This window comes from Yoonia vestfoldensis DSM 16212, assembly GCF_000382265.1.
Classification (GTDB): Bacteria; Pseudomonadota; Alphaproteobacteria; order Rhodobacterales; family Rhodobacteraceae; genus Yoonia; species Yoonia vestfoldensis.
Genome location: NZ_KB907979.1, coordinates 1 through 55,582, shown reverse-complemented (window position 1 = coordinate 55,582; position 55,582 = coordinate 1). Strand labels below are relative to the sequence as shown.

General features: G+C 62.2%; 58 protein-coding genes and 4 tRNA genes (1 of these 62 cut by a window edge). 31 read left to right on the top strand and 31 right to left on the bottom strand.

The window, feature by feature from the left end:
• From dusA to H147_RS0108475, 3 genes are all read left to right on the top strand, one after another.
• On the top strand, positions 1–99 hold the end of the coding sequence (dusA, locus tag H147_RS0108485; RefSeq protein WP_026352378.1) for a tRNA dihydrouridine(20/20a) synthase DusA. Its footprint begins 897 nt before the window's first position; only the last 99 of its 996 coding nucleotides appear in the window; its start codon lies beyond the left edge, outside the window; the stop codon is at positions 97–99.
• Positions 100–161: 62 nt separating this feature from the next.
• Positions 162–980: a sulfite exporter TauE/SafE family protein gene (locus H147_RS0108480; RefSeq protein ID WP_019954927.1), complete on the top strand. Its 819-nt coding sequence runs from the start codon at positions 162–164 to the stop codon at positions 978–980.
• Positions 977–1,738: a hypothetical protein gene (locus tag H147_RS0108475; RefSeq protein WP_019954926.1), complete on the top strand. Its 762-nt coding sequence runs from the start codon at positions 977–979 to the stop codon at positions 1,736–1,738. Before H147_RS0108480 ends, H147_RS0108475 begins: the two co-directional genes overlap by 4 nt.
• On the opposite strand, the gene H147_RS0108470 is transcribed toward H147_RS0108475, so the two are convergent.
• Positions 1,675–2,373 carry a helix-turn-helix transcriptional regulator gene (locus tag H147_RS0108470; protein WP_026352377.1) on the bottom strand — a complete coding sequence of 233 codons (699 nt, stop codon included), beginning with the start codon at positions 2,371–2,373 and terminating at the stop codon, positions 1,675–1,677. The two genes, H147_RS0108475 and H147_RS0108470, sit on opposite strands and share 64 nt — an antisense overlap.
• 196 nt (positions 2,374–2,569) lie before the next feature.
• Between H147_RS0108470 and H147_RS0108465 the strand changes: the two genes are divergently transcribed.
• Genes H147_RS0108465 through H147_RS0108450 form a run of 4 tightly spaced genes read left to right on the top strand, consistent with a single transcriptional unit; the run spans position 2,570 to position 4,996 of the window.
• Positions 2,570–2,788, top strand: a complete 219-nt coding sequence (locus tag H147_RS0108465; RefSeq protein WP_019954924.1) for a twin-arginine translocase TatA/TatE family subunit — start codon at positions 2,570–2,572, stop codon at positions 2,786–2,788.
• Positions 2,789–2,814: 26 nt separating this feature from the next.
• Positions 2,815–3,294, top strand: coding sequence for a Sec-independent protein translocase protein TatB (tatB, locus tag H147_RS19495; protein WP_043699597.1), 480 nt, complete (start codon positions 2,815–2,817; stop codon positions 3,292–3,294).
• Positions 3,291–4,157 (top strand): twin-arginine translocase subunit TatC, encoded by an 867-nt coding sequence (gene tatC, locus H147_RS0108455; protein ID WP_019954922.1) that lies wholly within the window; start codon positions 3,291–3,293, stop codon positions 4,155–4,157. The genes tatB and tatC overlap by 4 nt, the downstream gene beginning before the upstream one ends.
• A complete protein-coding gene (locus H147_RS0108450) occupies positions 4,154–4,996 on the top strand; it encodes an ATP-binding protein (protein WP_019954921.1) in 843 nt (280 codons plus the stop codon). Before tatC ends, H147_RS0108450 begins: the two co-directional genes overlap by 4 nt.
• A gap of 3 nt (positions 4,997–4,999) precedes the next feature.
• Here the strand turns inward: H147_RS0108450 and H147_RS0108445 are convergent, their stop codons facing one another.
• From H147_RS0108445 to H147_RS0108380, 14 genes are all read right to left on the bottom strand, one after another.
• Positions 5,000–6,193: a peptidoglycan DD-metalloendopeptidase family protein gene (locus H147_RS0108445; protein WP_026352376.1), complete on the bottom strand. Its 1,194-nt coding sequence runs from the start codon at positions 6,191–6,193 to the stop codon at positions 5,000–5,002.
• Positions 6,194–6,255: 62 nt separating this feature from the next.
• Positions 6,256–6,873 carry a protein-L-isoaspartate(D-aspartate) O-methyltransferase gene (locus tag H147_RS0108440; RefSeq protein ID WP_051108196.1) on the bottom strand — a complete coding sequence of 206 codons (618 nt, stop codon included), beginning with the start codon at positions 6,871–6,873 and terminating at the stop codon, positions 6,256–6,258.
• A 20-nt stretch (positions 6,874–6,893) separates the two neighbouring features.
• Complete coding sequence (surE, locus tag H147_RS0108435) at positions 6,894–7,679, bottom strand: 5'/3'-nucleotidase SurE (RefSeq protein ID WP_019954918.1); 786 nt, start codon at positions 7,677–7,679, stop codon at positions 6,894–6,896.
• Between the two features lie 116 nt (positions 7,680–7,795).
• Entirely contained in the window at positions 7,796–8,440 is a 645-nt protein-coding gene (locus H147_RS0108430) for an SDR family NAD(P)-dependent oxidoreductase (protein WP_019954917.1), read from the bottom strand.
• A gap of 41 nt (positions 8,441–8,481) precedes the next feature.
• Complete coding sequence (locus tag H147_RS19490) at positions 8,482–8,745, bottom strand: hypothetical protein (RefSeq protein ID WP_043699594.1); 264 nt, start codon at positions 8,743–8,745, stop codon at positions 8,482–8,484.
• A 102-nt stretch (positions 8,746–8,847) separates the two neighbouring features.
• Positions 8,848–10,317, bottom strand: a complete 1,470-nt coding sequence (gene purF / locus H147_RS0108420) for an amidophosphoribosyltransferase (protein ID WP_019954915.1) — start codon at positions 10,315–10,317, stop codon at positions 8,848–8,850.
• A gap of 161 nt (positions 10,318–10,478) precedes the next feature.
• Positions 10,479–11,081 carry a CvpA family protein gene (locus H147_RS0108415; protein WP_019954914.1) on the bottom strand — a complete coding sequence of 201 codons (603 nt, stop codon included), beginning with the start codon at positions 11,079–11,081 and terminating at the stop codon, positions 10,479–10,481.
• 26 nt (positions 11,082–11,107) lie between these two features.
• Positions 11,108–12,472 carry a DNA repair protein RadA gene (gene radA / locus H147_RS0108410; RefSeq protein WP_019954913.1) on the bottom strand — a complete coding sequence of 455 codons (1,365 nt, stop codon included), beginning with the start codon at positions 12,470–12,472 and terminating at the stop codon, positions 11,108–11,110.
• Between the two features lie 2 nt (positions 12,473–12,474).
• The gene (locus tag H147_RS0108405) at positions 12,475–12,942 is read right to left on the bottom strand and encodes a paraquat-inducible protein A (RefSeq protein ID WP_019954912.1); all 468 of its coding nucleotides are present in this window, start codon (positions 12,940–12,942) and stop codon (positions 12,475–12,477) included.
• Entirely contained in the window at positions 12,942–13,979 is a 1,038-nt protein-coding gene (alr, locus tag H147_RS0108400; protein WP_019954911.1) for an alanine racemase, read from the bottom strand. Before alr ends, H147_RS0108405 begins: the two co-directional genes overlap by 1 nt.
• Positions 13,980–14,036: 57 nt before the next feature.
• Entirely contained in the window at positions 14,037–15,530 is a 1,494-nt protein-coding gene (locus tag H147_RS0108395) for a replicative DNA helicase (RefSeq protein WP_019954910.1), read from the bottom strand.
• A 198-nt stretch (positions 15,531–15,728) separates the two neighbouring features.
• Positions 15,729–16,400 (bottom strand): orotate phosphoribosyltransferase, encoded by a 672-nt coding sequence (locus H147_RS0108390; RefSeq protein ID WP_019954909.1) that lies wholly within the window; start codon positions 16,398–16,400, stop codon positions 15,729–15,731.
• A gap of 57 nt (positions 16,401–16,457) precedes the next feature.
• Complete coding sequence (gene pyrC / locus H147_RS0108385) at positions 16,458–17,510, bottom strand: dihydroorotase (RefSeq protein WP_019954908.1); 1,053 nt, start codon at positions 17,508–17,510, stop codon at positions 16,458–16,460.
• Between the two features lie 51 nt (positions 17,511–17,561).
• Positions 17,562–18,785: an acyl-CoA dehydrogenase gene (locus tag H147_RS0108380; protein WP_019954907.1), complete on the bottom strand. Its 1,224-nt coding sequence runs from the start codon at positions 18,783–18,785 to the stop codon at positions 17,562–17,564.
• Positions 18,786–18,898: 113 nt separating this feature from the next.
• Between H147_RS0108380 and H147_RS0108375 the strand changes: the two genes are divergently transcribed.
• From H147_RS0108375 to H147_RS0108340, 8 genes are all read left to right on the top strand, one after another.
• On the top strand, positions 18,899–19,801 hold the full coding sequence (locus H147_RS0108375) for an AAA family ATPase (protein WP_019954906.1): 903 nt from the start codon (positions 18,899–18,901) through the stop codon (positions 19,799–19,801).
• A gap of 44 nt (positions 19,802–19,845) precedes the next feature.
• Positions 19,846–21,117, top strand: coding sequence for a vWA domain-containing protein (locus tag H147_RS0108370; RefSeq protein WP_043699591.1), 1,272 nt, complete (start codon positions 19,846–19,848; stop codon positions 21,115–21,117).
• A complete protein-coding gene (locus H147_RS0108365; protein ID WP_019954904.1) occupies positions 21,114–22,076 on the top strand; it encodes an XdhC family protein in 963 nt (320 codons plus the stop codon). The genes H147_RS0108370 and H147_RS0108365 overlap by 4 nt, the downstream gene beginning before the upstream one ends.
• Positions 22,073–23,053: a molybdopterin-binding protein gene (locus H147_RS0108360; RefSeq protein WP_019954903.1), complete on the top strand. Its 981-nt coding sequence runs from the start codon at positions 22,073–22,075 to the stop codon at positions 23,051–23,053. Before H147_RS0108365 ends, H147_RS0108360 begins: the two co-directional genes overlap by 4 nt.
• 88 nt (positions 23,054–23,141) lie before the next feature.
• A complete protein-coding gene (locus H147_RS0108355; protein WP_026352375.1) occupies positions 23,142–23,627 on the top strand; it encodes a (2Fe-2S)-binding protein in 486 nt (161 codons plus the stop codon).
• 61 nt (positions 23,628–23,688) lie between these two features.
• On the top strand, positions 23,689–26,058 hold the full coding sequence (locus H147_RS0108350; protein WP_019954901.1) for a xanthine dehydrogenase family protein molybdopterin-binding subunit: 2,370 nt from the start codon (positions 23,689–23,691) through the stop codon (positions 26,056–26,058).
• 12 nt (positions 26,059–26,070) lie between these two features.
• Complete coding sequence (locus H147_RS0108345) at positions 26,071–26,862, top strand: FAD binding domain-containing protein (protein WP_019954900.1); 792 nt, start codon at positions 26,071–26,073, stop codon at positions 26,860–26,862.
• Positions 26,863–26,974: 112 nt separating this feature from the next.
• A complete protein-coding gene (locus H147_RS0108340) occupies positions 26,975–28,954 on the top strand; it encodes an OmpA family protein (RefSeq protein WP_019954899.1) in 1,980 nt (659 codons plus the stop codon).
• A gap of 90 nt (positions 28,955–29,044) precedes the next feature.
• Here H147_RS0108340 and infC read toward each other — a convergent pair whose 3' ends face one another.
• Positions 29,045–29,539 (bottom strand): translation initiation factor IF-3, encoded by a 495-nt coding sequence (gene infC / locus H147_RS0108335; RefSeq protein WP_311135586.1) that lies wholly within the window; start codon positions 29,537–29,539, stop codon positions 29,045–29,047.
• A gap of 244 nt (positions 29,540–29,783) precedes the next feature.
• On the opposite strand from infC, the gene H147_RS20980 reads away from it, so the two are divergent.
• Positions 29,784–30,371, top strand: coding sequence for a hypothetical protein (locus H147_RS20980; RefSeq protein ID WP_019954897.1), 588 nt, complete (start codon positions 29,784–29,786; stop codon positions 30,369–30,371).
• A gap of 66 nt (positions 30,372–30,437) precedes the next feature.
• Here H147_RS20980 and H147_RS0108325 read toward each other — a convergent pair whose 3' ends face one another.
• From H147_RS0108325 to cysG, 6 genes are all read right to left on the bottom strand, one after another.
• Positions 30,438–31,295: a ferredoxin--NADP reductase gene (locus tag H147_RS0108325; RefSeq protein ID WP_026352374.1), complete on the bottom strand. Its 858-nt coding sequence runs from the start codon at positions 31,293–31,295 to the stop codon at positions 30,438–30,440.
• Between the two features lie 135 nt (positions 31,296–31,430).
• On the bottom strand, positions 31,431–31,862 hold the full coding sequence (locus H147_RS0108320) for a DUF934 domain-containing protein (RefSeq protein WP_019954895.1): 432 nt from the start codon (positions 31,860–31,862) through the stop codon (positions 31,431–31,433).
• Positions 31,859–32,578 carry a phosphoadenylyl-sulfate reductase gene (locus H147_RS0108315; RefSeq protein ID WP_019954894.1) on the bottom strand — a complete coding sequence of 240 codons (720 nt, stop codon included), beginning with the start codon at positions 32,576–32,578 and terminating at the stop codon, positions 31,859–31,861. The genes H147_RS0108320 and H147_RS0108315 overlap by 4 nt, the downstream gene beginning before the upstream one ends.
• Positions 32,568–34,238, bottom strand: a complete 1,671-nt coding sequence (locus tag H147_RS0108310; RefSeq protein WP_019954893.1) for a nitrite/sulfite reductase — start codon at positions 34,236–34,238, stop codon at positions 32,568–32,570. The genes H147_RS0108315 and H147_RS0108310 overlap by 11 nt, the downstream gene beginning before the upstream one ends.
• A 64-nt stretch (positions 34,239–34,302) precedes the next feature.
• A complete protein-coding gene (locus H147_RS0108305) occupies positions 34,303–34,614 on the bottom strand; it encodes a DUF2849 domain-containing protein (protein WP_019954892.1) in 312 nt (103 codons plus the stop codon).
• On the bottom strand, positions 34,614–36,005 hold the full coding sequence (cysG, locus tag H147_RS0108300) for a siroheme synthase CysG (RefSeq protein WP_019954891.1): 1,392 nt from the start codon (positions 36,003–36,005) through the stop codon (positions 34,614–34,616). The genes H147_RS0108305 and cysG overlap by 1 nt, the downstream gene beginning before the upstream one ends.
• Positions 36,006–36,141: 136 nt before the next feature.
• On the opposite strand from cysG, the gene H147_RS0108295 reads away from it, so the two are divergent.
• The 4 genes from H147_RS0108295 (at position 36,142) to H147_RS19470 (ending at position 38,348) form a co-directional block, all read left to right on the top strand.
• Positions 36,142–36,603: an Lrp/AsnC family transcriptional regulator gene (locus tag H147_RS0108295; protein WP_019954890.1), complete on the top strand. Its 462-nt coding sequence runs from the start codon at positions 36,142–36,144 to the stop codon at positions 36,601–36,603.
• A gap of 85 nt (positions 36,604–36,688) precedes the next feature.
• Positions 36,689–37,033, top strand: a complete 345-nt coding sequence (locus H147_RS20300) for a hypothetical protein (RefSeq protein ID WP_019954889.1) — start codon at positions 36,689–36,691, stop codon at positions 37,031–37,033.
• Between the two features lie 11 nt (positions 37,034–37,044).
• Entirely contained in the window at positions 37,045–37,845 is an 801-nt protein-coding gene (locus tag H147_RS0108285) for a DUF2145 domain-containing protein (RefSeq protein WP_019954888.1), read from the top strand.
• Between the two features lie 137 nt (positions 37,846–37,982).
• A complete protein-coding gene (locus tag H147_RS19470; RefSeq protein ID WP_019954887.1) occupies positions 37,983–38,348 on the top strand; it encodes a DUF4168 domain-containing protein in 366 nt (121 codons plus the stop codon).
• Positions 38,349–38,409: 61 nt separating this feature from the next.
• On the opposite strand, the gene H147_RS0108275 is transcribed toward H147_RS19470, so the two are convergent.
• On the bottom strand, positions 38,410–39,576 hold the full coding sequence (locus H147_RS0108275) for a cytochrome P450 (RefSeq protein WP_026352373.1): 1,167 nt from the start codon (positions 39,574–39,576) through the stop codon (positions 38,410–38,412).
• A gap of 185 nt (positions 39,577–39,761) precedes the next feature.
• Here H147_RS0108275 and H147_RS0108270 point away from each other — a divergent pair, with 185 nt between their 5' ends.
• Positions 39,762–40,592 (top strand): cobalamin B12-binding domain-containing protein, encoded by an 831-nt coding sequence (locus H147_RS0108270; RefSeq protein WP_019954885.1) that lies wholly within the window; start codon positions 39,762–39,764, stop codon positions 40,590–40,592.
• 16 nt (positions 40,593–40,608) lie between these two features.
• Here H147_RS0108270 and tpiA read toward each other — a convergent pair whose 3' ends face one another.
• From tpiA to H147_RS0108250, 4 genes are all read right to left on the bottom strand, one after another.
• On the bottom strand, positions 40,609–41,337 hold the full coding sequence (tpiA, locus tag H147_RS0108265) for a triose-phosphate isomerase (RefSeq protein WP_019954884.1): 729 nt from the start codon (positions 41,335–41,337) through the stop codon (positions 40,609–40,611).
• A 23-nt stretch (positions 41,338–41,360) separates the two neighbouring features.
• Entirely contained in the window at positions 41,361–41,723 is a 363-nt protein-coding gene (locus H147_RS0108260) for a HesB/IscA family protein (protein ID WP_019954883.1), read from the bottom strand.
• 75 nt (positions 41,724–41,798) lie between these two features.
• Entirely contained in the window at positions 41,799–43,004 is a 1,206-nt protein-coding gene (locus tag H147_RS0108255) for a glycerophosphodiester phosphodiesterase family protein (RefSeq protein WP_019954882.1), read from the bottom strand.
• A gap of 84 nt (positions 43,005–43,088) precedes the next feature.
• Positions 43,089–43,451: an SUF system Fe-S cluster assembly protein gene (locus tag H147_RS0108250; RefSeq protein WP_019954881.1), complete on the bottom strand. Its 363-nt coding sequence runs from the start codon at positions 43,449–43,451 to the stop codon at positions 43,089–43,091.
• A gap of 131 nt (positions 43,452–43,582) precedes the next feature.
• Between H147_RS0108250 and tgt the strand changes: the two genes are divergently transcribed.
• The 4 genes from tgt (at position 43,583) to H147_RS0108230 (ending at position 47,776) form a co-directional block, all read left to right on the top strand.
• Positions 43,583–44,713 (top strand): tRNA guanosine(34) transglycosylase Tgt, encoded by a 1,131-nt coding sequence (gene tgt / locus H147_RS0108245; protein WP_019954880.1) that lies wholly within the window; start codon positions 43,583–43,585, stop codon positions 44,711–44,713.
• A gap of 114 nt (positions 44,714–44,827) precedes the next feature.
• Positions 44,828–47,233: an endopeptidase La gene (gene lon, locus H147_RS0108240; RefSeq protein ID WP_026352372.1), complete on the top strand. Its 2,406-nt coding sequence runs from the start codon at positions 44,828–44,830 to the stop codon at positions 47,231–47,233.
• A gap of 116 nt (positions 47,234–47,349) precedes the next feature.
• Positions 47,350–47,688 (top strand): HU family DNA-binding protein, encoded by a 339-nt coding sequence (locus tag H147_RS21345; RefSeq protein ID WP_081625834.1) that lies wholly within the window; start codon positions 47,350–47,352, stop codon positions 47,686–47,688.
• Between the two features lie 13 nt (positions 47,689–47,701).
• Positions 47,702–47,776, top strand: a tRNA-Val gene (locus H147_RS0108230).
• A 53-nt stretch (positions 47,777–47,829) separates the two neighbouring features.
• Here the strand turns inward: H147_RS0108230 and H147_RS0108225 are convergent.
• Positions 47,830–48,813 carry a class I SAM-dependent methyltransferase gene (locus H147_RS0108225; protein ID WP_019954877.1) on the bottom strand — a complete coding sequence of 328 codons (984 nt, stop codon included), beginning with the start codon at positions 48,811–48,813 and terminating at the stop codon, positions 47,830–47,832.
• Positions 48,814–48,995: 182 nt separating this feature from the next.
• Between H147_RS0108225 and H147_RS0108220 the strand changes: the two genes are divergently transcribed.
• Positions 48,996–49,565 carry a histidine phosphatase family protein gene (locus H147_RS0108220; RefSeq protein WP_019954876.1) on the top strand — a complete coding sequence of 190 codons (570 nt, stop codon included), beginning with the start codon at positions 48,996–48,998 and terminating at the stop codon, positions 49,563–49,565.
• A gap of 126 nt (positions 49,566–49,691) precedes the next feature.
• Positions 49,692–49,767, top strand: a tRNA-Val gene (locus H147_RS0108215).
• Positions 49,768–49,830: 63 nt separating this feature from the next.
• On the opposite strand, the gene H147_RS0108210 is transcribed toward H147_RS0108215, so the two are convergent.
• Positions 49,831–50,661, bottom strand: a complete 831-nt coding sequence (locus H147_RS0108210) for a DUF481 domain-containing protein (RefSeq protein WP_051108195.1) — start codon at positions 50,659–50,661, stop codon at positions 49,831–49,833.
• A gap of 182 nt (positions 50,662–50,843) precedes the next feature.
• Here H147_RS0108210 and H147_RS0108205 point away from each other — a divergent pair, with 182 nt between their 5' ends.
• Complete coding sequence (locus H147_RS0108205) at positions 50,844–51,773, top strand: pirin family protein (RefSeq protein WP_019954874.1); 930 nt, start codon at positions 50,844–50,846, stop codon at positions 51,771–51,773.
• A gap of 9 nt (positions 51,774–51,782) precedes the next feature.
• Here the strand turns inward: H147_RS0108205 and H147_RS0108200 are convergent, their stop codons facing one another.
• Positions 51,783–53,969, bottom strand: coding sequence for a fused MFS/spermidine synthase (locus tag H147_RS0108200; protein WP_019954873.1), 2,187 nt, complete (start codon positions 53,967–53,969; stop codon positions 51,783–51,785).
• Positions 53,970–54,187: 218 nt separating this feature from the next.
• Here H147_RS0108200 and H147_RS0108195 point away from each other — a divergent pair.
• Positions 54,188–54,264: transfer RNA gene (locus H147_RS0108195), tRNA-Asp, on the top strand.
• A gap of 109 nt (positions 54,265–54,373) precedes the next feature.
• Positions 54,374–54,450, top strand: a tRNA-Asp gene (locus tag H147_RS0108190).
• Positions 54,451–54,644: 194 nt separating this feature from the next.
• Here the strand turns inward: H147_RS0108190 and H147_RS0108185 are convergent.
• Positions 54,645–55,136, bottom strand: coding sequence for a hypothetical protein (locus tag H147_RS0108185; RefSeq protein ID WP_162561648.1), 492 nt, complete (start codon positions 55,134–55,136; stop codon positions 54,645–54,647).
• A gap of 208 nt (positions 55,137–55,344) precedes the next feature.
• Between H147_RS0108185 and H147_RS0108180 the strand changes: the two genes are divergently transcribed.
• The coding region (locus tag H147_RS0108180; protein WP_019954871.1) for an IS5/IS1182 family transposase at positions 55,345–55,582 on the top strand (238 nt) is incomplete at its 3' end.

The window sequence follows — 55,582 nt, the reverse complement described above, 5'->3', positions numbered from 1 at the left end:
GCGTGGCGGCGGCATCTGTCCGAACATGCCCATCAGGACGGGGCAGGGCCGCAGACCGTGCTGGCCGCCCTTGCGTATGTGACGCAAGAGGCGGCCTGACCTCTGGCCATTCCCATGTCCGCGGTATAGCGATAGCGCCAAATCAGGCGGGGGAGAGCGCGATGCCCGAAACGATGTTGTTGGTCCAGATGGCCGTGTTCCTGCTGGTGATCGGGGCCTTTGCGGGGGTCCTGGCCGGGCTTTTGGGCGTGGGCGGGGGCATCGTGCTGGTACCGGCCTTTTTCTATGTCTTCTCGGCGCTGGGTTTCGACAGCCCGCAATTGATGCAGATGTGCCTTGCCACCTCGCTCGCCACGATCATCGTGACCTCGGCCCGGTCGATGCTGGCGCATCAGCGCAAGGGCGCGGTCGATTGGGCGATCCTCAAAACCTGGGCTCCCGGGATCGCCATTGGCGCGGTGGTCGGTGTCACGGTCGCGTCAACCCTGCGGTCGGGGACGTTGCAGGCGATCTTTGGCATTCTGGCAGCGATTGTCGCGATCTACATGACCTTCGGCAAAAGCCACTGGCGGTTGGGTGCTTTCATGCCGGGAGGCATCAAGCGCGCGGTCCTGTCGCCGATGATCGGCTTCCTGTCGGTGCTCATGGGCATCGGGGGCGGGTCGTTCGGCGTGCCGACCATGACCTTGTTCAACGTGCCCATTCACCGCGCGGTGGCGACGGCGGCGGGCTTTGGCGTCATCATCGCCGTGCCATCTGTCGTGGGTTTCCTGTTCGTCGATATGGCTGTCGCGCCGCCTTTCACCATCGGGGCGATCAACCTTGTGGCCCTTGTTCTGGTCATCGCGATGACGCTGATCACAGCCCCATGGGGGGCGGCACTGGCGCACCGGACGGACGCCGTTCGCCTGAAACGGGTGTTCGGCGTGTTCCTGATCCTTGTCGCGCTGAACATGTTGCGCAAGGCGGTCGGCTGGTGACACAGGCGCTGCACCGCGACGGGTTCGCCGTGCTGCCTTTTGATCCGGCGGTGGCATGTTGGGCCGCTGCCGCCGATATCGCCTGCGACCGCATGTTGCAAGACGGCCCCATGCTGCGGCATGGCGGGACATGGTGCGTGGGGGTCGATGCGCTGGACAATGCACCCGACGGCTCGGTGGATGGTGTGTCGCTTGCTGGCGCATGGCGCGATCTGGTGCCTTTGCCCGACCACTGGCACCGCGCGCAGTTGTCGGTCGTGTTTCCGGGCTATCCCGCGCAGGAACCGGGCGACACCGACGCGGCTCATGCCTACCGCATTACCCGCTGTGCGGCGCATGTCGACGGCTTGCACGGCGAAGGCATTCCCCAGCGCCGCAATCTGCGCGAACCGCATGCCTTTGTCCTCGGCCTGCCGCTGAATACCAGTGCGGCCAGCCCGCTGGTCGTCTGGCCGGGCAGTCACGCGATCATGCGCACGGCCTTTGCCGCCTGTTATGACGGGGTGCCGCCGGACCAGTGGGGCGATGTCGATGTTGCCGCCACCTATCAAGAGGCGCGGCGCCACGTGTTTGCCACTTGCCCGCAAGTCGCTGTGCCCGCGCTGCCGGGGCAGGTCGTTATCCTTGACCGGCATCTGCTGCATGGCGTGGCACCTTGGGACCCGGCGATCACCGATCCATGCCGCAAGGTCGCCTATTTTCGCCCGCTCGGGGCCGTTGCGGACTGGCTGTCGCCGTCTTTCCGGCGCGCCTTGTAATCATCCAGCGATTTGCCCGCCTCGGCCACGAAAAGGCTGGGCAGGACGCGCAGGGCGGTCACCTGATCCACGCGGATCACGTCGAAATCACGCCGCTTTTCGCACCAGACCACGCAGGTCCAAAGCCGCCCCCAGTAGTCCAGTTGCAAGGGGCGCACGGTGCGGGCTTCGCCTTGCAGGGTCAGTTCCAGTTTCTGGCGCGTGCGCACGGCCTGCCGCAGGCGGGGCAGGTGCTGAAACCCGCGCGCGGCATCGGCAAAGGGGTAGATCGCGAAGCCCTGAACGGGCGGGCTGGCCGGGTTTTCGGGCATCACCGCATCCAGTTTCGCCAAAAGCTGGCGCGCGGCTTGGGCAAGGTCGGCATCCTCGGCGGCGCCCACGGCGGACAGGCCCAGATGCAATGCCTCCACCTCTGTCAGGGTCAGGTTCAGGGGGGGCAGGGTGATCGCTGCCGTCACATGATAGCCGACCCCGCGTTCGCCCGAAATCGGCACACCGGAGGCGGCCAGCGTTTCCATATCACGATAGATGCTGCGCAAGGACACACCTACCGCCGCCGCAAGGTCCTGCGCGCGGTGCAGGCTGCCATCGCGCAGGATCTGGACAAGCTGCATCAATCTGTCGGCACGGCGCATGGTGATTCCCTGCTGGCGGGCGTATTTATGCCAGTTTTCTGACAACTGACAGATATTTGGCACAAACTTGCTTTTGTTCATAGAAAAAAGGGAGGTTGGGCGATCAATTCTTTGGAATGATCGCTTCCCTCGGACGTTGGATAGGCATAAACATCCCTATCTGTGACAAAGGCGCATGCCGCCAGAGGAGAGAGACATGCTCAATAACATCGGCCTTCCCGGCCTTCTTTTGATCGCGGTTGTCGTGCTGGTCCTGTTCGGGCGCGGTAAGATTTCCAGCCTGATGGGTGAAGTCGGCAAAGGCATCACCGCCTTCAAACGCGGCGTCGATGACAGCAAGCGAGAGCTTGACGACAGCCTGGCCGAGGCGCGCGACGTGACGCCCGAAGACCAAAAAGCCAAAGACAAAGTCTGAACAACACCCCGAAGGGATAGCCAGCCATGTTTGGTCTCGGCATGAGCGAAATGGTGCTGATCGGCATCGTGGCCCTGATCGTGATCGGGCCGAAGGATCTGCCGGGCATGTTCCGCGCCATGGGCCAGTTCACTGGCAAGGCCCGTGGCATGGCCCGCGAATTTTCGCGGGCGATGGAAGCCGCGGCTGACGAATCCGGGATCAGGGATATTTCGAACACGATCCGCAGCGCGTCCGACCCCAAGAAATTCGGCACCGAAAAGCTGAAAGAAGCGACTGGATTTTCGGGTGGACCCGCGACCCAGGCACTTGCCGAGGAACGCAAGGCGGCCAAGGCCAAGCTTGCCGATGATCTGGCCAAGACCCAGCAGGAAAATGCCGCACGCGCCGCTGTCAAGGCGGAGCCGGCAAAAGCGCCTGCCGCCAAGGCGCCCGCCAAAAAGCCCGCGCCGCGGAAAGCTGCCCCACCCAAACCAGTGGCTGACAAACCCGAGGAACAGGCATGAGCCACCCTGATGAGATCGAAGACAGTTCCGCCCCGCTGATCGAGCATCTGGCGGAATTGCGCACCCGGCTGATCAAGTCGGTGCTGGCGTTCATCGTCGGGATGATCATCAGCTTCACGATCTGGAATCCGCTGTTCAATTTCCTGACGCTGCCGCTTTGTGATGCGCTGGCTGCGCGGGACCAATCCTGCGACCTGCAGTTCATCGCCTTGGAAGAAGGCTTTTTCGTCGCGATTTCCATATCTTTGCTGGGTGGTCTGGTTTTAGGTTTTCCGATTATTTCCTATCAATTGTGGCGGTTCGTTGCGCCCGGACTTTACAAAAGCGAACAAGGGGCGTTCCTGCCGTTTCTTGTCGCCTCGCCGTTCATGTTCTTTCTGGGTGCGGCCTTTGCCTATTACGTCATCACGCCTCTGGCATTCGGGTTCTTCCTTGGGTTCCAGCAACCGGGCACCCTGATGACCGGCACCGATGGCAGCACGCAGGCGGCGGGCATCCTGTTTCAGGGATCGGCCAAGGCCTATTTGAACCTGACGATCAAGTTCATCGTCGCTTTCGGTCTGTGCTTTCAGCTGCCCGTTCTCTTGACGCTGATGGGCAAGGCCGGGCTGGTGTCGGCGCGTGGCCTGCGCGGGACGCGCAAATACGCCGTCGTCGGCATCCTGATCGTCGCGGCACTTGCGACGCCGCCGGACGTCATCTCGCAGGTGATCCTGTTCGTTGTGGTCTACGGCCTCTATGAGGTGTCGATCCAGTTGGTCGCCCGCGTCGAACGCAAGCGCGAGGCGAAGCTGCGCGCCGAAGGGCTGTGGGACGATGATCTGCACGGCGAAGCCGCGATGGACGACGAGCCAAAGGCATGACCAAGGACACGCTGAAACGGATCGCCCGCGCGCTGGAACGGATGCATCCCGCGCCGCAAAAAGCGCCTGATTTCAACGCCGCCTCGGCCTTTGTCTGGCATACGCAGCCCGACCGGTTGGAACCCGTTGCGCGGATCAACCGGATCGACGTGTCGCTGTTGGTCGGCGTGAACCGGTCGCGCGATACGCTGCTGGCCAATACCCAGCGGTTCGCGGCCGGATTACCTGCAAACAACGCGCTGCTCTGGGGTGCGCGGGGCATGGGAAAGTCAAGCCTTGTCAAAGCGATCCACGGCGCTGTTCAAGCGGATTACCCGACGCTGAAACTGGTCGAGGTCCAGCGCGAAGACCTGCCCAGCATCAACCGCTGCCTGAACCTGCTGCGCCAGTCCAACGCGCGGTTCATCCTGTTCTGCGATGACCTGTCATTCGGCCATGACGATGCGCATTACAAATCGCTCAAGGCGGTGCTGGATGGCGGGATCGAAGGGCGGCCGGACAACGTGGTGCTATACGCTACATCGAACCGCCGCCACCTGATGCCGCGCGACATGATCGAAAACGAACGCTCCACCGCGATTTCACCCTCCGAGGCGGTCGAGGAAAAGGTGTCCTTGTCGGACCGTTTCGGACTGTGGCTTGGGTTTCATCCCTGCGATCAGGATGAATATCTGGCGATGATCCGGGGCTATTGCGATGCGTATGGCCTGACGGTCGACGACGCGACACTGCGAGCCGAGGCGATCGAATGGCAGGCGACGCGCGGCAGCCGGTCGGGCCGTGTGGCCTGGCAGTACTTCACTGATCTGGCAGGCCGGCAGGGCGTGCGCCTGCCGTAAGGTTTACGGCAGGAAATCCATCGGATCGACGCTTTGCAGCCCGCGCCGCACCTCAAAGTGCAGAAAGCTCGGGTTGCCCGCCCGCACCTTGCCGATGACCTGTCCACGCGTGACGCTTGCGTCTTTTTGCACCGTCAGGTTGTCCATCTGCGTATAGACCGTCAGCAGCCCGTCCGCGTGCCGGATCACGACGATGGACCCGCCCGATGTGTCGGCGGTCACGGCGGCCACGGTGCCGGCATCGGCAGCGCGCACATCGGTTCCCGCTGGCACGCCGAAATCGACGCCTTCGTTGGTGCCGGGTGCATAGGCGCGGATGATGCTGCCTTGCACCGGTGCAGCAAGCCTGCTGGCGCTGGCCGCAGGTGGCGGCGCTGCGGTGCCGATGTCAGGCGCTGCCGGTGCCGCGACAGGCGCTGTGGGCGCGGGCAGGGGTGTGGCGGCGCTGGGGGGCACCGGCGTCTGCGTCCCAGCCCCCGGAGCGGTCACGACAGGCGCTGTGGCGCGCTGCGGTGTTGCACCTGCTTGTGGGATCAGCAGGAACTGGCCTTCGCGGATTGTGAATTGCGAATTCAGCCCGTTCCATTCGGCGAGTGACGTCACCGGCACATTGTACAACCGCGAAATCGAAAAGGCGGTTTCGCCGCGGGCGACCTGATGGCGGATCGGCTCTGCGCCGGTTGCCGGTGTCACAGGGGTCGCGGCGGCAGGCGCTGCGGCACCATCCGCCGGCGGCAGGGGCGTGGCCGTGATCGGCCCGCCGGCGGCATCCGCACGGTCAAGCGCCGAGGTGGCGACAGCGGCCACGTCGAAGGGTTGTTGGCCTGCGGGCCGGTCGGGGGAAATCGTGCCATCGGGCAAGCGGTTGGGCAGGGCCACGATTTCATCGCGGCGCAGGATCGTGTCAGGTTCAATGCCGTTATATTGCGCCAGCTCGTTGGCATCGAGGCCGAGGCGGATCGCGATCCCGCGGATCGTGTCGTCCCGTTGGGCGACGACGACCTGATAGGTCGGATAGGAAATCACGCCACGTTCGTCGGGGCGGGGACGGTTTGGCAATTCCTGCACCGCGTCGGCCGTGCTGAACCCATTGCCCAGATCGCGCATATCCGCGTCCAAGGTTTCACATGCCGCAAGCGCGGTGACCGCCACCCCTGTCAGCAATACAGTCCTGATGTAGCTTTGCCCTTGGGCCATTCTACCGCTCCTTGTGCCGGGTCGCCGCTTGTTCCCTCGACGATACCATATTTTGTGGCAGTTTACTCTTGTCCGAGCCCTTCTAGCAAGGGCACAAACCTGACTGCGCGCAATTCGTCGTAATCATAGCCGCTGTCAAGCCTTGTCACGCGGATCAGGCTTTGCACAGCGTCCGATTGTCCGACCGGCAGCACCATGATCCCGCCCACGCGCAGCTGCGCCAACAGCGGTCCTGGCGGGTCCTCCGCAGCGGCGGTCAGCAGGATCCGGTCGAACGGCGCCTGATCGGGCAGGCCGAAGCTGCCGTCGGCGGTGAAGGTCGTGATATTGGCGATTTGCTGCCGTGCAAAGATTGCGTGCGCATCCTCGACGAGACTGCGGTAGCGGTCGATGGTGTAGACGCGCCGCGCGAGCTTGCTCAGGATCGCGGCCTGATAGCCGGACCCTGTCCCGATCTCGAGCACTTTGTCGCGCGGATTGACCTGCAACGCCTGCGTCATCAGCCCCACGACCGAAGGCTGCGATATGGTCTGCCCGCAGGCGATGGGCAGGGGCATGTCCTCATAGGCGCGGTCCGCGAAAAGGCCCCGCACGAATGCCGCACGATCGACCTGTTCCATTGCGGTCAACACGCGGCTATCGGTGACACCCTTGCTGCGCAGGGCATAAAGGAACTGCATCTTGGTATCCGCGTCAAAGCTCACGCCAGCGCCTCTTGCAAGGTGGCCAGCATCGCGCGGTCGGTCAAATCCGCGCGCATCGGCGTGACCGAGATATAGCCGTCCAGATTGACAGCGGCATCGGTGCCGGGGTCGGTCGGCACGTCCTGCGCGCCGCCGCGCACCCACAGGAAACGCCGCCCGCTGGGCGAGGTTTGCGCCTCGGCCGAAAAATGCGTGCCGCGCCGGAACCCTTGGGCGGCGGCGCGGATGCCTTTGACATCCGCAGCCGCAACGGGGGGAAAATTGACGTTGTAAAACAACCGGTAATCGGCGTCATCCCACAGATCGCGCGCCATCAGTTTGCGGACCACATCCGCACCATGCGTGGCTGCGGCATCGAACGGATCATCCAGATCCTTGTTGGCGGGGCCGAAATACTGCGAGAGCGCGATTGCGGGAATGCCTTGCAGCGCCGCCTCCATCGCGCCGCCGATCGTGCCGGAATAAAGCGTGTTTTCGGCGGCGTTGTTGCCACGGTTCACACCTGACAGCACCAGATCGGGACGCGCGTCGATCATCACGTCGTAAAGCCCCGCGATCACGCAATCGGCAGGCGAGCCTTCGGCGGCAAAGCGGCGCGGGCCCAGTTCGGCGATCATCGTGGGATGGGTGTAGCTGATGCAATGACCCACACCCGATTGCTCGAAGGCGGGGGCGACGGTCCAGACCTGACCTGTTGGCCCGGCGATATCCTGCGCGATCCGGGTCAGAACCTGCAGGCCGGGCGCGTTGATGCCGTCGTCATTGGTGATCAGAATACGCATGTGCCGCCCTTTATTGCTGGCCAATACCTAGGCCAGCAGGGGGTCGGCGGCAAGCCGCGCAGGGCTGTGGGGGGCGCCCCGTGCGCCGTTGTGGCGCAAAGGACCCAACAGTGTGATCAGTCCGCCAGAATTTCGGGCAAGAGCCGTGCCGCCTCTGCCTTGGGGTCGGTCAGGGGGCTGCGATCCTCGCCGGGGTAAAACCTTGCGCGCGTCGCGGTCGGCATGGGCGCAGGCGTCAGGATCTGCACGCGCGGGCCGGTCTTGACCGATTCCGCCTGCCAACTGCGGGCAAGCGCGATTTGCGCGGCCTTTGTCGCGCCGTAAGCGCCGAAAAACTGCTGTCCGCCGCGCGGGTCGTCAAAGAACACCGCCTTGCCGGTCTGGCCCAGCAGGGGGCTGACATAGGCGATCAGGCGGGCGGTCGCCTCGACGTTGATCGTCATGGATTTGCTCAGGTCCTTGGGGCCGATGTGGCCCGCAGGGGCCAAGGGGGCGGCGTGGACGGCGGTGTGCAGCCACAGATCAAGCTTGCCCCAGCGGTCGAATATCCCCCGGCAGAGCTGCTGCATCGCGGCATCGACGGTGATGTCCATCGGCGCAAGTGTCGCGGCCCCGCCTGCGGCCTGCACGGCATCATCCAGCTCTTCCAGCGCGCCGACGGTTTTCGCCACGGCGATGATGTGATGGGTCGGTGCCAACTGGCGGGCAAGGGCCGCGCCCAAACCGCGCGATGCGCCGGTGATCAATGCTATCTGTGTCATGGCGCGTCTGTCGGATGAACGCAGCCCGACGTCAAGAGGGATCAGTCGCCCGCAGGCAGTTGCATGGCGAAGGTGACACCGTCGCGGTCCGTGATCAGGACTTGCGTCTCGCCAATGGCCGTCACCGTCAGCCCCATGGTCTGCATCCCCGGCACGATCCGCGCGATCTGTCCGTTTGCGGCGCGGATCAAGGCGGCGGGGCCTTCGGTGGTGCTGAACAGCCCAATCAGCGTCAGCCGGTCAAGTGCCAAGGCATCAGGGGTGGTGGCCTGCGCTGCGGCAGGCGAAGTGTCAGATTGGGCCATGGTTTTTCTTTGCTCGCTCGCTTTGGCTTTGGGGTGCCACAGATCGCAAGCAGGCGAAACCCTGCGACGCGGGTCAAAACCGCGCAGGTGACACGGCGCGCGCTATTCCGCCGCCGTCTTGGTCTGGAACCCCTGTTCGATCATGTCGGACGGCGCGACAGGATATTCCCCTGAAAAACACGCATCGCAATAGGCGGGCGAGGCCGGATCGCGGCCGTTTTTCTGGCCCACGGCGCGGTAAAGCCCGTCGAGCGAGATGAATTTCAGGCTGTCCACCCCGATATGCACGCGCATTTCGTCTTCGGTCATGGTCGCGGCAAGCAGTTTATCACGCTGCGGCGTATCCACCCCGTAAAAGCAGGGCCAGGCCGTCGGCGGGCTCGCGATGCGGAAATGGACCTCTGCGGCACCGGCATCAAGGATCATGTCTTTGATCTTTTGGCTGGTGGTGCCGCGCACCACGCTGTCATCGACCAGAATGATCCGCTTGCCGCGCACCAGCGCGCGGTTGACGTTCAGTTTCAGCCGCACGCCCATGTTGCGGATCTGCTCGGACGGTTCGATGAAGGTCCGCCCCATATACTGGTTGCGGATGATCCCCATCGCATAGGGAATCCCCGATTGCAGGCTGTAACCGATGGCCGCCGGCGTGCCGCTGTCAGGGACGGGACAAACCAGATCAGCCTCGACCGGGGCCTCTTTGGCCAGTTCGCGGCCGATATTTTCGCGCGTTTCATAGACGGAACGGTCGCCCAAGATCGAATCAGGGCGGCTGAAATACACATGTTCAAAGATACAGAACCGCGATTTGGCGGGGCGGAAGGGGAAATGGCTCTGCACGCCCTTGTCGCTGATCACCACCATTTCGCCTGGTGCGATGTCGCGGATGAATTCCGCGCCGATGATATCGAGCGCACAGGTTTCCGAACTCAACACCCAGCCATCGCCCAATTGCCCCAGCACCAGCGGGCGCACGCCCAAGGGGTCGCGGCAGCCGATCAGCTTGGTGCGGGTCATGGCGACGATGGAAAACGCGCCTTCGACCTTGCGCAGCGCTTCTTCCATGCGGTCGGGGATGTTGCGGCCCATCGAGCGTGCCATCAGATGGATGATGCATTCACTGTCCGACGAGCTTTGGAAGATCGAACCGCGTTCGATCAACTCCTTGCGCAAGGCCAGCGCGTTGGTGATGTTGCCATTATGCGCGATCGCGGCACCGCCCATGGAAAATTCGCCAAAGAACGGCTGCACGTCGCGGATCGCGGTCTGGCCTTTCGATCCGGCGGTGGAATAGCGCACATGCCCGATTCCGATGGTGCCGGGCAGGGTTTCCATGACCTTCTGGTTGGTGAAATTGTCGCGCACCAGCCCCATGCGGCGGGCCTGATTGAACCCTGTCGCGGGGTCATGGGTGACGATGCCGCCCGCCTCTTGGCCGCGATGTTGCAGCGCATGCAGGCCGAGGGCCACAAAGTTCGACGCATCGGTCACGCCGACGACACCGAAAACGCCGCATTCCTCGCGCAGCTTGTCGTCGTCAAAGGGATGGGCGGGAAGGTCCTTGTGCGACACTGGGCTGCTCCGAATCCGTGGGAGGGCGATTTTCCTCTACTTAGTCCCTGACGGCGCGGGTGTCACGAAACGATCATGAACATCTGCATGTAAAGCCGGGCCGCGCACGACGAAGCCACCGCAAGGCTGCGGTGGCTTTGGTTTTTGCACGGATGGCCTGCTTATTCGGTGACAGGTGCGGGTTCGGTGATCGGGGTGGTTTCGGTCACGGGCGCGCCGCAATTGCCAACCAGGTCCTGATACTGGCTGGTGATCCAGCCAAGCGCCTGTTCGGGGTTCTGCGCCTCGATCCGGGCGGTCAGCTGTGCAAAGACACCTGCCGACCGGCTGTCGTCGATCATCGCGAATTGCTGGGTTGCAAAGATCGTGTCGTAGACAAAGAACGCGACCGCGATCAGCAGGATCCCGCGCAACACGCCAAAGAAGAACCCCAGCGCCTGATCGACACCACCAAGCGCCGAGCGTTGCACAACGCTGGAAAACAGTGGCGTGAAGATCGACACGATGACCAGCGCCACGGCAAAGACCGCCGCAAAGGCCGCGATGATCGCCAGTTCGCAACTGTCGCCGATGAAATCGCCCACAATGGGGATCTGCCGCACCAGCGGTTCGACCTGTGGCGCAAAGATGAAGGCGACGATTGCCGCACCGATCCAGCCAAGAATCGCCATCGTTTCGCGCACAAGGCCACGGCTGTAGGCCAGCACCCCCGAAAGCAACACGATGATTGCCACGCCTGCGTCGACGAGTGTGAAACCGTCCATGCTCCGTCTCTCCTGCCAGTGACGCCTTAGCGCGCGCCGAATACATCTTCTACAAATGCGGCCAAATCATGTGACTGCCGCAAGGATATCCCCTTTACCGCGACCTGCTTGGCCTGACGCGGTGTGATCGCAGAGGTAAAACCAAGTTTCTCGGCTTCTTTCAATCTATTTTCGGTCTGGACCACCGGACGCAGCGCACCTGACAGGCTGATTTCCCCGAAAATGACCGCATCCGACGGCACGGCCGCATCCTCGCGCGCCGAAACAAGGGCCGCGGCCACTGCAAGGTCGGCAGCGGGTTCGGAAATGCGCAAACCCCCTGCGACGTTAAGGTAAACGTCCAATCCGGTGAACGGCACGCCGCAGCGTGATTCGAGCACGGCAAGGATCATGGCAAGCCGCCCGCCGTCCCAACCGACGACCGACCGGCGCGGCTGGCTGTGTGGCGATGGTGCAACAAGCGCCTGGATCTCGCAGAGCATCGGGCGGGTGCCTTCGATGCCCGCGAACACGACTGACCCGGGGGCAGGGGCACCCCGTTCGGACAAAAACAGGGCCGAGGGATTCTTCACCTCTGCCAAGCCCTTGCCGGTCATTTCGAAAACGCCGATCTCATCCGCGGGGCCGAAACGGTTTTTCACCGCGCGCAGGATGCGGAACTGGTGGCCACGCTCGCCCTCGAAATAGAGCACGGTATCGACCATATGTTCCACAACGCGCGGACCGGCGATACTGCCGTCCTTGGTGACATGGCCGACCATGATGACCGACATGCCGTTGCGTTTGGCGAATGTCGTCAACTCATGCGCCGACGACCGCACCTGAGACACGCTGCCGGGGGCAGAATCGACATTGTCCGCCCACATCGTCTGGATCGAATCGATGATCGCCAGATCGGGCTTTTCCGCCTCCAGCGTGGTCAGGATGTCGCGCAGGTTGGTTTCGGCGGCCAGCCTGACGGGGCTTTTCTCCAGCCCCAGACGGCGGGCGCGCATCTGCACCTGTGCTGTCGATTCCTCGCCCGAAATATAGATCACCTTCAACCCGTTGCGCGCGAACCGTGCTGCCGCCTGCAACAGCAACGTGGATTTCCCGATCCCCGGATCACCGCCGACCAGCAGGGCCGAGGCCTTGACCAGCCCGCCGCCCAGCACGCGGTCAAGTTCGGCCACACCGGCCTGCGTGCGCGGCGGTTCGGGCTCATGCGTGTCCAGATCGATCAGCGGGATCGGCTTGCCGCGCAAGGCGCCCAAGGATTTGCCTTTAGGACCGCTGGCCAAGGCCTTGGTTTCGTGGATGGTATTCCACGACTGGCAGGCATCGCACTGGCCCGACCATTTGGAATAGGCGGCACCGCATTCGGAACAGGTGAAGGAAAGATCTTTTGCCATGTTCACCTTTTGGACTTATCGGGGGTGCCATGCAACCCGTCCCGCGCCGTCAGCCCCGAGATCAGGATCGACGCGAGGATACAGGCGGTGAACAGATAAAGCCCCCAGGCGGTTTCCACCCGTCCCAGCCCCATGCTTTTGAACACGACGATGTAGAGGGCGATCAGGAACACATCGGCCATCGCGAATTTGCCCAGCCATGCCAGCACCGGCAAGGTGCGGTCGGCCAGCAGCCCGAAATGCACCAGCGCCAGCCCGATCGTCTTGAGATAGGGCAGAAAAATCGCGAGAGTCGTGACCACCAGCGCAAGCAGGATGTCAGTGCCCCAAAGCGATTGCAGTCCTGTGACGACCGAGATTTCAGACAGACCGAACAGCGGCAACAGCCCCGCCCGCATCAGCGGTGCGAACCAGGCGACAGGAAACAGGATCAGCAGCGACAGGTTGGCGTAAACCAGCGCCCGCTGCATCACTTGCCATAGGTCCGACGGGTATAGCGCCCGCCAAGTTGCGTCAGCAGTTCATAGCCGATGGTGCCCGCACGGCGCGCAACATCATCCACGCTTTGTTCCGCGCAGATCAGCGACAGCGCCTTGGGGTCATCGGGCAGGTCGGTGACATCGACGGTCATCAGGTCCATCGACACGCGGCCCACCAGTTTGCACGGCGTTTTGCCGTGATAGAAAATCGCGCGGTCCGACAGCGACCGGATGATGCCATCGGCATAACCGCCCGAAATTGTGGCGATACGCGAAGGGCGTTCCGCCTGCCAGCTGTTGCCATAGCCCACAACCTCGCCCTGTGCGACATCGCGGATCTGGACGACGGGGAATTCCAGCTCGATGGCGGGCGTGCCCTGGGCGAAAGGTTCCGCCCCATAAAGCCCGATCCCCGGACGGGTCAGGTCGAAATGATAGTCCGGCCCCAGCAGGATACCGCCCGTCGCAGACAAGGACCGTGGCACCCCGATCCCGTCGGTCATCATGTGGAAATTGGCGAGCTGATGCGGGTTCATCGGGTGGTCGGGCTCATCCGCACAGGCCAGATGGCTCATCACCAGCGTGGGGTTCTGTTCCAGCGCCAGCCCTGCAATCGCCGCCCATTCCTGCATTTCCAGCCCCAGCCGGTTCATGCCGGTATCAAGCTGGATGCCGAACGGATGGCCGGGCAGGGTCTCGAAATGATGCGTCACCTGTTCCACGGAATTGAGCATGGGCGTCAGGTTCAATTCACGGATCGTGTCGGTGTCGCCTTTCATATGCCCTGAAAACACGTGGATCTCGGGACGCGGGCCCAGTTCCGCACGGATGGGGGCGGCTTCTTCGGTGACAGCGACGAAAAACTGCCGCACGCCCGCCTTGAACAGCGCCTTGGCGACATTCACCGACCCCAGACCGTAACCGTTGGCCTTGATCACGGCGGCGGTCTTGCAATTGGTCATGGCGTCCAGCGCGCGCCAGTTGGCGACGACGGCGTCAAGGTCGATGGTCAGGCGTCCGGTGCTCATGGGGGTCCTTTTGGCAGGGGCAGGCGGGGGCGGCAAGGGCGGATGAAGGTGCAGCCCCTAGAACTGCTGGTCGCCGCCTTGCTGCCATGGTTTGACAAGGTTGCCAAAGCGGGTGAAGCGGCCCTCGAAGCTCAGCTCGACGGTCCCGATGGGGCCGTGCCGTTGCTTGCCGATCACGACTTCGGCCTTGCCGTGCAGGCGTTCCATCTCTTCCTGCCAGGCGGCCATCTTTTCCATCTCGTGATCACCGGGCTTTTCGCGTTCCTTGTAATATTCCTCGCGGAACACGAACATCACGACATCGGCGTCCTGCTCGATCGAGCCGGATTCGCGAAGGTCCGACAATTGCGGGCGCTTGTCCTCGCGGCTTTCGACCTGACGCGACAACTGCGACAGGGCGATGACGGGGATGTTCAACTCCTTGGCGATGGCTTTCAGACCCATCGTGATCTCGGAAATCTCGTTCACGCGGTTTTCAGACCGGCCTGTGCCGCGCACCAGTTGCAGGTAGTCCACGATCAGCACATCCAGCCCATGCGTCCGCTTGAGCCGGCGCGCGCGCGCGGCCAGCTGCGCAATCGGCAGGGCGGGCGTGTCGTCGATGAACAGGGGACACGCCTCCAGCGATTTGGCGGCATCGACGAAACGGCGAAATTCGGTTTCGGTCATGTCGCCGCGACGGATCTGTTCGGACGGCACTTCGGCGGCTTCCGACAGGATACGCGCGGCCAGCTGTTCCGCGCTCATCTCCAGCGAATAGAAACCGACGACCCCGCCATCGACCGCCCCTTCTGTGCCGTCTTGCAAGATGCCTTTCTTGTAGGCCTTCGCCACGTTGAACGCGATATTGGTCGCAAGCGAGGTTTTGCCCATCGACGGCCGCCCGGCAAGGATCAGAAGGTCGGATTTGTGCAACCCCCCCAGTTTCTTGTCGAGATCGATCAGCCCGGTGGATACGCCCGCAAGCCCGCCTTCACGCTGGTAGGCCGCGTTGGCCACGTTCACGGCGTCGGTGACCGCGCGCAGGAACGACTGGAACCCTTGGTCGGTCGTGCCCTGTTCGGCCAGCGCGTAAAGCGCCTGTTCGGCCTCGACGATCTGGTCTTTGGGTTCGCTGTCCACATCGACCTTGGCGGCCTTGTCGGCGATGTTGCGGCCCACCTGGATGAGTTCGCGCCGCACTGCCAGATCATAGATCATCTGCGCGTAATCACGCGCCGCAAAAGCCGAAATCGCAGCCCCCGCCAGACGCGCCAGATAGGCAGGCCCGCCCAGTTCCTTGAGCCCCTCGTCATCCTCCAGAAAGGTTTTCAGCGTCACGGGACTGGCCAGCGCATTCTTGGAAATCCGCGTCGCTGCCGTCTCGAAAATGCGGGCATGCACCGGGTCATAGAAATGTTTCGGCCCGATGATCGCCGCCACCCGGTCGAAAATATCGTTGTTAGTCAGGATCGCCCCCAGAAGCTGTTGTTCAGCCTCGATGGAATGCGGCATCAGATCGACACTGGCCTCGGCACTGCCGGACGCGTTGAAGGTCGCTATTTCGTTCATCACTTACCTCGCATGTCGCAGTGTCATAGCAGGCCTTGGCGCAGAGTTCACCTTGTATAACTCTGTGGATAGCTGGCGGGATAAGCCCGTGCAAAAATCCGCCACCCGGCCCTTGCCTACCAGATAGGGCAGGCGTCGCAGCCTTGTTCACTACATATCGGGCCGACGCGATTCTTCCCCGCCTGCCTGTGGATAAGTTCAGGCGGAAGCCTGCCACCCTGCCGGATCGCGCAGGTAAGCCTCGACCGCGGCCAGCGTTTCGGGGTCATAGGCGCCGCGCGCCTTGGCCTCGGCCAGCACGTCCCACCATGTGCACAGATGCAGCAATTGCACGCCATGATCGGCCAGCGTTTTCTCGACACCTTCGAAAATGCCGTAATAGAAAATGACCGCCGTTGCCGAACAGGTGGCCCCCGTTGCGCGGATCGCATCGACAAAGGACAGTTTCGATCCGCCGTCGGTGGTCAGATCTTCGACCAACAGCACGCGCTGGCCTTCGGTCATCACCCCTTCAATGCGCGCATTGCGCCCGTAACCCTTTGGTTTCTTGCGCACATAGGTCATCGGCAGCGCCAGCCGTTCCGCCACGAGGGCGGCAAAGGGAATCCCCGCCGTCTCGCCGCCCGCGATATTGTCGAAGGCCTCGAACCCGGCCTCGCGCATGATCGTGATGGACAGAAAATCCATCAGCGTGGACCGGATGCGCGGGTAGGAAATCAGCTTGCGGCAATCCACATAGGTCGGCGCTTTCTTGCCCGAGGCATGGGTGAAAGGCTCGCGCGCGTTAAAAGTGATGGCACCGATTTCGAGCAGCATCCCTGCGCTCAGTCGCGCGATTTCAGCCTTGTCGGGATAGGAGGAGGGGATCATGGCAGTCTCTTTCACATCTTCCGAGTATAAACATCCCCGCGCGGGACGCGCCGGGCGTCAGTCCGTCACGCGCCAGTGCAGATCGAACCCGGGGTTGAACAGGGTCACGGGACCGTCGCCCGTGTCGATCCGGTCGGGATAGGGAACAGGATCGCCCTTGGTCAGGGTGATCGTCGCCTCGTTCGGGGGCAAGCCATAGAACATCGGCCCGTTGAGCGATGTAAACGCCTCGAGCTTGCGCAACTGGCCTGCGACCTCGAACACTTCCGCCAAGCAGGACATTGTGTTGGTCGCGGTGAATATCCCCGCGCAGCCGCAGCTTTGCAGTTTCGCGCCATCGGTATGCGGCGCGGAATCCGTGCCAAGGAAAAACCTTTTGTCGCCCGACACCGCCGCTTGCACCAAGGCAATCCGGTGCGTCTCGCGCTTTGCGACTGGCAGGCAATAGAAATGCGGCCTGATCCCGCCCGCAAGGATATGGTTGCGGTTGATGATCAGGTGATGCGTGGTGATCGTGGCGGCAAGGTTTTTGGGGTTGTCGCGGACATAATCGACCGCATCCTGTGTGGTGACATGTTCCATCACGACCTTCAGATCCGGCACTTTCTTGCGCAGCGGCTTGAGGATCTTGTCGATGAACACCGCCTCGCGGTCGAAAATGTCGATGTCGTGGTCGGTGACCTCGCCATGTACGCAAAGCGGCATCCCGATTTCGGCCATCACATCAAGGACGGGGCGGACCTTTTCGAAATCGCGCACACCGGACGCGGAATTGGTCGTCGCCCCCGCGGGGTAGAGCTTGACCGCCGTGGCGATCCCCGCTGCATGGGCGGCGCGCACGTCTTCGGGGTCTGTCGCTTCGGTCAGATAAAGCGTCATCAGCGGCGTAAAATCCATGCCCTCGGGCAGCGCCGCCATAATCCTGTCGCGATAGGCGGCCGCATGCGCCCCTGTCACCACAGGCGGCACCAGATTGGGCATCACGATCGCGCGGGCGAAATGGCGCGCGGTTTCAGGCAGAACCGCGCGCAGCATGGCGCCATCGCGCAGGTGCAGATGCCAGTCGTCTGGGCGGCGGATCGTGAGGCTGGTCAGGTTTTTATCGGGCATGGCAGTGCAATTACACAATCGCGATTGCGCTGACCATCCCTTTCCTGCGGCCTAGAAAAACGCCTGCAATCCCGTCTGCGCGCGCCCAAGGATCAGCGCATGCACGTCATGGGTGCCTTCATAGGTGTTGACCGTTTCCAGATTGACCATATGGCGCATGATCTGGAAATCCTCGGAAATCCCGTTGCCGCCGTGCATGTCACGCGACGCCCGCGCGATATCCAGCGCCTTGCCGCAATTGTTGCGCTTCATCAGGCTGATCATCTCGGGGGCGGCGCGGCCTGCCTCCATCAGACGGCCCAGTTGCAGGGCGGCCTGCGTGCCAAGCGCGATCTCGGTCTGCATATCGGCGAGCTTCTTCTGGAAAAGCTGCGTCTGCGCCAATGGCTTGCCGAACTGCTTGCGATCAAGGCCATATTGCCGCGCCGCATGCCAGCAGGCCTCGGCCGCCCCCATGACACCCCAGGCGATGCCGTAACGCGCACGGTTCAGACAGCCGAACGGCCCTTTCAACCCCTGCACACCCGGCAAAAGCGCGTCCTCACCCACCTCGACATTGTCCATCACGATCTCACCCGTCACAGACGCCCGCAGGCTCAGCTTGCCGCCGACTTTCGGCGCGCTCAGGCCCTTCATGCCCTTGTCCAGCACAAACCCGCGGATCTTGCCGCCATGGGCCTCGGACTTAGCCCAGACGACGAACACATCCGCAATCGGCGCATTGCTGATCCACATCTTGGACCCGTTTAGTACATAACCGCCATCAGTTTTCTTGGCCGTCGTTTTCATCCCCGCAGGGTCGGACCCCGCATCGGGTTCGGTCAGCCCGAAACAGCCAATGAGCGTGCCCGCCGCCAGCCCCGGCAGATATCTCGCACGCTGCGCATCGGACCCGTAAGCATGGATCGGATACATGACCAAGGACGATTGCACCGACATCATCGACCGATAGCCGCTGTCCACCCGCTCGATCTCGCGCGCGACAAGGCCGTAGGTGACATAGCCCGCGCCCAGCCCGCCGTATTCCTCGGGGATCGTCAGGCCCAGCAATCCGGCTTCGCCCATCAGGCTGAAAATCTCGGGCTCGACCAGCGCATCGCGGTAGGCGGCGGTCACCCGCGGCTGCAATTTGTCCTGTGCAAACTTGCGCGCGGCATCGCGCAACATGCGCTCATCCTCGGTCAGCTGATCCTCCAGACGCAGCGGATCGGCCCAGTCGAACGGCCCAAGATCGGGGCCAAAGCCTGTGGCGGTGATGGGGGCATTCTGATTCATGACGCGATCTCCTTGTTGGGTCCAAGTCTAGGCCGCGGCAGGCACGGGGGCAATGCATGCCTTGACGCAGGCCGCGGCGAATGCAGCTATAGGCCGAGGGCGGAGGGGATCACATGGCATTTGACAACATCGACGCGGTGCAGGCCGCCTTGGGCGCTGAGGGCTATATCTGCGGCAGACCTTTGGCCACCGTGGTGTTTCTGGCACTGCGCCTTGGCCGCCCGTTGTTTCTGGAAGGCGAGGCCGGCACCGGCAAGACCGAGATCGCAAAAGCACTCGCCGCCGCCCTTGGCCGCCGCCTGATCCGGCTGCAATGCTACGAAGGGCTCGATGTCGCCTCTGCCGTCTATGAATGGAACTTCGCCGAACAGATGATCGCGATCCGCACCGCCGAGGCGACAGGCGGCGCCGACCGCGACGCGCTGAAATCGGAACTTTTCACCGAAGACTACCTGATCGAACGCCCGCTCTTGCAGGCGATGCGCCCGCAGCCCGGTGGCGCGCCGATCCTGCTGATCGACGAGCTTGACCGCACCGATGCCCCGTTCGAGGCCTTCCTGCTCGAAGCGCTCTCGGATTTCCAGGTCACGATCCCCGAACTGGGCACGATCAAGGCGGCGGAACCCCCCATCGTGATCCTGACCTCGAACCGCACGCGCGAGGTGCATGACGCGCTCAAACGCCGCTGCCTGTACCACTGGGTCGACTATCCCGATTTCGACCGCGAAATCGCGATCCTGCACGCCCGCGCCCCCCAAGCGAGCGCCGCGCTGTCGGCGGAAGTCGTGGCCTTCGTCCAGCGGCTGCGTGACGAGGATCTTTATAAAAAACCGGGCGTGGCCGAAACCATCGACTGGGCGAAATGCCTGCTTGCACTCGACGTCGTAAACCTTTCGCCCGAGGTCATCAGCGACACCTTGGGTGCGCTGTTGAAATATCAGGACGACATCCAGAAACTGCAGAACGCACAGGCCAAACGCATCCTCGACGACGCCCGCGCCCGCCTGACCCCATGACCTCCGATCTTCCGAGTAGAAATATCCCACAGGGGTCTGGGGATGTGAAATCCCCAGCTTACGCGCCACTTGCCTTGCCGGACGACCCCAAGTTGGCAGGCAACATCACCCATTTCGCGCGCGCCTTGCGCAAGGCGGGCGTGAAACTCGGCCCCGGACGGGTGATCGACGCGATCAACGCGGTGCAGGCGGTGGGCTTCACCGAGCGCGCCGATTTCTATTGGACCCTGCACGCCTGTTTTGTGTCCAAGCCCGAAGACAGCGCGATCTTCGCGCAGCTGTTCCGGCTCTACTGGCGCGACCCGCAATATATGGAACAGATGATGTCGCTGCTGACCCCGATGGTTCACGGCGTGCAAGAGGATCGCACAGCAGAAGCGGCGGAAAAACGTGCGGCCCAAGCCTTGCTCGACGGGCGCGAACCGCCCGCGCCAGAGGCACCGGCCCGCGAGGACGAGATCGAGATCGACATCGACGCAAGCCACACCGCATCCGCCGAGGAACGCCTGCGCCAGCTTGATTTCGAACAGATGAGCACGGCGGAAATGGCCGCCGCCACGCGGATGCTGGCGGACTTGCGCCTGCCGGTGCCGCCGATCCTGACACGGCGCAGGCAGGCCTTGCCGGGGCCGCTGGCGGATTGGAAACAGACCATGCGCCGCGCCGCACGGCAGGGTGGCGAGATCGGCAAGCTTGCGACCGCGCGCAAGCGCATCCGCTATCCCAACCTTGTGGTGCTTTGCGATATCTCGGGCTCCATGTCCTCCTATTCGCGCGCCGTGCTGCATTTCGTCCATGCCGTCGCCAACCGCGAAGGTCAGGGCTGGGCGCAGGTCCATGCCTTTACCTTCGGCACGCGGCTGACCAATATCACCCGCCACATGCGCAGGCGGGATGTCGATGCCGCCCTTGCCGCCGCAGGCGCGCAGGCGCAGGATTGGGAAGGCGGGACGCGGATTGGCGCCTGCCTGCATGATTTCAACCGCGACTGGGCGCGGCGCGTCGCAGGGCAGGGGGCGGTCGTGCTGCTGATCACCGACGGGCTGGACCGCGACGCCACCCATGATCTGGGGCGCGAGATGGAACGGTTGCAACTGACCTTCAGCCAAGTGATCTGGCTCAATCCGCTCTTGCGCTGGGACGGTTTTGCGCCGCTCGCACGCGGAATCGCGCAGATGCTGCCGCATTGCACCAGTTTCCGTGCCGCGCATAACGTGGCATCATTGGCAGGACTGGCCGAGGCCGTAACCCGCCCCGATGACGGGGGCGAAAAACGGCGGATGCTGGCGGCCTTGCAGGGGGGATCGCGGACATGACAACGGAACCCGCACAACTGGCGCTGGACTGGGCGCAGGCAGGCCGCAAGGTGGCGCTGGCCACCGTGGTCGAGACATGGGGCTCTGCCCCGCGCGGTGTCGGCAGCCAGCTTGTGATCGACGCAGATGGCGCGATGGAAGGGTCGGTTTCGGGCGGTTGCGTCGAAGGCGCTGTGGTCGTCGCGGCCATCGACGCCATCGCGGCGGGCAAACACGCGATCCTCGAGTTCGGCGTCAGCGATGACGAGGCTTTTGCCGTGGGCCTTGCCTGTGGCGGGCAGATCCGCGTCCTGGTGCAGCCCGTGGGGGACGGCCTGACGCTTGCGATCCTGCAAGCCTTGGCCGATGCCCGCGCCGCCGCCCGCCCGATAGGGCTGGCCACTGATCTGGCAACTGGCAGCAGCCGAGTGATAACCGCTGCGGATGCGCCCGACCGTTTCCGCCTTGACCGTGCGGGGCTGGAGGAGGATGGCACCTTTATCACCATCCAGAATCCCCCCCTGCGCATGATCATCGTGGGGGCTGTGCATATCGCGCAGCCCTTGGTCGGCATGGCGCGCGCCTGCGGCTATGCGCCGGTGCTGATCGACCCGCGCGGGGCCTTCGGGTCAGAGGCGCGGTTTCCCGGCGAGACGATTGTCGAGGATTGGCCAGACGAGGCGCTGGCCGCGCTGAAACCCGATTCCCGCACCGCCATCGTGACGCTGACGCATGATCCCAAACTCGACGATCCCGCGATCATGGCCGCCCTGCGCAGCGATGTGTTCTATCTGGGCTGTCTGGGGTCCACCCGCACCCATGCCAAACGCGTTGCGCGGTTGCAGGCAGCGGGATTCACCGAAGGCCAGATCGCGCGAATCCATGCCCCCGTCGGTCTGGATATTGGTGGCCGCCATCCTGCGGAAATCGCGCTCAGCATCATGGCGCAGATCACGCAAGTCCTGCGGCAAGCCAGATGAAATTCGGCCCCGTTCCCGTGGCAGAGGCGCTGGGTGTGATCCTTGCCCATGCGGTTCAGGCGGGCGAGACGGTCTTGCGCAAAGGCCAGGTGCTGACCGCCGCCGATATCGCGGCCTTGCAGGGCGCGGGCCTGGGCCATGTCACTGTCGCGCGGCTGGACGCAGGCGATCTGGACGAGAATGCTGCGGCTGCGAAACTCGCCCGCAGTCTGGCGGGCGATCACGTTAGCGTCAGTGCTGCGGCGACGGGTCGCGTCAATCTTTTTGCAGATGCAGCAGGGATCGTCAGTCTGGATGCTGCGGCCATAGGCCGCTTCAACGCGGTCAATCCGATGATCACGGTGGCGACCCTGCCGCAGTATACCCGCGTGGCGGCGGGCAATATGATCGCGACGATCAAGATCATTTCCTATGCCGTGCCGGGGGCGGATGTGGACCGTGCCGCAGGCATGGCGGTGGCGCTGCGCATCTTGCCGCCTTTGTATCGCACGGCCACCCTGATCGAGACGCAACTGGGCGAGGCACCTTCTGAAAAAGGGCGCGAGGCGCTGGCCAAGCGGCTGTCGCGCTTTGATGTCGCACTTGATGACCGTTGCCTTTCACCACATGAAATCAGCGGCTTGTCTGCCGCACTTGATACCGCAAAGGGCGAGGTGATCTTTATCCTGACCGCCTCGGCCACATCCGATATCGACGATGTCGGCCCCGCCGCCCTGCGCGCTGCGGGCGGCACGGTCAGCCAGTTCGGCATGCCTGTCGACCCCGGCAATCTGCTGTTTCTGGGCGACTTGCGTGGCAGACCCGTCATCGGCCTGCCGGGATGTGCGCGCTCGCCTGCGCTCAATGGTGCCGATTGGGTGCTGGAGCGGGTGATCTGCGGGCGCAGTCCCGCGCCCGATGATTTTGCGGCGATGGGTGTCGGTGGCCTGCTCAAGGAAATCCCCGACCGCCCCCAACCGCGCCGCGAGATCGGCTGATGCTGCAAAGCAGCGAAAGATCGTTGTTCTCAACGCGTTTCAGCCGTGCTTAACTCATTCCATAGCAACGATGTATCGGGAGGAACGAATGGCATCTGTAGCAATGGTCGTGAACGGCAAATCCGTCACGAAGGAGGTGGAAGGCCGCACGCTTCTGGTGGATTTCCTGCGCAATGACCTGCGTCTGACAGGCACGCATGTAGGCTGTGATACATCGCAATGCGGGGCCTGCGTGGTGCATGTGAACGGTCAGGCGGTCAAGGCCTGCACGATCTTTGCAGTCGAGGCGGACGGGGCCGAGGTTGCCACCATCGAAGGGCAGGCCAACAAGGACGGGTCGCTGAACGTGATCCAACAGGCCTTTCAGGACCACCACGGTCTGCAATGCGGGTTCTGCACGCCCGGCATGGTGATGTCGGCGGCGGCGCTGCTGAAGGAAAACCCCAAGCCGACCGAGGCTGACGTGCGCAGTTACCTGGAGGGGAATATCTGCCGCTGTACGGGATACCACAATATCGTCAAGGCGATCATGGCCGCATCCGGTCAGGACGTGACGGCCATCGCCGCCGAATAAGAATTCAGGGAGCAACGGGGCGCGCGCTATCCTGCTGCCGTCCCAACCGGGAGGAATTTCAATGCCAAAAGATCATGGAATCGGCGCCAGTGACAAGCGCCGCGAAGATGTCCGCTTTCTGACAGGGGCGGGACATTACACCGACGATATCAAGACTTATGGGGCGACGACGGCGATCTTCTGTCGCTCGACCGTGGCGCACGGGATCATCAAATCCATCGACACTTCCGCCGCGGAAAACATGCCGGGCGTGCTGGCCGTTTTCACCGGGGCTGATTTCGCCGATGTCGGCGGCAACCCCGCGGGCTGGCTGATCAACAGCCGTGACGGCACGCCGATGAAGGAACCCAAGCGCCCTGTGCTGGCGCATGGCAAGGTCCGCCATGTCGGTGACGCCTATGCCGCCGTGATCGCGGAAACCGAATTGCAGGCGCGCAACGCCGCCGAGGCGATTGTGGCCGAGATCGAGGAACTGCCCGCCATCGTCGACATGGCCGCAGGTTTGGCTGGCGATGCGTTCGTGCATGACGAGATCGGCACCAACCAGTGTTTCGACTGGGGCTGGATCGAGGATAACCGCGCCGCAACCGACGCCGCAATCAAGGCCGCCCCGCATGTGACGACGCTGGAGCTGGTCAACAACCGTCTGGTGCCCAATGCGATGGAACCGCGCTGTTCCATCGGCAATTACGACGCGGGCAATGATTCCTACGTCCTGCAGACCACATCGCAGAACCCGCATCTGACGCGCCTGCTGATTTCTGCTTTCGTGATGGGCATTCCCGAAAACAAACTGACCGTGATCGCCCCCGATGTGGGCGGCGGGTTCGGGTCCAAGATCTATCATTATGGCGAAGAAGCCCTGGTGCTGGCCGCCGCGCGCAAGATCGGACGTCCGGTGAAATGGACCGCCGACCGGACCGAGGCGTTTCTGACCGATGCGCATGGCCGCGACCATGTGACGAAAATCGAACTGGCCTGTGAAAAGGACGGCACCTTCATCGCCTTCCGCACGGAAACCATGGCGAACGTCGGCGCGTATCTGTCGAACTTCTCGACCGCGACGCCGACCTTCCTGCATGGCACGCTGATGGCGGGGAATTACACCGTTCCCAATGTCTATGTGAACGTCAAAGCCGTGTTCACCAATACCGCCCCCGTTGATGCCTATCGCGGCGCGGGTCGGCCAGAGGCGACCTATTCAATCGAACGCGTCATCGACAAGGCCGCGCGCGAATTGGGGATCGACCCGATTGCCATCCGGCGCAAGAACTTTGTCAAGCCGGATCAATACCCGTTCGTCAGCGCCGCCGGTCTGGAATACGATTCCGGCAACTACGATGCGCTGATGGATACCCTCGAAAAGCACATCGACCGTGAAGGGTTCAAAGCGCGTCGCAAGGAAAGTGAAGCGAAGGGCATGCTGCGCGGTCTGGGCCTGAATGCTTATATAGAGGCTTGCGGGATCGCGCCGTCGAACCTAGTGGGGGTGCTGGGCAGCCGTGTGGGCCTTTATGATGCGGCCACCGTGCGGGTGAATGCCACCGGCAACCTGTCCGTCATGGTCGGCGCACATAGCCACGGGCAGGGGCATGAAACCGTCTTTCCCCAGATCGTCGGCGAAATGCTGGGGATTGATCCCCAAAGCATCGACATCGTGCATGGCGATACGTCGAAAATCCCTTTCGGGATGGGCACCTATGGGTCGCGGTCCTTGGCGGTCTGTGGGTCCGCCATGGTGCGGGCCACCGAAAAGATTATCGCCAAGGCCAAGAAGATCGCAGCGCATATGCTGGAAGCATCCGCCGATGACGTGGATTTCAAGGATGGCCAGTTCACCGTCAAAGGCACCGACAAATCCGTCAGCTTCGGCGAGGTCGCGCTCAAGGCCTATATCCCCCATAACTTCCCGCTGGAAGACATCGAACCGGGGCTGGAGGAAACGGCGTTCTACGATCCTGCCAACTTCACCTATCCCTCCGGCGCCTATGCCTGCGAGGTCGAGGTGGACCCCGATACCGGCAAGGTGCGGGTGGACCGTTTCATCGCGGTGGACGATTTCGGCAACATCATGAACCCGATGATCGTGACCGGGCAGGTGCATGGCGGTCTTGGCCAAGGCATCGGTCAGGCGCTGCTGGAAGGGGCGCGTTACGATGCGGACGGCCAGCTTTTGTCGGCCAGCTACATGGATTACACCATGCCGCGCGCGGATGATTTGCCGTTCTACACCGTCGATCACGCCAATGGCACGCCCTGCACGCACAACCCGCTTGGCGTGAAAGGCTGTGGCGAGGCAGGGGCGATCGGGTCGCCGCCGACAATCGTCAACGCTGTCGTCGATGCGCTGCAATCGGCTGGCAAGAACGTCACCCATATCGACATGCCCCTGACGCCGCTGCGCGTCTGGGAAGCCATGCACAAAGCGTAAGGAAGAGCTGTCATGTATGCTTTTGAAATCGAACGGCCCACCACCATCGCGGATGCGGTCAAGGCCATGGAACATGACGGGGCGCAAGCCTTGGGCGGCGGGCAAACCCTGATCCCGACGCTGAAGGCGCGCCTTGCCGCGCCGGATGTGCTGGTCAGCCTGACGGCGATTGGCGAGATGAAGGGCGTGTGCATGTCCGATGACGGGATGCTCTGCATCGGGGCGGCAACGACCCATGCCACCGTCGCCCGCGAGGCGGCGGCGCATTTCCCGGGGCTTGCTGGACTGGCGAGCCATATCGGCGACCCCGCCGTGCGCAACCGAGGCACGATTGGCGGATCGCTGGCCAACAACGACCCTGCGGCCTGCTATCCGGCCGCAGCACTCGGCACCGGGGCGGTGATCATCACCAACACCCGCCAGATCGCGGCGGATGATTACTTTCAGGGGATGTTCACCACCGCCTTGCATGGTGGCGAGGTCATCACAGAGGTCCGTTTCCCGATCCCGCAAAAGTCGCATTACATGAAATTCGTCCAGCCTGCGTCGCGTTTCGCGCTGGTGGGCGTGTTCGTGGCGAAATACGCGGACGGCGTGCGGGTCGCGGTCACAGGGGCATCCGAAGACGGCGTGTTTCGCTGGTCCGAGGCCGAGGCGGCGCTGTCCGCCGACTTTTCGGCCAAGGCGCTGGATGGTCTGTCTGTCGATGCGGACGGCATGATCGGCGATCTGCACGGCTCGCCCGCCTACCGCGCGCATCTGGTCAAGGTCATGACCGGACGGGCTGTCGCAGCGGCGGCCTGATCTGCTCGGCGCAATTCCGCCCGTCCTTGTTGACGGGCGGAACGCGCCTACCTCTGGGCTGTTATAGGCGTAAGCGCCGTCCTGTCGGGCGGCTGTTTCCAAGAGGTTAAAAATGCGTCAGTCAAAATTCAAGAATACCACATCGCTCGTTGTCAGTCTGGCGATGGTCACGGCCCCTGTGTTTGCACAAGAGGCCGATCTGCAAGCCTGCGGGGATGCGCCGGAATTTCCCTGCCTGAGCGTTGAAGGCGGGCTGATCGAGGATCGCGCCGCGTTCGACGCGCTGCAAGCGCAGGCCGCCGCCGAACAGGCCGCCGCTGAAGCCGCCGCGCAGGCCGCTGCAGATGCTGCTGCTGCCGAAGAAGCCGCCGCGCAGGCCGCTGCCGAGGTTGAAGCACAGGCCGCTGCTGAAGCAGAAGCGCAAGCTGCTGCACAAGCTGCCGCCGAAGAGGAGGCTCGCGCTGCGGCCGATGCTGAAGCACAGGCCGCTGCTGAAGCAGAAGCACAAGCTGCTGCACAAGCTGCCGCCGAAGAGGAGGCGCGCGCTGCGGCCGAGGCTGAAGCACAGGCCGCGGCCGATGCAGAAGCGCAAGCCGCCGCTGCCGCAGAGGCACAGGCGGCTGCCGATGCTGCCGCCGCCGACGACGCTCAAGCTGCGGCTGATGCCGAGGCCGCTGCGCAAGCTGCCGCTGAAGAAGAAGCCCGTGCCGCCGCCGAGGCCGAAGCTGCTGTCGCAGACGAGGCGCAAGCTGCCGCTGACGCGCAGGCTGCCGCCGATGCAGAGGCCGCCGCGCAAACCGCCGCTGAAGAGCAAGCCGCCGCCGCTGCCGAAGCGCCAGCCGCCGAAGACGCCGCTGCCGAAGCGCAAGCCGCCGAAGACGCCGCTGCCGCGCAGGAGGCCGAAGCGCCAGCCGACGCCATTTCCACCGAAGCGACGGCAGAGCCGGTGGCCGAACCCGCCCCGATCATCAGCGAGGCGACGACCGTCGAAGAACAGCTTGCCCGTGAAGAGACACCTGCCGAAACCGCAGAAGAAGCCCCCGTCGAATCCGCTGCCGCCATGGCCGATATGGAAGGCGAGCCTGCCGCCGAAGACGTCGTCGTCGAACAGGAAACCGTGACCGAGGCGGATGTCCGGTCCAGCACCGAGGATTTCGACAACCGCGTGAACGCGGAACCTGCGCCTGTCGTGCAGGGGTCGAATGACCGGGACGGGCTGTCGAACTTTCAAAAGGCCTTGATCGTGGGTCTTGGTGCCGTGGTTGTCGGCTCTGTGCTGCGCAATGGTGATCAGGTCGTTTCGAATTCGGGCGACCGCGTGGTCGTGCAGCGCGGCGACAATTTCGTCGTGCTGAAAGATGACGACGTGCTGCTGCGCCAGCCCGGATCGCAGGTCGAAACCCAGACCTTCAATGACGGTTCGACCCGGTCCATTGTCACGCGCGAGGATGGCACACGCGTCATCACGATCCGTGCTGCCGACGGGACCGTGCAGCGCCGCGCGCGGGTGCTGGCCGACGGCACACAGATCGAATTGTTCAACGACACCGCCGGCAGCGCGCCGGTGATCGTGTCCGAATTGCCCCCCGCGCCAGTCGCCTTTGCGCAGGGTGCCTCCGGCGTCGATATCGCGACGCTGCGCGAGGCACTGGCGGCGCGCGAACGGGCGACATTCGACCGGACATTCTCGCTCAACCAGGTGCGGACCATTCCCGAGGTGCGCAATCTGGCACCTGCGGTGGATCTCGACACGCTGACATTCGCCAGCGGTTCGGCGGCGATCGACGCATCGCAGACAGCGGCGCTGACCGATCTTGGTCTTGCGATCAATGCGATCGTCGACAACGACCCGTCGCAGGTGTTCCTTGTCGAAGGGCATACCGATGCGGTGGGCAGTGCGGCCTTCAACCTGGCGCTGTCGGACCGCCGTGCCGAAACAGTGGCACTGGCATTGACCGAATTCTTCGGTGTGCCGCCGGAAAACCTTGTCACACAGGGCTATGGCGAACGGTTCCTCAAGGTGCCGACGCTGGCGGATGAACGCGCCAACCGCCGCGTCGGGATCCGCAACATCTCTTCGCTGCTGCAGTAACGATCCGGCAGGCAAGAACAGGAAAGGGCGGCTCATCGAGCCGCCCTTTTGCCGTTGGTAGGATGGGTGATATCACCCATCTTACGAAATTCACTTCGACAGTGGCCCGATCAGCATGACCATCTGGCGGCCTTCCATCTTGGGAAAGTTTTCGACCTTGCCGGTTTCCTTGGTGTCCTCGGCCACGCGTTCCAGCAATTGCCGGCCCAATTCCTGGTGCGCCATTTCGCGGCCACGGAACCGCAGGGTGACCTTCACCTTGTCGCCGTTTTCCAGAAACTTGAACACGCTGCGCATCTTGACGTCGTAATCGTGGGAATCCGTGTTCGGGCGGAACTTGATTTCCTTGATCTCGATGATCTTTTGCTTCTTGCGCGCTTCGGCTTCTTTTTTCTGGGTTTCGTATTTGAACTTGCCGAAGTCCATGATCTTGCAGACCGGGGGAACGGCGTTCGGCGAAATTTCGACAAGGTCAAGCCCGGCTTCTTCTGCCATCTGCATCGCCCGGTCGGGCGATACAACGCCTACGTTTTCGCCGTCTGCACCGATAAGCCGGATTTCGGCTGCCCTGATCCGTTCGTTGATCCGAGGGCCGGTTTCGCGCTGGGGTGGCGCGTTGTGGGGTCTGCGTCCTATGGTCTTGATCCTTTGTCTGTGGCGTAATGCTGGAGGGCAAACTAAACCTGCTTGGGCCGCGCTTCAACCCGCTATCACGCCGTTTCGCAGGTATTTTCCAAGTGGGTTGGCTCTTTTCCTTTTGCCCCCGTTCTGACATACGGCGCGACAAGGGCCCAAGCAGGCCCGTCGTTTTCAAATAAGGACAATGACCATGAGAGCGTTAGCAATCCTGATTATCCTCGCGATCGTCGGCTTCTTTGGCTACCAATATGCTGTCGAGGGGCGCGGCCCCGGTGCCGCTGTCGGCGTGCTGACCGGTGCCACCGCCGAGGCCGAAGCTGCTGCCGCCGCTGAAGCCGCAGCCGCAGAAGAGCAAGCTGCCGCCGAAGCCGCTGCTGCTGAAGCCGCTGCTGCTGAATCTGCAGCCGCCGAAGCTGCCGCCGCCGAAGCTGCCGCCGCTGAAGCTGCCGCTGCTGAAGCTGCCGCCGCCGAGGCTGCCGCTGCCGAAGCTGCTGCTGCGATCGAGGCAGAAGCTGCCGCAGCCGCCGAAGCTATCGAAGACACCACGACGGATGCTGCTGACGCCACTGCCGATGCCGTGGACAGCGCAGCCACCTCGACCGCCGATCTGATGACTGTCGATGGCTTCAACGCTGATCGCGTCATCGCGCTGATCGAAGGCTCGGATCTGGCTGATGCCGAAAAGACCACGCTGATTTCCGCCGTCACCGCCGCCCAGAACAGCCCCGCGCTGTTGCAGCCGGTGCTGGAACGCGTGAACCAGCTGCTGGGCGAATAAGGCCCCGCACAAACAACAAAGGCCGCCCTGTCAGGGCGGCCTTTTTGATTCAGGGTGATGGAAACATTAGTCCAGAAACGCCTTTTCCACGACATATTGCTGCGGGTTGGAATTGGCCCCTTCGTTCAGGCCATAGCTTTCCAGCATTTCTTTCAGTTCCAGATTGAACGCCAGATTGCCGCAGATCATCGCGCGGTCATTCTCGGGCGACAGGGGCGGGACGCCAAGGTCAGTGAACGCTTCTCCGCTGCGCATCAGGTCGGTGATACGGCCCATCTTGGCGCTCTGTTCGCGGGTGGTTGTCGGGTAATACCTGATCTTTTTCCAGAACCCGTCGCCGATGACTTCGTTGAGGAGATCATCGGTTTTCAACGCCTCGATCAGGTCGCGCCCATAGGTCAGCTCGCCTACTTCGCGGCAGGTGTGGGTGATGATGATCTCGTCGTAATCCTCATAGGTCTGCGGTTCGCGCAAAAGGCTGGCAAAGGGCGCAAAGCCGGTGCCGGTGGCAAAGAACCACAGCCGCTTGCCGGGCAAAAGCGCGTCATGCACCAGCGTGCCCACGGGCTTGGGCCGCAGGATCAGCCCATCGCCGGGCTGGATATGCTGCAGCTTTGATGTCAGCGGGCCATCCTGCACCTTGATTGAATAGAATTCCAGCTCCTCATCCCAGCTTGGCGAGGCGATGGAATAGGCGCGCATGATCGGCTTGCGCTTGCCGGTTTCGGGGTCTTCGTCGCCCATCAACCCGATCATGACGAATTCGCCTGACCGGAACCGCAGGCTGGCAGGCCTTGTGACGCGGAACGAAAACAGGCGGTCGGTGTAATGCTTTACCTCCGTCACGGTCTGCATGTCGGGCAATTGCGGGACGATCTTGGCGCTGGCGTGGTTCACGGCTGTCTGCTCTGTCATAGGGTCCATCATGACCCATATAGGGCCATCCTCTGTCTAGTCTTTGATCTGGGTCAGGGAAAGGGGTACGGCGTTTGCGGAAAAACATGAACCGCTTTTCGCTGTCTCTCGCTGCGCGAGAACGCAAAAAGCGGTCCGATGTCTTTAAAGACTTCCCGAAACGCCGAAGCCGCGCAAACGGGCCTGATAGTGGCCCTGCTGCCAGTCGGCACGCGCAAGCCATTGGTCCTGCGGCTGGCGGGCGGCCAAGGCATCGTCGATTTCGACCTCGTCGAAGCCGGACCTGCGGGCCATCGCATATTGGTCGGCCAGCACATGCCCGCGCGCGCGCAAGCGGCCCTGAAAGCCCGCGCGCCGCAGCATCGCGGCCAGCGTGAAACCGCGTCCGTCAGCGAAGCTGGGAAAGGCGATGCGGATCATCGGCGCGTTCGTCAGGCGGGCGAGCGTGGCCGGATCGGTGTCGGACGGCAGGTCCACCGCATAGCTGTTGTCATTGGCGACGCCTTGGCTGGCATCGCGGAACGGGCCTGTCCAGTCGTCGGCGGCAAAGCCTTTGTCGGTGACGATCACGCTCATGCTGCTTGTCCTTCCCGGACCATGCGCCCGTTTTCGAAGTGGATACCACATTCGGTTTTTTCGCTGCCTCTCCAACGGCCTGCGCGGGGGTCCTCACCTGCACTGACGCGTGTCGTGCAGGGCATGCAGCCGATGGAGGGATACCCTTGCGCCACCAGCGGATGCCGCGGCAGGTTGTGGTCGGTCATGTAGCCGCGCAGGTGATCCGAGGACCATTGCGCCAGCGGATTGATCTTGATGCGCCCGCCGTCCGCCTCGAACAGCGGCAGGCTGGCACGCTGGCCGTTCTGGAACTGCTTGCGTCCGGTGATCCAGCCGCCGAAGCTTTGCAGCGCCTGTTCCAAGGGCCGTGTCTTGCGCAGATCGCAGCATGCATCGGTATCGGCTTGATGGAGTAGGCCGTCCACATCCTCGCGCAGCACGGCATTGCGGTCGGGCGAGATGACGCGCACATCACGCAGGCCCAAGGCTTTGGCCACGTCGCGCTGATAGGCGAGCGATTCCGGAAACAACATCTCGGTGTCCAGAAAGATCACCGGCACGGCCGGGTCCACCTGGGCCGCCAGATGCAGCAGCACCACGCTTTCGGCGCCGAATGACGACACCAGCGCCACCGGCCCGATCTGGGTATCGTTCAATGCGGCGCGCAGGACCGCCAGCGCGTCGGAATTGCGGTGCAGGGCGTTGCGGCGGTTGGCCAGATCATCAAGCGGCATCGGCTTTGTCCTCATTGGGGTAAAGCAGCGTCTTGAACGGGGCGAGCCCCAGACGGCGGTAGGTTTGCAAAAACGTCTCGGACTGGTCACGGCGCAGGTCGAGATAGCCTGTCACTAGCCGTTCGATGGCAGGCACGATGTCATCGGCACTGAAACCGGGGCCGGCGCGTTCACCAATGGTTGTGGTTTCGGTCCCGTCGCCGCCCAGCGTGATTTGGTAGTTTTCCACGCCCGCGCGATCCAGCCCCAGAATCCCGATATGGCCGACATGGTGATGCCCGCAGGCATTAATGCAGCCGGAAATCTTGATCTTCAGCGGGCCGACGTCATGCTCGATCTTCAATTCGTCGAACCGCGTGGCAATCTGTTGCGCGATGGGGATCGAACGGGCCGTGGCCAGCGCGCAGTAATCCATGCCGGGGCAGGCGATGATATCGGATGCGAGGCCAATATTCGCCGTCGCCAGATCGGCCTTGCGCAAGGCGGCATAGATCGCTGGCAGGTCGGCTTGATGCACATGCGGCAGGATCACGTTCTGCTCGTGGCTGATGCGCAATTCGCCGTGGCCATAGCGTTCCGCCAGATCGGCCATGACGCGCATCTGGTCGGATGTCGCGTCACCGGGTGTCGCGCCATGTTTCTTGATGCTGATCGACACGATCGCATAGCCGGGGGCCTTGTGCGCGGAAAGGTTCGTATCGCTCCATGACCGGAAGGCGGGGTTGGCCAGACGTGCGGCCTCGTACCCGTCGGTGGCTTTGGTGACAAAGGCGGGCGGGGAAAAGGATTTTTCGATCTCGGCCAGCAGCGTCTGGTCATAGCCGCCAAAGCCTGCGCGGATCGCGTCGAACCGGTCTTCGACCAGATCACGGATCGTCTCGATCCCGTTTTCATGCAGCGTGATCTTGATGCGGGCCTTGTATTTGTTGTCGCGGCGGCCCAGCAGGTTGTAGACGCTGACAATCGCCTCGACGTAAGGCAGCAGGTCCGCCTTGGACACGAAATCGCGCAAGACCTTGCCCACCATCGGCGTGCGGCCAAGGCCACCGCCGACGATGACCTGATAACCGACGTCGCCTGCATCGTTGCGCACCACGACCAGTCCGATGTCATGGGCGCGGGTGACGGCACGGTCGGCGGCGGCGCCTGTCACAGCGATCTTGAACTTGCGTGGCAGGAACTGGAATTCGGGGTGGTCGGTCGACCATTGGCGCAGCAATTCGGCAATGGCGCGCGGGTCTTCGATCTCGTCCGCGGCAGCACCGGCGAAATGGTCGGCGGTCACGTTGCGGATCGTGTTGCCGCTGGTCTGGATCGCATGCATGCCGACATCGGCCAAGGCCTCCAGCATATCGGGCACATCACCGAGCTTGGGCCAGTTGTACTGGATGTTCTGGCGCGTGGTGAAATGGCCATAGCCCTTGTCCCAGCGGTCGGCGATATAGGCCAGCTGCCGCATCTGCGCAGGGTTCAGCGTGCCATAAGGCACCGCCACCCGCAGCATATAGGCATGCAGTTGCAGATAGAGGCCGTTCATCAGGCGCAAAGGCTTGAATTCATCCTCGGTCAGGGACCCGTCGATGCGGCGTTCCACCTGAGCGCGGAATTGCGCGACGCGGGCGCGCACGAAAGTTTCGTCAAAATCGTTGTAAACGTACATGGCTCTTTTCCTGTCGCAGTCCCGAACGTGTTCTGGACCTCGTGGTTGTGGGGGAGGTCCCGGATCAGGTCCGGGACTGCGGCGCGACCTGCTTGCCGTGGGGATAGTTCGACGGGCCGCGCGTTCGGAAAGCTTCTCGGAAATGCAAGGGTTCGGGTCCGTCCGCGCCCATGCGGGCATCCGCCAGATAGGCGCCCGCGATTTCCGACGCCCGCGCCTTGGCCTGCAAGAGGCGCAGGTCGGCATGGGCTTCGTCGGTGATCAGTTCGGCGTCGGAGATCAGTGGCGACCAGCGGTCATCCTCGGTCAGCCAGACGGCATCGCCATCCAGCAGCGCGTTGGCGGTGACGACCTTGGGGGTAAAACGGGGGGGCATCAGGCGAATTCCTTGATCTTGATGGTCTCGGCCAGAGCGGCGCGGGGGGCGAGGCCGTAAAAGGTGATGACAGGGCCGGACAGACCGGCGCGCGTCAGCGTGGGTTCCAGTTCCGCCAGACAGGTGGCGATCACGCGCTGGTCGGCGCGGCTGACGTTTTCGATGATCGTCACGGGCGTTGCGGGGTCGGCCCCGTGCATCAGCAGGCGGCCCTGGATGAACCGCGCAGCGCGCTTGCCCATGTAGATCGCGGCGACTTCACCGGGGGTGGCCAGCGCGCGCCAATCGTGATCGGCGTAACCCCTGGTGTCGTGGCCGGTGATGAAGCGCACGGCAGAATTGCGCCCGCGCTGGGTCAGGCTTTGCCCGATTCCCGCGACGGCGGCAGAGGCGGCGGTGATCCCCGGCACGATAGTGTAGGAGACACTAGCCTCGATGAGGGCGCTGATCTCCTCGTCCAGACGGCCAAAGACGGTCGGATCGCCCGCTTTCAGCCGCACCACATGGTGCCCGTCCAGCGCGTGCTGCACAATCAGCGCGTTGATCTGATCCTGCGGCATGGCGTGGCCGAAACCCTGTTTGCCAGCATCGATGATGATCGCCTCGCGGCGGGCAAGCTCGAGTATCTCTGCCGTCACCAGATTGTCGTGGATCACGACATCGGCCTTGTCCAAGGCATTGCGCGCCTTCAGCGTCAGCAGTTCGGGGTCGCCGGGGCCCGCGCCGACCAGATCGACATGGCCCGCCTTGGTGCGGGCGGTGATGTGGTCGTCGAGCAGTGATTCCAGCGCGGGGATGATCCCGGCCTCGCCTGTGGCACCCATCGCCTTTGGGCCACGCTGGAAATAAAAATCGGCCCAGAAATCGCGCCGCTTGCGGCCCATGGGCAGCACATCGACCGCATGGCGGAAGGTCTTGCCGATCCGAGCAAGAACCCCCAGCGACACGGCCAGGCGTTCCTCGATATCGGCCTTGATCGCGCGGGCCAGCACAGGCGCCGCACCTTCGGTGCCGATGGCCACGACGACAGGGTCGCGGTCGACGATGGCGGGGGTGATGAACTGGCTATCGGCCAGATTGTCCACGATATTGACCAGCGCGCCGTCGGCATGGGCGATGGCGGCGACGCGGGCATCCTCGGCACCGTCTTCATTCGCGGCATAGAACAGCGCGGCACAGAGTGTATCACCTGGTTCCATCGCGCGCGCGATGATGCGCAGCTTGCCCGCCGCAGCCCAAGCCGTGATTTCGGGCGCAACCTCGGGGGCGATCACCGTCAGATGGGCCTCGGTCTTCATCAGCAGGCGCAATTTGGCCATGGCCGCATCGCCGCCACCCGAAAGCACGATCCGGCGACCGGCGACAGCAAGGAAGATGGGAAAATGTTGCATGGCGCACCTTCTGATTTCTTGCCTTCAACATAGAACATTATTCTGCTATTTGCTGCCCCCATGTGGCATTAAAGGACACCTGTTCCATGTTGCGCTGAAAACGGACCATGTGTCCTCGAATGATCGGAAAACAGGAATGGCTTTGCGGATTGATGCGACTGACCGGAAGATTTTAGCGGCTTTGCAGGCGGATGCGGCCCAATCTCTCGACGAGATCGCCAAGGCGGTGGGGTCGTCGAAGACGCCTGTGTGGAATCGCATCCGAAAGCTGCGCGAGGCGGGGGTGATCGGGCATCAGACGGTCATTCTGGACGCCGAAAAGCTGGGGTTCGAGGCGTGTTTCTTTGTGCTGATCCGCACGTCCGAGCATGACAAGGACTGGCAGGCGCGGTTCCTCAAGGCGTTGAAATCGCGCCCGGAAGTGCAAGAGGCGCACCGTCTGGCGGGCGATATCGACTATATCCTGAAAGTGCGGGTCAAGAATGCCCGCGCCTATGACACGTTCTATCAGGCGCTGATTTCCGAGGTGAAGGTGCATAACGTGACAGCCTTGTTGTCGATGGAAGAGATCAAGTCGACTGTGGCTTTACCTCTCTAGTGTGAACGCTGTTCAAAAAATATCTTGACGGATGAATTGGGCGGGTCTACCAAACGTGAGCACCGTTCACGAATGGAGATTTCTGATGAACATCCTCAAGATCACGACCCTGATTGCCGCCGCCGCAACGCTGGCCGCCTGCGCCAGCCCTGCCGTACAGCATTCGGGGCAAGCCGTCGGCCATAGCGCCGATGCCTCGGCCCATGGCTCTGCTGCCGTGGCGCATGGCGCTGTCAGCGTCGCGGCTGTGCCTGTCATTGTGACTGGGGCTGCTCTGGCCGTGTCCGGTGCCGCCTTGGAAGAGGTCGGCACAGGTTCGGTCGCGGCTGCTGCATCGGTCCTGAGCGGCACGCCCGCGCCATGCACGATCCAGCAAGGCCGGACGCCTGCAACTTGCGTGGTCGCCGACCCCGCACCACGTCTGCAATAGGAGGCGGGCCGATGAAACGCATTCTTGCCATCGCAGCACTGTCGCTGACCGCGCTGATGTCCGCCCCTGTCCATGCGGGCAGCAGTGCCGCTGCCGACGCGATCCTGCCTGTCGATCAGGTCGCGGCCTTTTCCAACCGCGTGCAACAAGATCTGGCCGCGCGCGGCGCGAATGTCGCCATTGTCTCGCGCGTCGGGCGTGACCCCGCGCTTTTGCCCGAAGGGATCGACTATACCCATGTGGCCTTTTGGGTCTATTCGCGGATCACCCGTGCGGATGGATCGGTGGGCATGGGGTATCAGGTGTATAACCTTTACCAGCGCAACGGCGATCTGACGCGCAGCGATCTGGTGCACGACACGCCTGCCGATTTCTTTGCCGCCGCCCATAGCCTTGATGCCGGTGTCATCATCCCCGATCCGCGCCTGCAGCAAAAACTGCTCGAGGTGATCGCAAGCCCGACCTATGCGGCGCTGCACAACCCGACCTATTCGGTGCTGGCCAATCCCGCCACCTCGCAATTCCAGAACTGCACCGAACACACGCTGGATGTGCTGATGGCGGCCCTTTACGACACCTCTGATCCCGCGCAGATCAAGGCCAATATTGCTGCGCATTTCACCCCGCAGCCGGTGCGCCTTAACGCCTTGCAGCGGCTTTTTGCGCCCGCCGCCTCGCAGGCGCTGACCACAGGGGATCATGGTCCGCAGGTAGCGACGGCGACATTCGGGTCGATCGCGCGGTTCATGCAACGCCATGATCTGGCGGCAGAGGTCTATCGCATCACGCCCGACAGGCTGGTGCGGTTCTGAGGCAGCGGGATGCTGCCGAACGGCACTGGCGTTTCGGCAAGGCCCTGCCGGCGGTTTTGGTGATTGCGTGGCGGGCGCTTAGGTGATCCTCGACCGCGTGAAACCCGCGCGGCCAGACCAGAATGAAGGAGAGACTTATGACACGTCCCACCCAGATCGCCGCCGTCACATTAGCGGCCCTGCTTGCCGCAACGGCCCCCGCCGCCGTGATCGCGCAGGCCGCAACCGCGCCGATGGCGCAAGACGTCACAACCGAGGAACTTGACGCCTTTGCGGCCGCCTATGAAAGCGTGATCGCGATCGACGCGGAATACGCACCGCAATTGGAACAGGCCGCCGACCCTGAGGCGCAGCAACTGCTGCTGGAAGAGGCCCAGATCGCCAAGGTCGCAGCGGTCGAGGCAACCGACGGGATCGACGTGGACCGCTATGTCGAGATCCTGACCCTTGCGCAGGCCGACCCGACCCTGACCGCACAGATCGCCGAGCGGCTGGACCAATAACCGCATCGCAAGGCGCCAAGGCCCGCCATGGACCCTCTTTGGCGGGCCTTTTCCGTGCGGCCTAACTTGCGGACACCATCAACCGTGTCAGCCCGTGAAAATGATAGACATCGCCGTAACTGGGCGGCGCTGTCAGTTGCAGGTCGGGGCAGCGCGCGAACAGAACATCAAGCGCAATTTTCAACTCCAGCCGGGCCAGCGGTGCGCCGACGCAGAAATGGATGCCGCCGCCGAAACTGGTGTTCTGCGGGCCGCTGCGTTCAGGATCGAACCTTGCAGGATCAGGATAAACCGCAGGATCGCGGTTCGCCGCCCCCAAAAGACAGGCAATCTGGTCGCCGCGCTTGAACCGATGGTTGCCGATCTGCACATCTTCATAGACCCAGCGGGTGAACATATGCAGCGGCGGGTCGTGGCGGATGATTTCCTCGACGCAAGTGTCTGTGATCGTGCGGAAATTCTGTTCCAACAGCGTCTTGGTGCCATTGCCCAAAGTATGCACTGTCGCCTCGTGGCCTGCGTTCAGCAGCAGGATGCAGGTGGTGATCAGCTCGTCGGTCGTCAGCTTTTCGCCCTGTTCCTCGGCTGCGATCAGGGTCGAGATGAGGTCATTGGCTGGGGTTCTGCGCCGCGTTTCGATATAACCGCGCATGAAATCAGAAAAATCCGCCGACGCGGCGACGGCCGCGGCCTCGATTTCCTGCGTGCGGCGGGCCTGATACATCGCGACCATGGCATTCGACCAGCGCAACAGATCGTCGGCGCGGTCCTCTGGCACGCCCAGCAGGCGGGCGATGGTGATGACCGGCACAGGCTGCGCATAGGCGGTCAACAAATCGAAGGGTTCGTCCGGAAAACGGTCGATCAGGTCATGGCAGAGCTGCGTGATCTGCGGCGCAAGGGCCGCGATGGTGCGGCTGGTGAAGGCACGCAGCACAAGCGCACGCAGGCGGGTGTGGCGCGGCGGTTCCAGTTCCAGCATGGAATGCGCCTCGATGTCATAAAACGGGCGCAGCGGGTCCGGGATCGCGGGGGCCAGTTCCGGCGGGCATTCGCGCCCCATTCGCCGGTCGCGCAGCACGGCATGGACGGCCTTGTGGGACACCGCGCATGGCATGGCGTAATCGTCCCACCAGAAAAAATCGCCGGCCAGGCGGGCGCGGTCATAGAACGGATAGGGGTTCTGGACAAAGGCGGGATCGGTGGGGGATTGGCTCAGATGTTGCATGGCGCAGCTTTGCCGCGCCGCCGCAATCTTTGCAATGGGCGCGCGGGGCATCCGATCACGAAACCGCGACGTTCTGACGCGGCACAGGCCGTCGCCGGTGTGATAGCCTGCATGCAATTGGATACCGCAGATGGGCCGAAAGAGTCTCGACGCGGTGTTTAGTCAGTGAACGGGGAGGGGTGTTCATGGCGAAAACGTCTTTGGACGACGGGTTTTTCGACAGGTCGGCATATCAGAACGCAACCCTGCAATTGCGCCTTGTCGAGACGGAATTGCCCGAAAACGCGGTGTCGAGCCTCGCACGGGAGGTTGTCCGCAGGCTCGCCTTTCGTATGCCGCGCCACGACAATATCAACGATCTGCCAACACCTTCCGAGATTGAACTGCTCTGTGCCGCCCTGCTGTCTGCGGATGACACAGCAGCGGACCAGTTTATCCTTGCCGCCCGGCGTGATGGCGTTGATCCGGGCGTGATCAGCCGTGGCTATGTGGCCGGTGCCGCCCGCAAGCTGGGCGAAATGTGGGACGACGACCGGATTTCCTTTATCGACGTGACGCTGGCCTGCGGAAAACTCTATGGAATCATTCGCGGTCTGCGTCATGTGCTGGCGCCACAGATCACAGCAGGTCGTGAAGTCCGGCCCGCCTTGTTCGCATTGGTGCCCGGCGAAACGCATACCTTGGGGATCGAGATCGCGACCGATCATTTTCGCCGTGAAGGTTGGGATGTCGACATGCTGGTTGGGTTGGACCATGACGCCCTGATCGCCGAGGCCGATACCCGGCATTATCAGGCCATCGTTCTGGTCGCGAATTCCGACCGGATGATGGAGCCGCTGACACGGCTGAGCTTTGCTTTGCGGATCACGCAGCCTTTGGCGCATATCATCGTCGCTGGCGGTATTCTGGACCACCACCCCGATATCCTGAAACTGGTCGGAGCAGAGGCCGCGATGGCTGATCTTGACAGCGCGATAGGGGTTTTGCGTGGCGTTCTTGGGCCGGACGCCCTGTAAACCGTCTGGCGCTGGCTCAGCTTGCGGCGAGCGCTGCGATGATCGGGCTGAAATCCGCAGCCTTGAGGCTGGCCCCGCCGACCAGCGCGCCGGTCACATGCGGCACGGCGAAAATCGCCGCCGCATTGTCGCCCTTGACCGATCCGCCATAAAGGATGCCGAAACCGGCCCCGTCGGCAAACCGCGCGGTCAGGCGCGCGTGGATATGGGCGTGGACCTCGGCGATCTGGTTGGTCGTGGGCACCTTGCCTGTGCCGATGGCCCAGACGGGTTCATAGGCGATCACGGTGTTTTCGGCGGTCGCGCAATCGGGAACCGATCCGGCAAGCTGCGTGTCGATCACGTCAAGCGTCGTGCCATCCTCGCGCTGTGCCAGCGTCTCGCCGATGCAGATGATCGTCGTCAGCCCGGCATCGTGGGCCGCGCGGGATTTCGCGGCGACGGTGGCATCTGTTTCCCCATGGTCGCTGCGGCGTTCGGAATGGCCGGTGATGACGTGGGTCGCGCCGACATCGGCCAGCATCTTTGCCGAGATTTCTCCTGTATGGGCACCATGCGTGGCGGCGTGACAATCCTGACCGCCGATGGCGATAGGCAGACCGGCGCAGGACCCGATCAGGGTCGCAGGCAGGCAGATCAGCACATCGACGTCATAGCCGCGTGATTGCGACAGCGTCGCAAGCTCTGCCAGATCGGCGCGCAGGCCGTTCATCTTCCAGTTCCCGGCGGCAAGTTTGCGGCGCATGGCTAGTCCTTTGAAATGAGGGGTCAGCGCGACGCGATATTGTCCGCGAATTTGATCGATTCCCCGCAGCCGCAGGCATCGACCACGTTGGGATTGCGGAACTTGAAGCCGGATTCGAGCAGCGAGGTTTCATAATCGATCTCGGTGCCGAACAGGAACATCTGCGCCATGGGCGCGATCATCACGCGGGCGCCGTTTTGTTCGACGACCTCGTCCAGCGGATCGATGTCGGTCACATAGGCCATGGTGTATTCCATGCCTGCGCATCCGCCCTTTTTGACGCCGATGCGCAGACCCTGATGGCCGTCCTTGGCCATGAGCCGCGCGATCTGGGCGGCGGCCTTGTCGGTGATGGTGACGGCTTGCTTGCCGGGAATGCCGAACATGGGAAACTCCTTGCGTTGTTTCCAAGATAGGGCAGGGACCCGGACGACACAAGGTCGCCGTCCGGGCCTTTGGGGTCACAGACCCATGCAGTTGGCGTAATAGGTCGTGGTGGCGGGCCAGTCAGAGAACACGCCGATCACACCGACATCCTGTGCCAGCACATGCAGCACGTCGAAATAGGCGCCGTCATTGGTGATCGCCTCGTTCACGCCCTGGAAATACCAGCCGCCGCCGGTATTCAGCGGGCCGGACCGTTCCAGCGTCCAGGTGATGATCTGCAGGTCCGCCGCCTGGGCCGCCGTGGCCAGTGCGGATGGGACGATATTGCCATCCTCCAGCGTGACCAGCATCCAGGTCGGTGGGGCGATGATGTTCACACCCATCGCCTTGAGCTCTTCCATGGTGTTGGGCCATGTCGCGGGATCATGCGGCGTATAGCCGTCGACGGTTTCGTATTCGTCCATCAGATAGACGGCCTGCGCCCCGAAGTCGGGTTCGTTCTCGATCCAGTACAGCACATCATCAAGGTTGAACGACTGCAGCCAGACGTCGCTGGCGGGGATGCCGGCGGCCTTGTATTCATCGACCAGCTTTTGCGCGTAATCTTCCTGGCTGAAGCCGTTGAACGGCATCTCGACCGAGGGGGATTTCAGCTCGGGCGTGAATTTCGCGCCCAGATCGCGGAACAGCGCGATGGAGTCGGCATGCGTCATCAGTGTGGTGTCGGTGGCATAAAGATCGGTGCGCCAGTTGGCGGTGCCGTTCAGATAATCCTCGGCGGTGGTGGCTGCGGTGTTGGCGGCGTCCATCTTTGGTTCCAGCGTCTGGAATTCGGCCAGCGTCAGGTCGCTGGTGCGGCATTCGGCGCTGGCGGGCGTGTCACCGTTGGCAGGGGTGAAACCTGCGGTGCAATTCTCGGCCAAGGGCGTGACAAGGATGTTCGTCGTCGTGTGCAGGTCGTTCTGCGCATGGCGGCAGACCAGTTCCAGATCAGAGGTGAAGGTCACGTCGCATTCCAGAATGCCCGCACCCATCTGGGCGGCGGCGACATTCGATTCGACGGTATGTTCAGGAAACATCAGCGGCGCGCCACGGTGCCCGATGGAAAAATCCGACCGCGCAGGCGTCTGTCCGGCGCAAGCCAACAGCTGCTCTTTCAACGGGCTGTCGGTCATCTGGCTGACCAGATAGGCAGGGCGCGGACCATAGGTCAGGGCGGTGTCAGCGATGGCCGTGGTGCCGGCAAGCGTGGCCAGCAGGGTAAGGGATAGCCGTGTCATGGGATGCTCCAGTGTTGTGACTGAAGCGGGGATGCCGTGTGGATGTAACGGCAGCATGATCGCCCTGTGACGGTTTGCTGACGCCTACATGAACCCCAGTTCCAGCCGCGCTTCGTCGGACATCATGTCCATGCCCCATTGCGGCTCGAACGTCATTTCGACATCGACTTGTTTCACGCCGGGCAGAGGTTCGATGGCGTCGGCGACCCAGCCGGGCATTTCACCCGCGACGGGGCAGCCCGGGGCTGTCAGCGTCATGACGATGTTGACGGCGTTGTCGTCCTTGATGTCGATCGTATAGATCAGGCCAAGATCGTAGATATTCACCGGAATTTCAGGGTCATAGACCGATCGGCATGCCTGAACGACATCTTCGTATAGCGGATGATCCGTCGTCGATGGCGCGATCAAGGGCGCGCCTTCCAATTGAGCGTTTGCATCTGTCATGTGATCGGTTCCTGCATTCCTGATAGAACATATAGGGATTGCCGCAGGGGGCGTAAAGGGGGCGAGGGGCAGGGCGGTCTTTCCAATCCCGCGCCCTTGCTTCATATGCCTTGCCAGCAAGAGGATACCCGATGACCGACCGTTTTTCGTTTCGACTGGATGCCACCGATGGCAAGGCCCGCACGGGGGCGATCAGCACGCCGCGCGGCGAAATCCGCACGCCCGCCTTCATGCCCGTGGGCACCGCCGCCACGGTCAAGGCGATGTTGCCCGAAAGCGTGGCGGCGACAGGCGCGGATATCCTGCTGGGCAATACCTATCACCTGATGCTGCGCCCCACGGCGGAACGGATCGCGCGTCTGGGCGGGCTGCACAAATTCATGAACTGGGACAAGCCGATCCTGACCGACAGCGGCGGGTTTCAGGTCATGTCGCTGGCCGGATTGCGCAAGCTGACCGAGGAAGGCGTGACCTTCAAAAGCCATATTGACGGATCGCGCCACCATCTGTCGCCGGAACGGTCTATGGAGATTCAGGCACTGCTCGGGTCTGACATCGTGATGTGTTTTGACGAATGCCCCGCACTGCCCGCCGACCGCGACCGGATCAAATCCAGCATGGATCTGTCGATGCGGTGGGCGCAAAGGTCACGCGATGCCTTTGGCGATAGGCCCGGTCATGCGCTGTTCGGCATCCAGCAAGGCGGGCTGGAACAGGACCTGCGCGAAGAATCGGCCCAAGCGCTGCAAGCCATCGCATTCGACGGCTATGCCGTGGGCGGTCTGGCCGTGGGCGAAGGGCAGGAGGCGATGTTCGGCGTGCTCGACTACGCGCCCGATCAGCTGCCCGCGGACAAACTCCGCTACCTGATGGGAGTGGGCAAGCCTGACGACATCGTGGGCGCCGTCAAGCGTGGCATCGACATGATGGATTGCGTGCTGCCGTCGCGGTCCGGGCGTACCGGGCAGGCCTTTACCCGACGCGGTGTCGTGAACATCAAGAACGCGCGGCACGCCGACGACCCGCGTCCGCTGGACGAGGCCTGCACATGCCCCGCCTGTTCCAGATACTCCCGCGCTTACCTGCATCACGTCTTTCGCGCGAACGAGATGATTTCCGGCATGCTGCTGACATGGCACAACCTGCATTACTTCCAGAAAATCATGGCCGGTATGCGCGATGCGATCGCCGCAGGCACCTTTGCTGTCTGGGAGGCGGATTTCCACAGCCTTCGTGCGCAGGGCGATATCGACCCGCTCTGACAGGTGGCCAGTTGACAGCCCACGAGGTCAGCCCCATTTGTAGTGTCCAAGAGGGGACGCGCCATGCTGCCGATCGACCGGGGCCGGGGCGTTCTGCCAGAAAAGGAAAATTCCATGCAAGAACCATTGAGTTCGTCTTACCCCGTCCTGCCGTTGCGCGACATCGTGGTGTTCCCGCATATGATCGTGCCGCTCTTCGTGGGCCGCGACAAATCCGTGCGCGCGCTGGAAGAAGTCATGCAGGACGACAAGCAGATTTTGTTGTCCAGCCAGATCGACCCCGGTCAGGACGACCCCGATCAGGACGGCATCTACAAATCCGGCGTGCTGGCCAACGTGCTGCAATTGCTGAAACTTCCCGATGGCACCGTCAAGGTGCTGGTCGAAGGGCGCAGCCGTGTGAAGATCACGGGGTTTCTGCCCAACGCGTCGTTTTTCGAGGCGACGGCTGAGTACCTGACCGAAGAAGCCGGTGATCCGACCGAGGTCGAAGCCTTGGTGCGCAATGTCGCCGCCGAGTTTGAACGCTATGCCAAGGTCAAGAAGAACATCCCCGAAGAAGCGATGGCCGCCGTCAGCGACGCGACTGAACCTGCCAAGCTGGCCGATCTGGTCGCGGGGCATCTGGGGATCGAAGTCGCGCAGAAACAGGGACTTCTGGAAACGCTGTCCGTCGCGGAACGGCTGGAGAAGGTCTATGGCATGATGCAGGGCGAAATGTCCGTGCTTCAGGTCGAGCGCAAGATCAAGACCCGCGTCAAATCCCAGATGGAACGCACGCAGCGCGAATACTATCTGAACGAACAGATGAAGGCGATCCAGAAGGAACTGGGCGATGGCGAGGATGGCCAGAACGAGGTCGCCGAGCTTGAAGCGCGGATCGCGGAAACCAAGCTGAGCAAGGAAGCCCGCGAAAAGGTCGATGCCGAACTGAAGAAACTGAAATCCATGTCTCCCATGAGCGCCGAGGCGACCGTGGTACGCAACTACATGGACTGGATTCTGGGCCTGCCGTGGAACGTGAAATCGCGCACCAAGAAGGACCTGCACAAGGCACAGGCCATTCTGGACGACGATCATTACGGGCTGGAAAAGGTCAAGGAACGGATCGTGGAATACCTGGCCGTGCAACAGCGCTCTGCCAAGCTGAAAGGCCCGATCATGTGCCTTGTCGGCCCTCCCGGCGTGGGCAAGACGAGCCTTGGCAAATCCGTGGCCAAAGCGACTGGGCGCGAATTCATTCGCATTTCGCTTGGCGGCGTACGGGATGAAAGTGAAATCCGTGGCCACCGCCGGACCTATATCGGCTCCATGCCCGGCAAGATCATCCAGGCGCTGAAAAAGGCGAAAACCACCAACCCGCTGATCCTGCTCGATGAAATCGACAAGATGGGGCAGGATTTCCGTGGCGATCCCGCTTCGGCGATGCTGGAGGTGCTCGATCCGGAACAGAACGCGACCTTCGTCGACCACTATCTCGAGGTGGAATACGACCTGTCCAACGTGATGTTCCTGACGACCGCCAACAGCTACAACATGCCGGGGCCGCTTCTTGACCGGATGGAGATCATCACGCTGTCGGGTTACACCGAAGACGAAAAGGTCGAGATCGCCAAGCAGCACCTGCTGCCCAAGGTCATGAAAAACCACGGGTTGCGCGCCAAGGAATTCAGCGTCGCTGATGACGCCCTGCTGGCAATGGTGCGGGTCTACACCCGGGAAGCCGGTGTGCGGAACCTCGAACGCGAACTCGCCAAGGTGGCCCGCAAGGCCGTGACCAAGATTGTCAAGAAAGAAGTCGAGGCGATCACCGTCAACGCCGCCAATCTGAGCGATTTCCTCGGCGTCGAAAGGCACCGCTTTGGTCTGGCCGAGGAAAAGGATCAGGTCGGTGTCGTCACAGGTCTGGCGTGGACATCTGTGGGCGGCGAGCTGCTCAACATCGAAGCCCTGCGCCTTCCGGGCAAAGGCCGGATGAAGACGACCGGCAAGCTGGGCGATGTGATGAAGGAATCGATCGATGCGGCGTCCAGTTATGTGCGCTCCATCGCGCCGGAAATCGGGGTGAAACCGCCGAAGTTCGACACGATCGACATTCACGTCCACGTCCCTGACGGGGCGACCCCCAAGGACGGGCCTTCGGCAGGCCTTGCGATGGTCACCTCCATCGTGTCGGTGCTGACGCAGATCCCCGTGCGCCGTGATATCGCCATGACCGGCGAAGTGTCGCTGCGCGGCAATGCCATGCCGATCGGCGGGTTGAAGGAAAAGTTGCTGGCAGCCCTGCGTGGTGGCATCACGACCGTGCTGATCCCGCAGGACAACGCCAAGGACCTGCCCGACATCCCTGACAACGTGAAGGAAGGGCTGACCATCATCCCCGTCACCCACGTGTCAGAGGTGCTGGAGCATGCGCTGGTGCGCAAACCCGAACCGATCGAATGGGACGAGGCCGCGGAAGAGGCCGCTGCCGCCGCCGCGCTGAAATCCGGCACAGCCCCAGAGGCGCGCGCGCATTAAATTGCTCGACCAACGCGCAAAGGCGCGTCCCGCAAGGGGCGCGCCTTTGTCATGTCAAGGTGCTGGCGCAGCGCGCGCAAACCGCTAGACTGGACGTGTCCGCATCAGGAAGTCCCATGTCACGCAAAACGCCCGCACAGTCCGACACCTCCATGACCTCCGTATCTGCCTCCGTCGCGCAGCTCAAGAAACCTGACCTGCTCGATCAGGTGGTCGCGCGGAGCCTGCTCAAGAAACGCGACGTCAAGCCTGCGCTGGATGCAGCCCTCGCGCTGATCGGCGAAGCGCTGGCGCGCGGCGACGAGCTGATCCTGCCGCCGCTTGGCAAGATCCGCGTGGTCAAGACCAAGGATATCGGCGATGGCGCGCAGCTGTTGACGCTCAAACTGCGCAGCACGAAAGATGCCTCACAAACGGTCAAAACCGGTCTTGCAACTGATCGCGAGGACGTCTAAACCACAGCCCAGCGGGTGATTAGCTCAGTGGTAGAGCGCTTCGTTCACATCGAAGATGTCAGGAGTTCAAATCTCTTATCACCCACCATTCCAGGGGTCTGATCGCGGTTGAGGATACAGCGCAACGCGGTTTGATGCCGGCTAGTTTTTCCAGAAAACCCATGATCTGCGTCGCTTTGCCGTCTCTGTATTCGGTGATGGGCGTTTCGGTTGTTTGCGTTTGTCCGCGCTGCGGTTGCGATACGGCGCGGCGCCCAGATTTTCGGTGACACTGCGTAACAGCTCTTGGCGCCGTTCATAAAACGCGGCGTCGGACTCCGGAACGGGCGTGGCCGCATCCGGCTTGCGCAGATGCACATAAAACTCCAGCCCGGCTGTCTCGCTGATCTCGACGATATCAAAACCGATCAATCCCAGCTTGCGCAGGTCGATTAAAAGCAGTTCCAGACTTTCTGGAAAAAACACACTGCAATGTGCATCGCGGTATTCGCCGGGCTCCTTTTTATCGCGCAAATACGTATCATAGGCTGCATTGAGCACCTGATGCGGCAAGAATCCGGCGGGATCATCTGTCGCGATGTTGCATCCGGGCTGAACATTGCCTTGCGCCATATACACGCTGCCCATTGCTTTGCCATCAAACAACGCCTCTGCACTGGGCTGCTGGCGGTTTTCATGAAACGCGGCCAGCCAGTCGGCCAACCGGGTCGGCATACGGAAAAAATCGAAACAGGCGCGGCAATCCGGCACCGCCATGCTTAACACACCACCCGGTTTTAATGCCGCGTAAGCCCCCTGCAAAAAAAGGACAGGATTGGGCAGATGTTCAAAGTTATGCGACGAAATGATAAATCCGATCTGCCCGTCAACGTCTGCGCCCTGGACCAGTTCACCGATTTTTGACGCGTCACCAACCAAATCGACTTCTTCGATCTCCAGGATGCGCGCATCAGGTATCAGCGCGTCACGCGCCGCGTTTCGGCGCAACCTGTCGGTGTCGAACACATCAAGGATCAGAATGTCATGTCCGGCGCTCTTGCGCAGCGTCGGATTGAAATAGGGCGCGACCTCGATCCCTTTCTGCGAAAGATCCGCGTATTTCAGGATTTGATCGGTCCGCGACACTTGATCTCCTTGGTGATTATCCTGCCGAGCGCGTCGTGTTGTACCAGCCTTGGCTCTCAACCTCGACGTGTTTGCGCGATGGGTCAAGTCCCCGCTGCGGCGATTATTGTGTGATCTGCCAGAACAGGGTATGCGCCGGTATCAGATGATCACGTCGTACCCCAACCCCCAGTGGACCAACAATGCCGTTCCCCGAACTTTATATCCTGCGTCATGGTGAAACCGAATGGAACGCCGAAAACCGGATGCAGGGCGCACTGAATTCGCCCCTGACCTCCAAGGGCGAGGCGGACGCGGCGCGGCAAGGTGCCATCTTGGCCCAGCTCGATCTGACTGGTTTTCAATTCTGGTGCAGCCCGCAAGGGCGGGCCGTGCAGACCGCAGGGATCGCCTTGGGACGGATCGCTGCCCATATCCGCACCGATGACCGCTTGCGTGAAATCGGGGTTGGCGACTGGGCCGGTCTGCTGCGCGACACCTTGCCGATGCCCGGTGGCCCCGATCCTGTCGCCGCACAATATGCAATGGCCCCGAACGGCGAGGGGTTCGCCCGAGTCGAAGCGCGCTGCCGGGATTTCCTGTCCGACCTGACCGGCCCTGCGGTGCTTGTGACGCATGGCATCACCAGCCGTGTGCTGCGTCGTCTCGTGGCGGGCGATGCCGCAATCACGGTGCCGACCGCGCATGGCGGGCAGGGGCGGGTCTATCATCTCAAGGACGGCGTGCAGAGCCTGCTTGACGCAACGGCCTAGCCACCATCGCCTTTGATGTTCCGAGGCGCGTCAATTCGCGCAAGCGCGGTTTGACCTAAATCCCTTGGGGTGGGTCACCAGCCGCCACTTGCATCGCTGCACGCGATATCCTAAAGCAGCGCGGACGGGTGATTAGCTCAGTTGGTAGAGCGCTTCCTTTACACGGAAGATGTCGGGAGTTCGAGCCTCTCATCACCCACCACCATCCGCCGCGTGCGCAAAGGCAAAAGCGCCGCGTGGTTGGACGCGACGCTTCTGCTCAGGCTCAGTTCAGGTCATAGACCATCGAGATACCGACAGAATTGTCGGTGTCCTTGAACCCGGGCTCTGGGTCGGTGTGGTACTCGGTCAACAGGCTGGTGCGCAGCGCCAGAGTATCGGTCACTGAAACGCTGACGGCCAGATCATTGTAGACGACGGTATCGGACTCAGAGGCGATGATATCGGTGTCGTTCGTCACTGTGGTCGTCCGTGTCAGGCGGCGCGAATAATCCGACCCGATTCCAAATGCGACTTCGCTGATATCGCCAGACGTGACATCGCTGAACTCTGCAAATCGATAGCCGGGTCCGGCCTGCACCGACCACTGGCTGTCGGCGTCATTGATGATGCGGTAGCCTGCACCAAAGCTTGCAAAGGTGTCGGTCTCAAACGACGAGAATTCATCAAGCGACCCCTGCACCTTGGCAAAACCGTAGAACGACGGCGACAGATCGCGTGTGTATTCAAGACCGTAGAACAGGCTTTCCTCGTCGGTGACGCCATCGGCTTCGCCGTAGGTGTAGCTCAGCAACAATTGATAGCCGTTCACGCCTTGCACATAGTTCAGGTCGGTGCCGATGCCGACACTCGCGTTGTCGGTGTTGCCGGAATTGAATTCTCCGCGCGCTGCGATGGACCCGCTAAAGCCTTGCGGGCGCCCTTCATTGCCGAAACGGTCAAGGTCGCGGTCGGTGTCGTCTTCGATATCCTCGACCAGATCCTCGAACTGGTCTTCGGCCACATTGGTGCCGCTAAAGACAGTCTGGGCAAAGGTCATGGTGCCGAAAGAGGTGATGATGGCTGCGCCGATGATCGGGCGTAGGACGAATTTCATTTTGTACTTCTCCATGTCGTGGCAGCTGCTCACTGCTGTTGGGTAGAATTTGCTCTACGGTGGGATAACCAGCGAGGGGCGCACTTGTTTCAAGATTTCCGAAATAATCGGGATTGGCCCGCGCTGATTGCGTCGGCTTTGCGCGCGGGTCTATCCTGTTGCCACACAGAAGGAGACACCTGATGAGCTGGAACCCCGCCCTAGACCCCGATTGCCCCACAGGCGACGCCGTCGATGCCATCGACACCGTGATCGTGTCGCGCGCACGCGACATCGGGGGCTTTGCCGTGCGCCGCGCCTTGCCCGCGCCACGCCGCCAGATGGTCGGTCCATTCATCTTTTTCGACCAGATGGGGCCTGCGGAATTCGTGACAGGACAGGGCATAGACGTGCGCCCGCATCCCCATATCGGGCTTGCGACGGTGACCTATCTGCACAGCGGGACGATCCATCACCGCGACAGCCTTGGCACCGATCAATGGATCACCCCGGGGGCTGTCAATCTGATGGTCGCGGGCCATGGCATCACCCATTCCGAAAGAACCGATGGCGCCACGACGCACAGGCTTTTCGGTATTCAGAGCTGGATCGCACTGCCCAAGGGCGCAGAAGACGGTGCTGCTGCTTTCATCCATGCGCCGGCAGCCGATCTGCCGCTGCTCGAAGGCGAAGGCAAAGAGGTGCGGCTGATCCTTGGCGGTGCTTATGGCGCCACCACCTCCGTGCCGACCCCGTCCGAGATGTTCTATCTGGACGCGATCCTGCAACCGGGCGCCGCGATCCCGTTGCCCGATGACCACGAGGACCGGGGCGCCTATGTGCTGGAAGGCAGTGTCACGGTCGCAGGGCAGGTGTTCGACGCTGGGCAGATGATGGTCTTTCGCCCCGGCGACACTGTCAGCATGAAAGCGGGTGATCAGGGCGCGCGGGTCATGCTGCTGGGCGGGGCCACGCTTGAGGGGCCGCGCTATATCTGGTGGAACTTCGTCGCCTCAAGCAAGGAACGGATCGAGGACGCCAAAGAGGCCTGGCGCGCGGGTGACTGGCAGAACGGGCGCTTTCAACTGCCGCCCGAAGACGATTCCGACTTCATTCCGCTGCCGGGCAGCTAGGCCGACAGCTCATTTCAGGATCGACAGCAGATTGGCGTAATCGTCGGTCCAGACGCGCCCACCGTCATCCGTCAGAAGCTCCCATCTTTGTGGGTCGGTGAAGCCTGCCAGATCGTCCATGCTGCGGCCCATGATGACGACGTTCGAGGGGCTGTGGGTCAATTCGTCGGGGTCGCCCGGATCGTTGCGGACCATGGCCACCATGCCAAGGGCTGCCGCGCTGCGGCCCAAGGGGCGCGAGATGTCGAAATACCTGTTAGAGATATGCAGCACGATGACGCCCGTTTCGGTCGTGCGGTCGCGGTAAAGTGCGATTGCTTCGCTGGTCGTCAGGTGGACCGGCACCGCATCCGAGGAATAGGCGTCGATGACAAGTACGTCGAAGGCCCGGTCGTCCTGTTGTTCCAGCACGATGCGGGCATCCCCGATATGGGTCGGGGCATCGGGCGTGCAGGTGGACAGGAAGGTGAACAGCGCGGGGTCGCGTGCGACACGGTCGACCATCGCGTCGATCTCGTAGAATTCCCATGCCTGGCCGGGCTCGGCATAACAAGCCATTGCACCGACGCCGAGGCCCACGATCCCGATGCTTCGTGCCGCGATACCATTCGGCGATGTCATGACCTGCGCCAGCGGGCCGTCAGGGTGATAGTAGAAAAGCTGCGCAGGACGCCCGTCCGGACCCGTCTCGTTCAGACGTTGCGCGCCGTGGATCGTGGTGCCGTTCTTGTAGACCCGCAGATCGTCGAAATCCTGCACCAGATGCGATCCAAAGAAACTCCGATCCTTGAACGCGACCGCCTGCGGTTGCAGCAGGAACCCAAGCGCCAGCAGCGGAACAAGAACAATGAATTGCTGCACCCGATTGCCGCGCATCAAATACAACACAAGACCAAGCACAGCGACATGCGCCAGCGCGAAATAATCGTCGAATATTCCCGGAAATACACTTGTCGTCAGGATCGGGATCAGCACGATCACTGCAGCGACAATCGCCTTTGACACGGTGTTCACCGAAACCTGCCGCGCACCGGCCAGCAGCAACAGCAAGGCCACGAAAATGGTCAGCCGCCCTTCTTGCAGATCGGCAAAGACCACGGGGGCGAGCAGGGAGTTGAACAGCCCGCCCAAGGCCCCGCCGACCGACATCGTCACATAAAACAGCGTCAGGTTGCCTTGGTCGGGCCGCGCCTCGTAGAGCGTGCGATGCGCCTTCATCGCGATGAAGAAAAATGCCGCCAACAGCAGCATTGTCAGCAAAAGCGTGACCCCCGCCAGTTCACGCAGGCCAAAAATGCTCGCGAAAAACGCCAGACTGATCAGGAACAGCAGATCAAGAAACCTGTTCGCCAGAAAAGGCCGGTTGGTAAAGGTCAGCACGAAAGTCAGCAGATACAGCGACAGCGGCAGCACCCAGACTAGCGGGAATGACCCCAGATCGGTGCTGATCTTGCTTGTGACCGCCAGCATCAGCGATGACGGCACGAAGGCCAGCAGCAGCCACCAGCCGTATTGCCGCAGGCTTGGCCCTGCGACAGGGGCCACCGGCGCGGCCTGCACGCTGCCTTGGCGGGCCATCAGCCCGCTCAACGCCAAAAACCCGCCAAGGATCACGAACCCGCCTGCCCAGCCGATCCCGATCTGCTGCGCGCCAAGCAGCGGCTCTGCGGCCAAGGGAAACGCCAGCAATGCGACCAGCGAACCGAAATTCGATGCACCATAAAGGAAATAGGGATCATCCGCCGATGGCCCGCCGCTTTTGGCATACCAACTCTGGATTAGGGGGGCGTTGGCGGACAGGACGGCAAAGGGCATCCCCACGCCGAGCGCAAACAGCGTCAGCGTCTGCAATGCGACATCAGAGGCGGGGTCGAACTGCCATCCTGCCTCGATCGAGAGCGGCAGGAATGCCAGCGCGATGGCCCATAACACCAGATGCAGTGCGATCTGGGCCATGACCGGCAGATAGCGCGTCGACAGATGCGCATAGACATAGCCCAGAATCAGGACTGTCTGAAAGAACAGCATCGCCGTGGTCCAGACCGCCGGCGCGCCCCCGACGAAGGGCAGGGTGATTTTGGTGAACAAGGGCTGCACGAAGAACAACAGCGCCGCCGACAGAAAGATTGTCATCGTGAACAGGATCGGCGCGATCCGCGCGCTTTGCCGGGGTGTGGTGTTGATCTGATCGGTCATATCTCTCGCTCAAGCCTGCATTGTTTCGCTGCAATAAACGATCCAAATATGGCAGGAATAGGAAAATTGTCGCCTGACAGGTGGTCTTTCATGGGAAAAAAGCCGGACGGTCACCGGCCTGCCGGACATATTTCTGTGCAAACTGTAAGACCGCTTGACGAGGTCCACAGCCGCACTTAGAAGCACGACACCAGCAGCGATGCTGACACAGCAGATGCGCGGTTGTAGCTCAGTCGGTTAGAGTACCGGCCTGTCACGCCGGGGGTCGCGGGTTCGAGCCCCGTCAACCGCGCCACTGCTTTTCCCTTCCAGATGACGACCTGAATCGCCGCGCCAAAAAGCGCGGCTTTTGGTCTTTTTGCCGTTGACGCCCCGCCTTGGCCGCATTATCCCGCCGCTTACGCGCGGTTGTAGCTCAGTCGGTTAGAGTACCGGCCTGTCACGCCGGGGGTCGCGGGTTCGAGCCCCGTCAACCGCGCCATTTTCCCTAAGCCGGATGAAGATAGACTAGCGTGGATCGCGCGGGTTTGCGATTGTCGTATAACTGACATTGGCTGTAATGATGATGGACTATGGGTATGCGGGACTCTTGAGACCTTCGCTGCACGCGCATCAATGTCCGGTCCAACGGAGCGTTCAACAAACGGTAGTTTCTGGGAAGGGCCAACCTGCTGTTTAAAGGCAAGGTAAGATCGGATCTTTGCTGTCTGCATGATCTTCCGGAAACGGATCAACGTAATAGATCTGTCGTAGCTTGAACCCACCCAAAAGGTTTGGCTCAAGTTCAGCATAGTATTCATCTTTGCCAGATATGTGTGCCGGTAGTGTGATGAAAAATGGCTGTCTGAGCAGACTGCCTTCATTTATGATATCGCCAAACGCGAGCCTATTGGGATCGAAATTTGAGTCAGAACCGAATGCGACAAGCTGCAGCTTCACGCCGTTTGCAATGAAGGGCGTTAAAAAGTGCTTGTAGAGCTGAGAACACTCGTCAAACGGAGTTTTCCTCGCGGATGCTTTGGCTTCCTTTGCCAAGCGGCTACAATAATTGTTCCACGATGTGTAGTCGGCACAGTAACTTCGTATGAAGGCTTCTGGACCACTTTGGTCGGGGCCAGCAAAATCTGGTGGTCCCGCTTTCCGGAAAAATGACTTCCAAAATGACATAGCGGCCTCTCTCATCCATTATGCTACTATGCGATGATAGAGCATTCAACGCCCGAGTACTTATTGAAGATTTTCGCATCGACCGCGATAGCGGACGTCCATGCATCACGCAGCATCCGTCACTCTGGGCTTATTCCGTTGAAAAACTCTTGTTGATTTGTGGCTTGGTCGCTGATTCACTTTCGTTAGTGAAGCGGGGGGATCTGCGATGCTGGGACCAAGACAAGAGGCGCAGGGCGCATTGTTTTACGAGTTCTCGATAGAGGATCATGTCCGTCAGGATCACCTGCTGCGATCCATCGACCGCTTCGTGGATTTGACAGGTATCCGCCAGCATCTGGCTCCGTTCTACAGCAATACCGGCCGCCCCTCCATCGATCCCGAGCTGCTGATCCGCATGCTCCTGATCGGGTATTGCCTGGGCATCCGGTCGGAGCGGCGGCTCT

Coding starts and splice junctions, on each gene's coding strand:
- H147_RS0108430 (WP_019954917.1), bottom strand. CDS start 8,440: ATGACACAGATAGCATTGATCACCGGCGCATCGCGCGGTTTGGGCGCG.
- H147_RS0108315 (WP_019954894.1), bottom strand. CDS start 32,578: ATGCCGCTTGATGATCTGGCCAACCGCCGCAACGCCCTGCACCGCAAT.
- H147_RS0108445 (WP_026352376.1), bottom strand. CDS start 6,193: ATGGCCCAAGGGCAAAGCTACATCAGGACTGTATTGCTGACAGGGGTG.
- H147_RS0108305 (WP_019954892.1), bottom strand. CDS start 34,614: ATGCCCCCCCGTTTTACCCCCAAGGTCGTCACCGCCAACGCGCTGCTG.
- H147_RS0108450 (WP_019954921.1), top strand. CDS start 4,154: ATGACCAAGGACACGCTGAAACGGATCGCCCGCGCGCTGGAACGGATG.
- H147_RS0108260 (WP_019954883.1), bottom strand. CDS start 41,723: ATGTTCGGCATTCCCGGCAAGCAAGCCGTCACCATCACCGACAAGGCC.
- H147_RS0108220 (WP_019954876.1), top strand. CDS start 48,996: ATGCCGTTCCCCGAACTTTATATCCTGCGTCATGGTGAAACCGAATGG.
- H147_RS0108480 (WP_019954927.1), top strand. CDS start 162: ATGCCCGAAACGATGTTGTTGGTCCAGATGGCCGTGTTCCTGCTGGTG.
- H147_RS0108205 (WP_019954874.1), top strand. CDS start 50,844: ATGAGCTGGAACCCCGCCCTAGACCCCGATTGCCCCACAGGCGACGCC.
- H147_RS0108440 (WP_051108196.1), bottom strand. CDS start 6,873: ATGCAGTTCCTTTATGCCCTGCGCAGCAAGGGTGTCACCGATAGCCGC.
- H147_RS0108350 (WP_019954901.1), top strand. CDS start 23,689: ATGCCAAAAGATCATGGAATCGGCGCCAGTGACAAGCGCCGCGAAGAT.
- H147_RS0108390 (WP_019954909.1), bottom strand. CDS start 16,400: ATGATCCCCTCCTCCTATCCCGACAAGGCTGAAATCGCGCGACTGAGC.
- H147_RS0108270 (WP_019954885.1), top strand. CDS start 39,762: ATGGCGAAAACGTCTTTGGACGACGGGTTTTTCGACAGGTCGGCATAT.
- H147_RS0108380 (WP_019954907.1), bottom strand. CDS start 18,785: ATGAATCAGAATGCCCCCATCACCGCCACAGGCTTTGGCCCCGATCTT.
- H147_RS19490 (WP_043699594.1), bottom strand. CDS start 8,745: ATGGCCCAATCTGACACTTCGCCTGCCGCAGCGCAGGCCACCACCCCT.
- H147_RS0108365 (WP_019954904.1), top strand. CDS start 21,114: ATGACAACGGAACCCGCACAACTGGCGCTGGACTGGGCGCAGGCAGGC.
- alr (WP_019954911.1), bottom strand. CDS start 13,979: ATGAGCACCGGACGCCTGACCATCGACCTTGACGCCGTCGTCGCCAAC.
- H147_RS0108295 (WP_019954890.1), top strand. CDS start 36,142: ATGGCTTTGCGGATTGATGCGACTGACCGGAAGATTTTAGCGGCTTTG.
- H147_RS0108340 (WP_019954899.1), top strand. CDS start 26,975: ATGCGTCAGTCAAAATTCAAGAATACCACATCGCTCGTTGTCAGTCTG.
- tgt (WP_019954880.1), top strand. CDS start 43,583: ATGACCGACCGTTTTTCGTTTCGACTGGATGCCACCGATGGCAAGGCC.
- H147_RS20300 (WP_019954889.1), top strand. CDS start 36,689: ATGAACATCCTCAAGATCACGACCCTGATTGCCGCCGCCGCAACGCTG.
- tatB (WP_043699597.1), top strand. CDS start 2,815: ATGTTTGGTCTCGGCATGAGCGAAATGGTGCTGATCGGCATCGTGGCC.
- lon (WP_026352372.1), top strand. CDS start 44,828: ATGCAAGAACCATTGAGTTCGTCTTACCCCGTCCTGCCGTTGCGCGAC.
- H147_RS0108250 (WP_019954881.1), bottom strand. CDS start 43,451: ATGACAGATGCAAACGCTCAATTGGAAGGCGCGCCCTTGATCGCGCCA.
- H147_RS0108345 (WP_019954900.1), top strand. CDS start 26,071: ATGTATGCTTTTGAAATCGAACGGCCCACCACCATCGCGGATGCGGTC.
- H147_RS0108255 (WP_019954882.1), bottom strand. CDS start 43,004: ATGACACGGCTATCCCTTACCCTGCTGGCCACGCTTGCCGGCACCACG.
- H147_RS0108405 (WP_019954912.1), bottom strand. CDS start 12,942: ATGCAGCGGGCGCTGGTTTACGCCAACCTGTCGCTGCTGATCCTGTTT.
- tatC (WP_019954922.1), top strand. CDS start 3,291: ATGAGCCACCCTGATGAGATCGAAGACAGTTCCGCCCCGCTGATCGAG.
- H147_RS0108415 (WP_019954914.1), bottom strand. CDS start 11,081: ATGGACGGTTTCACACTCGTCGACGCAGGCGTGGCAATCATCGTGTTG.
- H147_RS0108285 (WP_019954888.1), top strand. CDS start 37,045: ATGAAACGCATTCTTGCCATCGCAGCACTGTCGCTGACCGCGCTGATG.
- H147_RS20980 (WP_019954897.1), top strand. CDS start 29,784: ATGAGAGCGTTAGCAATCCTGATTATCCTCGCGATCGTCGGCTTCTTT.
- H147_RS0108310 (WP_019954893.1), bottom strand. CDS start 34,238: ATGTACGTTTACAACGATTTTGACGAAACTTTCGTGCGCGCCCGCGTC.
- H147_RS0108185 (WP_162561648.1), bottom strand. CDS start 55,136: ATGTCATTTTGGAAGTCATTTTTCCGGAAAGCGGGACCACCAGATTTT.
- H147_RS0108355 (WP_026352375.1), top strand. CDS start 23,142: ATGGCATCTGTAGCAATGGTCGTGAACGGCAAATCCGTCACGAAGGAG.
- H147_RS0108395 (WP_019954910.1), bottom strand. CDS start 15,530: ATGAACGAAATAGCGACCTTCAACGCGTCCGGCAGTGCCGAGGCCAGT.
- H147_RS19470 (WP_019954887.1), top strand. CDS start 37,983: ATGACACGTCCCACCCAGATCGCCGCCGTCACATTAGCGGCCCTGCTT.
- H147_RS0108210 (WP_051108195.1), bottom strand. CDS start 50,661: ATGAAATTCGTCCTACGCCCGATCATCGGCGCAGCCATCATCACCTCT.
- H147_RS0108470 (WP_026352377.1), bottom strand. CDS start 2,373: ATGCGCCGTGCCGACAGATTGATGCAGCTTGTCCAGATCCTGCGCGAT.
- cysG (WP_019954891.1), bottom strand. CDS start 36,005: ATGCAACATTTTCCCATCTTCCTTGCTGTCGCCGGTCGCCGGATCGTG.
- H147_RS0108275 (WP_026352373.1), bottom strand. CDS start 39,576: ATGCAACATCTGAGCCAATCCCCCACCGATCCCGCCTTTGTCCAGAAC.
- H147_RS0108465 (WP_019954924.1), top strand. CDS start 2,570: ATGCTCAATAACATCGGCCTTCCCGGCCTTCTTTTGATCGCGGTTGTC.
- H147_RS0108200 (WP_019954873.1), bottom strand. CDS start 53,969: ATGACCGATCAGATCAACACCACACCCCGGCAAAGCGCGCGGATCGCG.
- H147_RS21345 (WP_081625834.1), top strand. CDS start 47,350: ATGTCACGCAAAACGCCCGCACAGTCCGACACCTCCATGACCTCCGTA.
- H147_RS0108325 (WP_026352374.1), bottom strand. CDS start 31,295: ATGGACCCTATGACAGAGCAGACAGCCGTGAACCACGCCAGCGCCAAG.
- H147_RS0108360 (WP_019954903.1), top strand. CDS start 22,073: ATGAAATTCGGCCCCGTTCCCGTGGCAGAGGCGCTGGGTGTGATCCTT.
- pyrC (WP_019954908.1), bottom strand. CDS start 17,510: ATGCCCGATAAAAACCTGACCAGCCTCACGATCCGCCGCCCAGACGAC.
- radA (WP_019954913.1), bottom strand. CDS start 12,472: ATGGCAAAAGATCTTTCCTTCACCTGTTCCGAATGCGGTGCCGCCTAT.
- surE (WP_019954918.1), bottom strand. CDS start 7,679: ATGCGTATTCTGATCACCAATGACGACGGCATCAACGCGCCCGGCCTG.
- H147_RS0108320 (WP_019954895.1), bottom strand. CDS start 31,862: ATGAGCGTGATCGTCACCGACAAAGGCTTTGCCGCCGACGACTGGACA.
- H147_RS0108375 (WP_019954906.1), top strand. CDS start 18,899: ATGGCATTTGACAACATCGACGCGGTGCAGGCCGCCTTGGGCGCTGAG.
- tpiA (WP_019954884.1), bottom strand. CDS start 41,337: ATGCGCCGCAAACTTGCCGCCGGGAACTGGAAGATGAACGGCCTGCGC.